53 protein-coding genes (1 of these 53 running past the window's edge) are annotated in these 57,671 nt (G+C 44.5%); 29 read left to right on the top strand and 24 right to left on the bottom strand.

Annotated features, from left to right (window positions below; genetic code table 11):
• On the top strand, positions 1-1,372 hold the 3' portion of the coding sequence (locus tag QZY95_RS04425) for a mechanosensitive ion channel domain-containing protein (RefSeq protein WP_290919770.1). The gene continues 932 nt to the left of window position 1, outside the view; only the last 1,372 of its 2,304 coding nucleotides appear in the window; its start codon lies off the left edge, out of view; the stop codon is at positions 1,370-1,372.
• A gap of 45 nt (positions 1,373-1,417) precedes the next feature.
• Here QZY95_RS04425 and QZY95_RS04420 read toward each other — a convergent pair whose 3' ends face one another.
• The gene (locus QZY95_RS04420; RefSeq protein WP_290919768.1) at positions 1,418-2,572 is read right to left on the bottom strand and encodes a Bcr/CflA family efflux MFS transporter; all 1,155 of its coding nucleotides are present in this window, start codon (positions 2,570-2,572) and stop codon (positions 1,418-1,420) included.
• 468 nt (positions 2,573-3,040) lie between these two features.
• On the opposite strand from QZY95_RS04420, the gene QZY95_RS04415 reads away from it, so the two are divergent.
• The gene (locus QZY95_RS04415; protein WP_290919766.1) at positions 3,041-3,295 is read left to right on the top strand and encodes a hypothetical protein; all 255 of its coding nucleotides are present in this window, start codon (positions 3,041-3,043) and stop codon (positions 3,293-3,295) included.
• 250 nt (positions 3,296-3,545) lie between these two features.
• Here QZY95_RS04415 and QZY95_RS04410 read toward each other — a convergent pair whose 3' ends face one another.
• Genes QZY95_RS04410 through modA form a run of 3 tightly spaced genes read right to left on the bottom strand, consistent with a single transcriptional unit; the run spans position 3,546 to position 6,503 of the window.
• Complete coding sequence (locus QZY95_RS04410; protein ID WP_290919764.1) at positions 3,546-5,108, bottom strand: ribonuclease H-like domain-containing protein; 1,563 nt, start codon at positions 5,106-5,108, stop codon at positions 3,546-3,548.
• A gap of 19 nt (positions 5,109-5,127) precedes the next feature.
• On the bottom strand, positions 5,128-5,805 hold the full coding sequence (locus QZY95_RS04405; protein ID WP_290919762.1) for an ABC transporter permease subunit: 678 nt from the start codon (positions 5,803-5,805) through the stop codon (positions 5,128-5,130).
• 5 nt (positions 5,806-5,810) lie between these two features.
• Positions 5,811-6,503: a molybdate ABC transporter substrate-binding protein gene (modA, locus tag QZY95_RS04400; RefSeq protein WP_290919760.1), complete on the bottom strand. Its 693-nt coding sequence runs from the start codon at positions 6,501-6,503 to the stop codon at positions 5,811-5,813.
• Between the two features lie 816 nt (positions 6,504-7,319).
• Between modA and QZY95_RS04395 the strand changes: the two genes are divergently transcribed.
• Positions 7,320-8,501, top strand: coding sequence for an iron-containing alcohol dehydrogenase (locus QZY95_RS04395; RefSeq protein ID WP_290919758.1), 1,182 nt, complete (start codon positions 7,320-7,322; stop codon positions 8,499-8,501).
• Between the two features lie 410 nt (positions 8,502-8,911).
• On the opposite strand, the gene QZY95_RS04390 is transcribed toward QZY95_RS04395, so the two are convergent.
• Genes QZY95_RS04390 through QZY95_RS04365 form a run of 6 tightly spaced genes read right to left on the bottom strand, consistent with a single transcriptional unit; the run spans position 8,912 to position 12,292 of the window.
• Positions 8,912-9,256, bottom strand: coding sequence for a hypothetical protein (locus QZY95_RS04390; protein WP_290919756.1), 345 nt, complete (start codon positions 9,254-9,256; stop codon positions 8,912-8,914).
• Between the two features lie 4 nt (positions 9,257-9,260).
• Positions 9,261-10,115 (bottom strand): universal stress protein, encoded by an 855-nt coding sequence (locus tag QZY95_RS04385; protein WP_290919754.1) that lies wholly within the window; start codon positions 10,113-10,115, stop codon positions 9,261-9,263.
• A 35-nt stretch (positions 10,116-10,150) separates the two neighbouring features.
• On the bottom strand, positions 10,151-11,218 hold the full coding sequence (locus QZY95_RS04380; protein WP_290919752.1) for a sulfite exporter TauE/SafE family protein: 1,068 nt from the start codon (positions 11,216-11,218) through the stop codon (positions 10,151-10,153).
• Between the two features lie 27 nt (positions 11,219-11,245).
• Entirely contained in the window at positions 11,246-11,557 is a 312-nt protein-coding gene (locus QZY95_RS04375) for a hypothetical protein (protein WP_290919750.1), read from the bottom strand.
• A 31-nt stretch (positions 11,558-11,588) separates the two neighbouring features.
• Positions 11,589-11,750 (bottom strand): hypothetical protein, encoded by a 162-nt coding sequence (locus QZY95_RS04370; RefSeq protein WP_290919748.1) that lies wholly within the window; start codon positions 11,748-11,750, stop codon positions 11,589-11,591.
• A gap of 53 nt (positions 11,751-11,803) precedes the next feature.
• Entirely contained in the window at positions 11,804-12,292 is a 489-nt protein-coding gene (locus tag QZY95_RS04365; RefSeq protein WP_290919746.1) for a hypothetical protein, read from the bottom strand.
• A gap of 283 nt (positions 12,293-12,575) precedes the next feature.
• Between QZY95_RS04365 and QZY95_RS04360 the strand changes: the two genes are divergently transcribed.
• The gene (locus QZY95_RS04360; protein ID WP_290919744.1) at positions 12,576-14,594 is read left to right on the top strand and encodes a S16 family serine protease; all 2,019 of its coding nucleotides are present in this window, start codon (positions 12,576-12,578) and stop codon (positions 14,592-14,594) included.
• Between the two features lie 100 nt (positions 14,595-14,694).
• Here QZY95_RS04360 and QZY95_RS04355 read toward each other — a convergent pair whose 3' ends face one another.
• Positions 14,695-16,062 (bottom strand): sigma-54 dependent transcriptional regulator, encoded by a 1,368-nt coding sequence (locus QZY95_RS04355; protein ID WP_290919742.1) that lies wholly within the window; start codon positions 16,060-16,062, stop codon positions 14,695-14,697.
• A 77-nt stretch (positions 16,063-16,139) separates the two neighbouring features.
• Positions 16,140-17,573, bottom strand: a complete 1,434-nt coding sequence (locus tag QZY95_RS04350; protein WP_290919740.1) for a HAMP domain-containing sensor histidine kinase — start codon at positions 17,571-17,573, stop codon at positions 16,140-16,142.
• A 461-nt stretch (positions 17,574-18,034) separates the two neighbouring features.
• On the opposite strand from QZY95_RS04350, the gene QZY95_RS04345 reads away from it, so the two are divergent.
• From QZY95_RS04345 to phnE, 7 genes are all read left to right on the top strand, one after another.
• The gene (locus QZY95_RS04345; RefSeq protein WP_290919738.1) at positions 18,035-18,442 is read left to right on the top strand and encodes a hypothetical protein; all 408 of its coding nucleotides are present in this window, start codon (positions 18,035-18,037) and stop codon (positions 18,440-18,442) included.
• 67 nt (positions 18,443-18,509) lie between these two features.
• Positions 18,510-18,944 carry a hypothetical protein gene (locus QZY95_RS04340; RefSeq protein ID WP_290919735.1) on the top strand — a complete coding sequence of 145 codons (435 nt, stop codon included), beginning with the start codon at positions 18,510-18,512 and terminating at the stop codon, positions 18,942-18,944.
• Positions 18,945-19,217: 273 nt separating this feature from the next.
• Positions 19,218-19,922 carry an NAD(P)H-binding protein gene (locus QZY95_RS04335; RefSeq protein ID WP_290919733.1) on the top strand — a complete coding sequence of 235 codons (705 nt, stop codon included), beginning with the start codon at positions 19,218-19,220 and terminating at the stop codon, positions 19,920-19,922.
• A 106-nt stretch (positions 19,923-20,028) separates the two neighbouring features.
• A complete protein-coding gene (locus QZY95_RS04330; RefSeq protein ID WP_290919731.1) occupies positions 20,029-20,628 on the top strand; it encodes a hypothetical protein in 600 nt (199 codons plus the stop codon).
• Positions 20,629-20,878: 250 nt separating this feature from the next.
• Positions 20,879-21,706 (top strand): phosphonate ABC transporter ATP-binding protein, encoded by an 828-nt coding sequence (gene phnC / locus QZY95_RS04325; RefSeq protein ID WP_290919729.1) that lies wholly within the window; start codon positions 20,879-20,881, stop codon positions 21,704-21,706.
• Positions 21,707-21,757: 51 nt separating this feature from the next.
• Positions 21,758-22,636 (top strand): phosphonate ABC transporter substrate-binding protein, encoded by an 879-nt coding sequence (phnD, locus tag QZY95_RS04320; protein WP_290919727.1) that lies wholly within the window; start codon positions 21,758-21,760, stop codon positions 22,634-22,636.
• Positions 22,637-22,870: 234 nt separating this feature from the next.
• Complete coding sequence (gene phnE / locus QZY95_RS04315; RefSeq protein WP_290919725.1) at positions 22,871-23,968, top strand: phosphonate ABC transporter, permease protein PhnE; 1,098 nt, start codon at positions 22,871-22,873, stop codon at positions 23,966-23,968.
• A gap of 6 nt (positions 23,969-23,974) precedes the next feature.
• Here phnE and phnF read toward each other — a convergent pair whose 3' ends face one another.
• A complete protein-coding gene (phnF, locus tag QZY95_RS04310) occupies positions 23,975-24,748 on the bottom strand; it encodes a phosphonate metabolism transcriptional regulator PhnF (RefSeq protein ID WP_290919723.1) in 774 nt (257 codons plus the stop codon).
• A gap of 131 nt (positions 24,749-24,879) precedes the next feature.
• Here phnF and phnG point away from each other — a divergent pair, with 131 nt between their 5' ends.
• From phnG to phnN, 9 genes are all read left to right on the top strand, one after another.
• Positions 24,880-25,329 carry a phosphonate C-P lyase system protein PhnG gene (phnG, locus tag QZY95_RS04305; RefSeq protein ID WP_290919721.1) on the top strand — a complete coding sequence of 150 codons (450 nt, stop codon included), beginning with the start codon at positions 24,880-24,882 and terminating at the stop codon, positions 25,327-25,329.
• A gap of 1 nt (position 25,330) precedes the next feature.
• Positions 25,331-25,939: a phosphonate C-P lyase system protein PhnH gene (gene phnH, locus QZY95_RS04300; protein WP_290919719.1), complete on the top strand. Its 609-nt coding sequence runs from the start codon at positions 25,331-25,333 to the stop codon at positions 25,937-25,939.
• Complete coding sequence (locus QZY95_RS04295) at positions 25,930-27,108, top strand: carbon-phosphorus lyase complex subunit PhnI (protein WP_290919717.1); 1,179 nt, start codon at positions 25,930-25,932, stop codon at positions 27,106-27,108. The genes phnH and QZY95_RS04295 overlap by 10 nt, the downstream gene beginning before the upstream one ends.
• On the top strand, positions 27,108-28,064 hold the full coding sequence (locus QZY95_RS04290) for an alpha-D-ribose 1-methylphosphonate 5-phosphate C-P-lyase PhnJ (protein WP_290919715.1): 957 nt from the start codon (positions 27,108-27,110) through the stop codon (positions 28,062-28,064). Before QZY95_RS04295 ends, QZY95_RS04290 begins: the two co-directional genes overlap by 1 nt.
• Before the next feature lie 31 nt (positions 28,065-28,095).
• Complete coding sequence (gene phnK, locus QZY95_RS04285) at positions 28,096-28,905, top strand: phosphonate C-P lyase system protein PhnK (RefSeq protein WP_290919796.1); 810 nt, start codon at positions 28,096-28,098, stop codon at positions 28,903-28,905.
• 56 nt (positions 28,906-28,961) lie between these two features.
• Positions 28,962-29,660 (top strand): phosphonate C-P lyase system protein PhnL, encoded by a 699-nt coding sequence (gene phnL / locus QZY95_RS04280; RefSeq protein WP_290919713.1) that lies wholly within the window; start codon positions 28,962-28,964, stop codon positions 29,658-29,660.
• Positions 29,657-30,823: an alpha-D-ribose 1-methylphosphonate 5-triphosphate diphosphatase gene (locus QZY95_RS04275; protein ID WP_290919711.1), complete on the top strand. Its 1,167-nt coding sequence runs from the start codon at positions 29,657-29,659 to the stop codon at positions 30,821-30,823. Before phnL ends, QZY95_RS04275 begins: the two co-directional genes overlap by 4 nt.
• A gap of 65 nt (positions 30,824-30,888) precedes the next feature.
• Entirely contained in the window at positions 30,889-31,593 is a 705-nt protein-coding gene (locus tag QZY95_RS04270; protein ID WP_290919709.1) for a DUF1045 domain-containing protein, read from the top strand.
• A 1-nt stretch (position 31,594) separates the two neighbouring features.
• Positions 31,595-32,173, top strand: coding sequence for a phosphonate metabolism protein/1,5-bisphosphokinase (PRPP-forming) PhnN (phnN, locus tag QZY95_RS04265; RefSeq protein WP_290919707.1), 579 nt, complete (start codon positions 31,595-31,597; stop codon positions 32,171-32,173).
• Positions 32,174-32,208: 35 nt separating this feature from the next.
• On the opposite strand, the gene QZY95_RS04260 is transcribed toward phnN, so the two are convergent.
• The 9 genes from QZY95_RS04260 to QZY95_RS04220 form a co-directional block, all read right to left on the bottom strand.
• Positions 32,209-34,506: an Orn/Lys/Arg decarboxylase N-terminal domain-containing protein gene (locus QZY95_RS04260; RefSeq protein ID WP_290919705.1), complete on the bottom strand. Its 2,298-nt coding sequence runs from the start codon at positions 34,504-34,506 to the stop codon at positions 32,209-32,211.
• Positions 34,507-34,547: 41 nt separating this feature from the next.
• Positions 34,548-35,843: an amino acid permease gene (locus tag QZY95_RS04255; RefSeq protein WP_290919703.1), complete on the bottom strand. Its 1,296-nt coding sequence runs from the start codon at positions 35,841-35,843 to the stop codon at positions 34,548-34,550.
• A gap of 105 nt (positions 35,844-35,948) precedes the next feature.
• Positions 35,949-36,698 (bottom strand): hypothetical protein, encoded by a 750-nt coding sequence (locus QZY95_RS04250; protein WP_290919701.1) that lies wholly within the window; start codon positions 36,696-36,698, stop codon positions 35,949-35,951.
• Between the two features lie 76 nt (positions 36,699-36,774).
• Entirely contained in the window at positions 36,775-37,716 is a 942-nt protein-coding gene (locus tag QZY95_RS04245; protein WP_290919699.1) for an alpha-L-glutamate ligase-like protein, read from the bottom strand.
• A 6-nt stretch (positions 37,717-37,722) separates the two neighbouring features.
• Positions 37,723-39,288 (bottom strand): inactive transglutaminase family protein, encoded by a 1,566-nt coding sequence (locus tag QZY95_RS04240; RefSeq protein ID WP_290919697.1) that lies wholly within the window; start codon positions 39,286-39,288, stop codon positions 37,723-37,725.
• A gap of 59 nt (positions 39,289-39,347) precedes the next feature.
• Positions 39,348-39,923, bottom strand: a complete 576-nt coding sequence (locus tag QZY95_RS04235) for a RimK/LysX family protein (protein ID WP_290919695.1) — start codon at positions 39,921-39,923, stop codon at positions 39,348-39,350.
• A 444-nt stretch (positions 39,924-40,367) separates the two neighbouring features.
• Complete coding sequence (locus tag QZY95_RS04230; RefSeq protein ID WP_290919693.1) at positions 40,368-41,717, bottom strand: sigma-54 dependent transcriptional regulator; 1,350 nt, start codon at positions 41,715-41,717, stop codon at positions 40,368-40,370.
• 2 nt (positions 41,718-41,719) lie between these two features.
• Positions 41,720-44,116, bottom strand: coding sequence for an ATP-binding protein (locus QZY95_RS04225; protein ID WP_290919691.1), 2,397 nt, complete (start codon positions 44,114-44,116; stop codon positions 41,720-41,722).
• Between the two features lie 197 nt (positions 44,117-44,313).
• Positions 44,314-45,666: an extracellular solute-binding protein gene (locus tag QZY95_RS04220; RefSeq protein ID WP_290919689.1), complete on the bottom strand. Its 1,353-nt coding sequence runs from the start codon at positions 45,664-45,666 to the stop codon at positions 44,314-44,316.
• Positions 45,667-46,224: 558 nt separating this feature from the next.
• Between QZY95_RS04220 and QZY95_RS04215 the strand changes: the two genes are divergently transcribed.
• The 4 genes from QZY95_RS04215 to cutC all read left to right on the top strand — a co-directional run bounded on the left by QZY95_RS04215 (position 46,225) and on the right by cutC (position 51,850).
• Positions 46,225-47,166: a tripartite tricarboxylate transporter substrate binding protein gene (locus tag QZY95_RS04215; RefSeq protein ID WP_290919687.1), complete on the top strand. Its 942-nt coding sequence runs from the start codon at positions 46,225-46,227 to the stop codon at positions 47,164-47,166.
• A gap of 6 nt (positions 47,167-47,172) precedes the next feature.
• On the top strand, positions 47,173-47,637 hold the full coding sequence (locus QZY95_RS04210) for a tripartite tricarboxylate transporter TctB family protein (RefSeq protein WP_290919685.1): 465 nt from the start codon (positions 47,173-47,175) through the stop codon (positions 47,635-47,637).
• An 11-nt stretch (positions 47,638-47,648) separates the two neighbouring features.
• Positions 47,649-49,127, top strand: a complete 1,479-nt coding sequence (locus QZY95_RS04205) for a tripartite tricarboxylate transporter permease (RefSeq protein WP_290919683.1) — start codon at positions 47,649-47,651, stop codon at positions 49,125-49,127.
• A 308-nt stretch (positions 49,128-49,435) separates the two neighbouring features.
• A complete protein-coding gene (gene cutC, locus QZY95_RS04200; protein WP_290919681.1) occupies positions 49,436-51,850 on the top strand; it encodes a choline trimethylamine-lyase in 2,415 nt (804 codons plus the stop codon).
• Positions 51,851-51,918: 68 nt separating this feature from the next.
• Here cutC and QZY95_RS04195 read toward each other — a convergent pair whose 3' ends face one another.
• Together QZY95_RS04195 and QZY95_RS04190 are read right to left on the bottom strand one after the other, a co-directional pair.
• Positions 51,919-52,581, bottom strand: coding sequence for an HAD family hydrolase (locus QZY95_RS04195; RefSeq protein WP_290919679.1), 663 nt, complete (start codon positions 52,579-52,581; stop codon positions 51,919-51,921).
• Between the two features lie 349 nt (positions 52,582-52,930).
• The gene (locus tag QZY95_RS04190) at positions 52,931-53,362 is read right to left on the bottom strand and encodes a hypothetical protein (RefSeq protein ID WP_290919677.1); all 432 of its coding nucleotides are present in this window, start codon (positions 53,360-53,362) and stop codon (positions 52,931-52,933) included.
• Between the two features lie 324 nt (positions 53,363-53,686).
• On the opposite strand from QZY95_RS04190, the gene QZY95_RS04185 reads away from it, so the two are divergent.
• From QZY95_RS04185 to map, 5 genes are all read left to right on the top strand, one after another.
• The gene (locus QZY95_RS04185) at positions 53,687-53,890 is read left to right on the top strand and encodes a hypothetical protein (RefSeq protein ID WP_290919675.1); all 204 of its coding nucleotides are present in this window, start codon (positions 53,687-53,689) and stop codon (positions 53,888-53,890) included.
• Positions 53,891-54,149: 259 nt separating this feature from the next.
• The gene (locus QZY95_RS04180) at positions 54,150-54,791 is read left to right on the top strand and encodes a chloramphenicol acetyltransferase (RefSeq protein WP_290919673.1); all 642 of its coding nucleotides are present in this window, start codon (positions 54,150-54,152) and stop codon (positions 54,789-54,791) included.
• Between the two features lie 100 nt (positions 54,792-54,891).
• Positions 54,892-55,263: a hypothetical protein gene (locus QZY95_RS04175; RefSeq protein ID WP_290919671.1), complete on the top strand. Its 372-nt coding sequence runs from the start codon at positions 54,892-54,894 to the stop codon at positions 55,261-55,263.
• A gap of 161 nt (positions 55,264-55,424) precedes the next feature.
• Entirely contained in the window at positions 55,425-56,033 is a 609-nt protein-coding gene (locus tag QZY95_RS04170; RefSeq protein ID WP_290919669.1) for a hypothetical protein, read from the top strand.
• Between the two features lie 229 nt (positions 56,034-56,262).
• Complete coding sequence (map, locus tag QZY95_RS04165; RefSeq protein ID WP_290919667.1) at positions 56,263-57,042, top strand: type I methionyl aminopeptidase; 780 nt, start codon at positions 56,263-56,265, stop codon at positions 57,040-57,042.
• The last annotated feature ends 629 nt before the right edge of the window (positions 57,043-57,671 follow it).

Here is a 57,671-nt window from a genome sequence, read left to right as displayed (position 1 = left end):
AGGAGTGAGTATCTATAGCTTCGGCTCCATGTGGGCGGCCTATATACTCAGGCGCACATTTTCTGACTACATTCACCCTTCACGTACTCCGCTGACGTGGCTCTTTGCAATCGGTGGATTCACACTTGTAGCCGGCATGCCGGAACAAATGATTATCCCTGTATGGCTGGTGCTTATTTTTATTATTACCGCAGTTATGAAACGAAGAATGATTCCTTTCGCCCGCAAACTTAAAAAAACTATATGGTTCTGGGCACTGCTTGCGACAGCCATAGCCGCCATTTTAGGATACGGACGTCTTGCAGTACTCGGCGGAATGATCATCTTCTCCGGCTATTATATATACACAATCGGCATGGCTGGAACCTGTCTTGCTAAATATGGAATTTCTCACCTTCCGGATACAGGAGTCTATCCATTTTTGAGAGCCTTAATGCTCGGCGTGCTCTCCCCCATTATCTGGGCAATCTCCTTTGCACTGGCGGTATGGTGGCTCTATGACTTTTTCGGAGCAGGCGTATTTAAGGCTACAGGCTCATTTACCTTCAGCTGGAAAGGATTTTCACTTCAGCTCATCAGCGTTATCACTGTGATTGCATTATTTTTCCTCACTCGCACGGGTATTGCTGTTGTAGATACCTACTTACAACGTACAGGGAAAAAATGGCCTCGCAATAAACGTGGTACTATTCATTCACTCCAAAGCATTTCATCCTACACCTTCTGGGCACTTTTTGCGCTGTTCTCTCTTGGAATTTTAGGTGTAAATTTGACAAGTATCACTGTGATAGCCGGTGGTCTTTCCGTTGGTATCGGCTTTGGGATGCAGGCGATATTCAACAACTTCATCAGCGGATTAATTCTACTTTTCGGACGTTCCATCCAACAGGATGACATTATTCAAATAGGTGAGACATGGTGTACTGTGAAAAAAATTAATATCCGCACCACGGTTGTTGAAACCTTTGAAAACGCAGCAATCATTATCCCGAACTCTGAACTTATTGCTACACAGGTCACAAACTGGACAAAAGACAGTTCTGTACTTCGAAAAAGCCTTATCATCGGCGTTGCTTACGGTTCGGACACACGCCTTGTTGAGAAAACCCTGCTGGAAATAGCCACTGCACATCCTCGTGTGCTGGCAGTGCCTGAGCCGTGGGTTGAGTTCAGTAACTTTGGAAACAGTAGTCTGGAATTTGTCATGAGAGTATGGATTGATGACATTGATTACACACTGCGCACAATGTCTGACTTGCGTTTCAGCGTTGAGACTGAATTCAAAAAGCTCAATATAGAAATTGCATTCCCGCAAATGGATCTACATATCCGCTCTGCAGAAGGACTTTCATCCGTTGAAACCCCATCATAAATAGTAAAGCGCCCCGTGCATGCACGGGGCGCTGTTAATTGTAAACTATACTTTATGATGAAGCCGTTTGCGCATGATGAACAACGCTACGATTGGAATAATCCCCGCAGCAACTCCCATTTGGGCAATGACCTCCGGCTTGCTGTTCCAGTCAAAAGAAATGAACTGCATAGCTATCGCACCTAGAATAAAGTACGTGAAGGTAAGTATGGATGCTGCGGTTCCGACATCTGAATCCACAGTTTCCAATATCATATGGTTACTTACCGGACGGCTTACACCGATGGAAAATGTCATCGCAAACATTGTCAGGGCAAATCCCACAGGGGTATCCCCGAAGAAATACAATGCTACGCTGGCAACCAGAATCCCTATCAATGAACACTGCAAAATATCACTTGAAGTCATATCGATACATAAGCGTGAACACAAAAAGGATCCAAGCATAAAGCCTAGCGCGTTAAAGCCAAAGAACATCGCGTATTGCTGCTCTGTGAGTCCGAACGAGAGAACATAGATATCAGCCGAGCCTGCAAGAAAGCCAAAAAAGCCAATTCCCATGAATGAAAAGGTAAAGCAGCAGACAGAAAACGGAACATTAGAAAGAACAGCTCCATAACGGGCAACAACTTTCCATACTGAACCTTGAACTTTCTCAAATTCCGGTTCCTTAAATGTTATTGTTCCGTACATTGCCAGTGATGCCAGCACAGCCTGACAGACAAAAATCCAATGCCATGATGCATACTCAAGGACAAAACTGCCTAAAAGAGGGGCGATCATTGGACACAACGGGATAATGACCCCGATGTAGGCTAGAACTTTTTGCCTTTCAACACCCGTGTACACATCCTTTGCTAAAGCCATAGACAGTGCAGAAGCAGAAGCTGCACCTGCGGCTTGAACAATACGTGCCGTTACCAACACCCATATGCCTTGAGATAGCGCGCAGAGCAAGCTGCCGACAATGTAGATGCAGATGCCTCCCAGCAATACGGGGCGCCTGCCTATTCTATCGGATAGCGGGCCGTAGATAAGCAGGAAAAAGCTGAAAAACACAAAAAACAAAACCAGCGACAAGTTCGCTGTTGCCAGAGGTATCCCCATCTGTTCCTGAATAATAGGCAACGCAGGAAGATACATATCCGTAGACAGCGCTGGAAATGCTGCCAAAAGCGTAATGAAAACAAAGTTAGACATATCTTTCCATGTACCCAAAGTTCAAGTTTCAGCTGAACAAAAGCCCTGCTCATCAGGACAAAAAAGATCAGCCTACAGTACCCGCTCATAAAGAGTACTGACGATTATTTCTCGTGCACAGACACCTTCTGTCAAAGAACAGCCGGCTATAAGCCGTATTTAACACAATACAGAAACACACCGACTCCAAGAGCAATACCTGTAAGTATGATTGCCCATGCAAGCCTAGTGTAAAACGAATTATTATACTTCATAGTTTTGCTCTTATTACCTAATGAAGCGCAGTTGTAATTTAAACAGACTATTTACGTAACATGTCTAGACATTTTTATTGATTCTCTCATACTTGCCACCAAACAATATGTACACTACAAAGGCTTCGTCTAAAAATATCTACGTATCACGACTGGCGTTATCCCAGTCTACGATGTTCTACGTTAAGATATGAAATTTTCTACGGGAGGGAATATGGATATTTCCACTTTTGATAAAGAGGTAAAGGCGGCGCTTGGAACTCTTCCTGAAGAGCCGATTAAATATGTTAAAGCTGTTGTGAGCACTGCTCAAAACTTCACTGAATTCTACTTCATTGATATTACATGGTATGACGGCGTAAACGAAACAACTACACAGCTTAAGCTCAACCGTGAAATCTCTTCTGAAGAAATTCAGGAAAAAATCCAAGGTGCTTTTGACTATGCAAAGCTTCAGGCACTGCTATAGCCACAAGACTTTATTGTTATTGCAACTACGATAAATTGCATTGAACATAAAAAGCCGGTTCCCGTTCTATTGGAAACCGGCTTTTTATATTTCTCTGTACTTTTCAGCAAGCAACAAAAAAGCTCCACCGAGTATCGATGGAGCCTTTCATGAGGACGACTTTCAAACTACACAAGCCGCGCCAATGCAACAGACTTGACGTTATCCTTAGCTATAACAGTCTCATAGCAAGCCGCTTCTTTGTGTAAACCTAAAAGCCGCCCTCGACGCTTGGTAAAATAAGTAGCCCTTCTTCTGTATTTCCTAACGCCTCATACTTTCCACACAGGTAAAAAAGTCCCACCAATGCAGAGGTAACAGCGTCTAATTCGTCATGAGTAATTTTTGGAAGTTGTGCAGAGTCTAATTTTTTACCGGTAGATGATACATTCTTCTTGTATCCTTCGCCGGGTTGCTGAAATTCACGATATTCAAAATCACCTGTCAAACCAAACTCTTTAAGTCCTTCGATAAGATCGCCAAGCCCCGCCTGTTTACGAGGAATAGAAAGCACATCCTGTGTTCCCCCCGGATACCCTTCAATAACCTCTACTCCGCATGCTTTAAACTTCTCAGCTAACGTGATTCCACGCTGTGTCAGCTTTTGCATACTCGGAATAAGACAGGGATAGACAGATATACCACGCTGTTTCAATAAACGCTCACATTCACGGGTAATGCCGAACTGTTCACGCATTGGGTCATCATCCCAAAACGATGTCCTGCCATGAGGGATTCCAAGAGGCGAATCGATTGAAACAAGAGTTGCTCCCGCAGAAAGCGCAGCATCGATCATTTCTTCATCTGTTTTTAATCTCTGCGTCTGCGCAACATTACCCCGAAGGACACAGTAGCCGGAACTTCGTTTTTCAGATGCCACAAGATCAATGCCGACTACGCAGGCTTCATCAAGCGCGCATTCTTTATTCAAGGTCTTAAAGGTTACAGACGGTACCGCAGCCCCTGCATATGATGATATATGAATACCTCCGGCATACTGTCTTCCCTTTTCAGCCCAACGAATCACGCTTGCCAAATTAGAAAAACGCACTGAAGAACGTACTGCCTCCGGCACAGCAAACTTCGAATACATCCTGCCCACACATGCATCCAACAACACTTTTTGCGCCTCAATATCTGCATGATTTCCCGTAATCATCCGCCGCAACGCAGCCTTATCGCCACGACGATATCTATGCCACAGTACCGCAGGAGATTCTGATGCGCGCAAACGCACAAGCCCTACCGCCTGCTCTATCGCCTGACGTCCTCCAGAAAAACCTACTCGTTTTGCGCAATACCGCAGATCAAGATGCACCGAGGGCAACAGCAAGTCCGGAAACCGTTTGTGGATAAACTTACAATCATGCAACGTGCCGTTAAAAGTAACTATGGCTTTGGCGCGAAATACCGCATCGCAAAACTCTGATGGATCTTCACCTTCAACAAAGACGTGGTACTCTGCGCCAAGAGACCATCCGATCATAGTAATTGAATCATAATAAAGACTCGAACCCGTCGTCTCTACTCGCACAAAGAGAACATCTTTTGGAAACGCCAAAGCAATCCGATAATGCTCTACCTTTGGCAACGCTTTGGCAAAAAATTCTGCATCACCGTTGGTAAATGCCGCACGAGAATCGTCCAACGCCGTATACCGAGCTAAACGCTTATCATCTGTATCCCGCGTCCAGTCAGTAACTCCCTGTGCCCAGAGAGCCTGCTCCTGACGTTTGCTGATACCTTTAATATGAAGAAAAGTATTTGTAATCATGATTACTGAACAAATAGGCTTATAATAAATTTGGTGCAGAGAGCTTTTTCAATGCAATAAAGATCATACATGAAAACACCGCCAAAATAGTTGCCAGAACAACGGCTCTGTCAAACTCACCGCTAAACACAGCATTGTAAATCTCAAGGGAAAGTGTATTTGTTTTACCAATAATATTACCGCCAAGCATCAAGGTAATACCCACTTCCCCCAATCCTCTCCCCAAAGCGAGAAACCAACCAGTGGCAATGCTTCGGCGAATATTGGGAAGTAAAACAAGCCAGAAGGTTTCCCAATCACTTTTTCCCAACACATGAGCAAGTTCAGCCAATCGACGAACATTGCCCCGCAAGGCTGTTTCAACAGATTTTACCATAAGCGGCAAGCCCGCAACAAATGAAGCTATGACGACCCCGCTGAAGCTGAAAACAATATCTACTGGAAGTGCCGTGCCGATTATTCCTGACCGCCCAAGAAGCATTAGCAGCACAAACCCTGTAGCGATGGGGGGAAACACGAGCGGCAACGTCACCATAAAATCGACAACGGAGCGCATCATACTTCGTTTACTCGTCAGATAAAATCCGAGCAGCACACCGCTGACAAGATGCAACACTCCCACAAGCGCTAACGTCTTGAACGTAAGAAACAAAGGAGCCGTTGTCTGCTGCTCGGATAAAATTGCAAAAAAATCCATGCAGATTACAGCCCGTGGTTGTGAATAATCGCCTGTGCCTGAGGCGTATTCAAAAATTTCAGAAAAGCCTGCTGTTCGCTTTTCTGGGCTGGATTATTAAGAACTCCGACCACAATGGAAATCGGCGAGTACAAAGACTCATCCAGTACAACATATCCACCCAGTTTATCTGCGACGTTAAGAGCATGGGTTAAATTTATGAACCCCATATCCACTTCATTTGTGGCAATGTATGAAAAAACTTGGGGCACTGTTGATACTTCTACAAGCTTAGGCTGAATATTCGGCAATCTTCCACTTGAGGACAAAAACTCGCGTGCTGCCTTTCCATAAATAGCTTTCTTTCCATCAGGGAGTGCTATGCGTTCTGTTTTACTGTTGTCCAAGTCGGCTACGGCTTTTGCATTAGATAATTTAGAAAAAGCTAAAACAAGCTTACCACGTCCTAGCTCCTGCATCGTAGCCATTGGCAACTGTGCCTTTTTCAAAAATCGCACATCTCCCAACACCAAACCAACTTTATCTCCCTGCTTTGCCAGCGTTGTCACCCTCGCCATATTCCCGAAGATGAGATCTACTGAAGAACCTGTCTGCTTTGTGTAAGCAGCTGACAGAGCATTCACCATTTTTTTATAACCGGCACCGGAGGCAATTACGACATTGTCAGCCCAGCCGACCGTGACTGTTGAAACAAACAAAAAACACTCATCAAAAAAATTCGGACTACATTCATACTCAACACCTTCACATAGATGGCAATAAAAAAGGATAGCACTTTGCTGATTCTCTATGAAAAGAGTCCGTAGAACACAACATAGTCACGTAAACAAAATAAACCGTGACCTGATAATAGAAATAAAGCTTTCAGTGAATCAGATGTCATTCTCTGACTAAGTATTCAATCAATAACTATTTATATTTTCAAGATATTGGAAGCATAAACAGTAAACCCAATCTAACGCCTGCCCAATATTGCAGACAGGCCGCACTTCTGAGCAATGCACACTGTTCTGGTCTATTTTAACAGCGAATCTCTGACAACTGGTTGCTGTTTTGAGTCTCTTCAAAAAATAGTCTCACTTCAAAAGCAACACATATTTTATAGCTAGCAAGCACTCACAAGAGTACTGTGCTCACGACACATCGTGTCTAAACACCGTGACAGCGACGAGGGGGTGTTGTTTCCGGCGGGCATAGAGATATTGTTCCTGTGCTAAGGGCAACCACTACTACTCTTTCCGTTACCTCATGCGGCCAATAGAAACTCATTCGTCATCTGTGCAGAAGACCTCATCAACTCTTGGGGGGGCTGCACGTGCTCCACGTAGGCTCAAAGCACACCTCTACGGACAAGATACTCCAGCTTTTTCAAGAAACGTTGCTTGAAAAAACGTCCCCGTGTTGCTCTGCTACACAGAAACAATGTCTCTACGCCCTTCGGAAACAACACCTACCAGCTGTTACCACATGCCGCTTTTTGTCAGTTCAAATTAACTTTAGTTATGGAGACTGCTATGCCTATATGTGAACAAGTGAATGGATTTTTTATCCCAAGCGTTACTCTTATGGGAATCGGTGCACACAAGGAACTGCCTGCCAAGTTAAAAACACTTGGCGGAACAAAGCCGCTCCTCGTTACCGACAAAGGAATGACCGCCATCGGTATGACACAAAAGATTGTTGATCTACTGAAGGCAGATAACATTCCGTGCATTGTTTTTGATGAAACTGTTCCGAACCCCACAGACAAAAATGTGGCAGACGGATTGGCGGTATATCAAAAAGAACAGTGCGACTGTCTCATTACGTTAGGCGGCGGCAGTGCTCATGACTGCGGCAAAGGCATCGGGCTGGTAAGCACAAACGGCGGCACGATTCACGATTATGAAGGGCTGGATAAATCTGAAAAAGGTATGCCACCTTTTATCGCCGTGAATACTACTGCAGGTACTGCATCAGAAATGACACGCTGCTGTGTTATTACCAACACATCACGTAAGGTAAAAATGGCCATCATAGACTGGCACGTAACACCCGCCGTTGCTCTTGATGACCCGTTGCTGATGCTGGGAATGCCGCCTGCACTTACTGCTGCAACAGGTATGGATGCCTTAACGCATGCAGTTGAAGCATATGTTTCCATTGCTTCAACACCGTTGACTGACGCCTGTGCTGAAAAAGCTATTAAACTTGTAGCCAAGCATTTACGTGCAGCTGTGGCAAATGGACAAGATATCCATGCCCGTGAAGGTATGTGTTATGCCCAATATCTTGCAGGCATGGCATTTAACAACGCCAGCGTAGGACATGTTCACGCCATGGCACATCAGTTGGGCGGCTACTATAATCTCCCGCATGGAGAATGCAATGCTATCCTTCTTCCATATGTTGAAGAAGAAAATATGATCGCAAAAATGGATCGTTTTGCAGAAATGGCAAGCTGGATGGGAGAAGATACAACAGAAGACAGCACCCGTGATGCAGCTAAAAAATTCATGAAGGCTGTACGCGCGCTTTCTAAAGATGTCGGAATCCCGAACGGGCTTAAAGAATTAGGCAAGCGTTACGGTAAAGACGTAAAGAATGAAGATATTCCGATCATGACAGAAAACGCACAGAAAGATGCGTGCGTGTTAACTAACCCTCGTTCTCTTTCCGATGAAGACGTCATGCGGATTTATGAAGCAGCAATGTAATGCCCTCAAACACAAAAGTATCCCCTTGGACTGCCGACAAACACTTTTCTGCTATAGTTCATGACGCTACGCAGAAGCCATACGTTGTTTATATGAAACACACAGACTGACCTGTGTACCTCCCTGACAACTCGTATGGTCCGTTTGCTCATCAGTCCGCTTAGCTTTTGTGCATCCCTCAATAGACCAGATGCCCCCTCCTCAGACTCCGAGGAGGGGGCAAAAGGCTACAGGAGGAAATACACGTAGCCATTACGGAACTGGGGTCAATATATCTAGTAACCACGTTTGTAGTTATTCAATATCCAGTTAACGATGTTTATGAAAAAGACATCACATATTCTGCAACCATCAGGTAACTTACTGTTTTTTTAAATCACTAAAAATTTGAGTAAACCTATAGTCTTTTTCTAGAAAATCTTATTTGTAATAAAATCTATTAGTAACCAGCTTAAACCTAATAGTAAAAAGAGTAAGGCAATTTTTCCGTACGCATTTTTACAGGCTACTAACTCTACACGACGTGTTCCATCATCCACTGATTTAACAGTATAGTACCGAGGTTTCTCAGCTTCTATAGCGAACACAGCAAGCCCCCCGGCAACAATTGTGGATTCTGAAAGCACCATATGGGTGAATTTTCGCTGTTCGTTTTTCTCGACATCCACAAAGGTGTATGTACGGAATCGCTCATTTTCTGCCCGCTCTACTTCGGTGTCGACTTCAAGCTCTGACAGCATTTGTACATCATTCATGTGGTTACTCCTTTACAATCAGTACTGGACAATCGCTGCTGTAAACCAATTTATGTACAACCCCGCCGACAAGAAGATGAGAAAGCTTGCTGCGAGCACCTGCACCAATCACAATCAATCCGGCTTTATTCTGCTTTGCTTCTTCTACCAGCACCTGATGGGCAGGATTGCCATATCGCACAGCCACATCAAATTCCCGCAGATCATGCGCGTCGGCGATTCCTTTTATTGCTTCGACTGTAATCTCTGTTTTTTCAACAACAGAGCGCTCCACAACCGGAGAAATGCTAAAGGCTTCCATATCCATTTCGTAGGCAATTCCGGCAGTCAGTACTGCGCCATACCGTTCTGCTAAAGCACATGCTTCCTGTGCTGCTGCATTTGCTTCCGCACTGCCGTCATACGCAACAAAAACACGTTCCAGGGAGAGTTCCTGATTCCCTGTAACGACCAGCAAGTCGCTGTCTGTCTGCCGAATCACAGCATCTGCAACAGAACCGATGACAATTGACTGAAGCAACTGTGACGCATGTGTTCCCAACGCAACCACATCTGCCTCAAGATTCTCTATGTGCTCTATCAGCACCTCGGTTGGATTCCCTATGCAAAAGTGGCCACGGACGTGAACGCCATCGGCTTCACACTCCTTCACAGCAGTGTTAAGAGCGCTACGAATGTTATCGTACATATCGTACAGAACGTTTGTATCTCCTTGAATGCGCAGATCACCCTGATATTCAGGACAAACCGTCACTATATCGACCATGGAGTTTTCAGATCGGGCAAAGCGTGCCGCCTGCCGGACTATTTCCATTGAAGTTTCTGCGCCGTCAAAAGCTACAAGCATTCTTTTATACATTCGTAACGCCCTTTATGCTTAGGTTCTCATTACTGCTATGCGTTGGAATTGGCTGCCAGTTCCATTTTCCGTTCCTGCCTGCGTCCCATAACCATTGATTTAAGGATAATGAATGCCCCGACACCAAGAGCAAAACACATAAGACCGAAGCTGGTTTTGCTCATACTGGAAATAAGGCTTGCATCCCAGTTAATGGCATCTAATTGTTTAAGATATTTTGGCATTGCAAGGCCGCGGCTGAAAGCTACGATTAGCATAATGGTCGCCATTACGTATTTGATTACATAATCTTTTACGTATGTTGTACCAATTGCGCCAAGCTGAACGCCGAAGAGTGAACCGGCAAGAATAATAAGGGTGAGGCGAATATCTACCATTCCGTAAAAAGCCCAAATAAGTGTACCGCCAAGCCCCATAACGAATGCCACAACAAGCTCAGTTGCTGAAGCCATCAGGCTGGACATACCGATAATGTAGATCATTCCCGGAACACCAGCGAAACCGCCAACAGCAATTGTAGCTGCAAGCAAACCGGCAGCAAGACCTACTGGTGCTGTAAACCAGAAAGAGATGCGAATGTTGCTGCCTTTAAAGTTAACCATAGGCCACAATTCAATGCTCTGAAGCTTTTTCGCAAGGTTGGTCACTTTCTCTTCACCACCGTTCCGTTTGGTATTGATGGCGTCTTTCATAACAAAACTGCCAACAGTAACCAGAACGAACACAAAGGCGAAGGATACGTAGAGGTTTGAACCCGCAGGTCCCCACTGCTCCAGAATCATTTTTTGTACCTGAATACCAATCTGAACACCTATTTCAGCAGAAACACCGACAATAAGCCCCATTTTGATATCTACCTGACCATACTTGTAACGCTTGAGTGCACCAACAAGAGCCTTAGGGAACTTGTGACACATGTTACTGGCAACGGCCACAGGTCCCGGAACCCCGAGGCTCATCATACCCGGAGTGAGAACAAAGGCACCGCCGGAACCGATAAATCCGCTGACCAATCCACCGACAAAGCCGACAAAAAAGAGAAAAAGAACACCCGCCAAAGACAGGTCAACAAAACGAGCACCATCTAACAATACGTCATGCATAATATATCTCCTACCTGCACTATCCTGCTACGCTTTCAGAGTAGCGCGGCTTCGGGTGTCCTTACGTTGGGTTTTCTCTGCTTTATCAGACTTACGTCCTGCGCTTGAGGAAGCTTCTATTCCCAAAGCGGTCCAGACGTTGCTGGCAAAGTTGCCATGAACATAGGAAAATAAAAATACGGTTGAAACAGGCAACAGGCAGTATGCACCACCTTTTGCGTACAGTTCCACCATAGGATCTGCGAATTTAAATACTGCCGCGTACAAGCTGATGCTTGCTGCGCCGAACAGAAGGGCGTGTAATTTTGCCTTTTTCTTTTTATCCTGAGCGGTTTTCATTTTTACTCCTTCTTCTTCCTGCTGTAGAACCTTACACTCGTAGCTGAGGTCTTTTTTGAGCTTTTTTAGAAGCCCGTTCGGTTGCCCGCTTTTCCTCCTGCCCGTTGACGATGCGACTAGCCATCTCACTATCGCCACTCTCGGCATACACGACTGCTACAAAGAGCCTTTCTAACGTCTTAAACAGATTCACAACGCCCTCCTTTTTCAAGCGCAGTTCTCTGCGTTACTCAGCATCTCCCCATGCTAAGTAGTCGTCATAAAAAAATACGGCACATCTATGTGTAATTGAGCCGGCTTGCACTCTTCACACCGGAGAAGCACAAACTCTACCTCTCGTGTTTCATTACAAATTCTTCGTACTGCCTCATTAAAGCCCTCAAACACAACAATTTGCCTAGCATTAATTGACTGCTGAACACCTGGTAGTTTTGCCACCTCCTCGCTGAAAATTTGTTTAAAAGAACGGTTTGATACCTCAAGAAATCGCTTGCCCAGCTTTTCTGAGCGTGCTCTGCCAAGCACGCAGGTAAACAGCAGTTCGCAATGCAAACGTATTGCTACGGGCAATGCAGCCCGAATAACCTGCCGTTCTGCCGGCTCGCCATCATAGGCAACAATGATCTTCTTCTGTTTCTCATGTGCCTGCATGATCTCGAGAGCTGTGTCCTGTTCCCCTGCTTCTGCAAATGCAGCCGCAGTGGCTACAGACTCCAACATTTTCATTATCTTCATGAACTATCCCACCGTGTTCTTTATGAATCTTGCCTCGTTAAAAGCACCTTTCGTGCCAAACTGTAACACGCTGCTTTTAAAGGATTTATTCATCCAGTTGCATTTATGCCACTCATTCTTCCGCTTCAATATGCAGCGGTTACAATTAGAGCGCTGCAATATGCAGCAATCCATTTGCAACATCCGATTATTTTCACAAAAAAACGCTGCATATTGCAGCAACGGAATACATAGATTTAGTCGTATCAAACTGATATATTGTAAGAAACAAAAGGCGGGAAAAATGGGACTATTTAGCAGACCTGAGAACATTGACCCGATACCGGAACAGGTAACAACAACGCAGGAAGAGCTACGAAACGCAGTTGAAAAAGCCAAACTGCCGGAAAATGTGCGCCACATTGCGTTAGAAGAAATCACCAAGCTGGATAGAACAGACCCATCAGTAGCGGAGTTCGGGCTTGGTGTAACATATGTTGAATTACTACTCTCACTCCCGTGGACAAACTCCTCACAGGATAATCTTGAACTTGAGAACGCAGTCGCCGTTCTCAATCAGGAGCATTTCGGTCTTAACACCGTCAAACAACGTATTCTGGAATACCTTGCTTCCAACATCACCTGCCACATCAAAAAAAGTACCGTCCTTGTTGTGGATGATGAAGAAATTTCCCGAGACAACATGGCGTATTCTCTAAGTAAACTGTCATGTGAAGTTCTCGTTGCGTCCAATGGACTTGAAGCAGTTTCGATCTTAGAGGAACGTAATGTAGATTGCATTGTTACCGATCTTAAAATGCAAAAGATGGATGGGCTTGAGCTACTTAATTACGTTCAAGACGAATGGCCGGATACAAAACTCATTATTGTTACGGGGTATGCTACGGTAGATAATGCCATAGGGGCATTAAAGCAGGGAGCATTGCACTACCTGCCTAAACCCATCAATCTGGAAATTCTTCGAACAACGGTTCAAGAAATTTTAGAGCGCCAGAAACAGGCATGTTCAGTTTCCGGCCCCATTCTTTGCTTTTCAGGCCCTCCGGGTACAGGGAAAACTTCCATCGGCAAATCCGTTGCCAATGCTCTTTCCAGAAAATTTGTACGTCTTTCCCTTGCCGGTATGCGTGACGAAGCAGAACTGCGTGGCCACCGCCGTACCTATGTCGGCGCTATGGCAGGCAGGATTATCAGCGAGCTTAATAAATGCGGGGTAAACAACCCTGTGTTCATGCTGGATGAAGTCGACAAAATCGGTCAAGATTTCAGAGGAGACCCTGCTTCTGTTCTACTGGAAATTCTCGACCCTGAACAAAACAGACATTTCCTTGATTACTATCTGGACACGCCGTTTGATCTTTCGCGAGTCATGTTCATTACAACAGCAAATGTAGTTGAAAATCTACCCGCTCCTTTACGGGACAGAATGGAAATCATTCCTTTCTCCTGTTACACGCTCAATGAAAAGAAACAAATTGGGCTGGATTACCTTGCGCCACGGCAACTCCGTACACTTGGTTACTCCCAGAATGAAATTTCTTTTACACCGGAAGCCATGTCCAGCTTGATATCAGGCTATACCCGAGATGCAGGTCTGCGCAGTGTGAACAGAGAAATCGGTAACGTCTGCCGCAAAATCAATTTAGAAATCTTACAGCACACAAAAAAACCGCCAATATCCATTACCAGCGAAGACATCGTTTCTCTGCTTGGCTTTGAACGATATTCATTTGAAGCTGCAACAGCGCAGCCGCTTATCGGTGTGACAACAGGATTGGTCTGGAGCGAATACGGCGGGCAGCTCATTTACATCGAAACAGCCAAAATGAAAGGAACCGGACAGTTACTCATGACCGGATCACTGGGAGATATTCTAAAAGAATCGGCCCAGACTGCTTTGAGCTTTATACGAAGCAACGCTAAAACGTTTTCCATTGATGAAAACATTTTTGAGCAAATTGACATCCACGTGCATATCCCTGCCGGAGATATTTCAAAAGATGGTGCTTCTGCAGGTGTTACGATTGCTATGGCGCTGCTATCACTGCTTACTAAACGACCGGCACGCCGAGATGTCGCAATGACAGGCGAATTCACACTCAGTGGCCGAATCCTTCCGGTTGGTGGGTTACGTGAAAAAATTCTGGCAGCTCAGCAAGCCGGTGTGCGCATGATACTGCTTCCTGAACGAAACAAATTGGAAGTACAGGTTATGAATGAGGAAGTACGCAGCGCAGCAGAATTACGCTTTATCTCATCCATCAATGAAGTTGTAGAACACGTTCTGCTTCCGGCTGAATAGACATAAAATTCCAATACAAGTAACGCGAGTAAAAAAGACGCTGTGTCATATGACACAACGTCTTTTTTTACCAACCAATTCTATAACTGAACAGATACTGCTAGCCATCAAGTCCAAGACGTTTCATCTTTCTCCACAGCGAGCCTCTGTTCAACCCGAGCAGCTCAGCTGCACGGCTTTTATTTCCATCAGTCTGCTCCAGAACCCAACGCAGATACCGCCGTTCATTGTCCTCAAGCGACACCACGTCATCAAATTCAATAGGCGGATTCGGCACTGTTGAGGAAAGGAGCGAATCACCCCACAAGTCTGGAGGAAGCTGTGCCATACGAATAACGCGACCATTGCAAAGTACAACTGCGCGTTCCATTAAGTTTTCCAACTCACGAACGTTTCCGGGAAAGGCATATTTGCTTAACGTTGCGAGCACTTCGTCATCAATGTCGGTAATTTTCTTTTTAAAAACAGATGCAAATTTGTTCACAAAGAAGCTTGCCAACAATGGTATATCATCTTTTCGCTTTCGCAACGGAGGGACATCTAACGTTATGACATTCAACCTGTAATACAAATCTCGCCGAAACGTTCCGTGCTCTACCATACTCAACAGATCCCTGTTAGTGGCAGCTATTATGCGAACATCAACAGGCACCTCGATGGTTCCACCAACCCTGAGGAGTTTTCGGGTTTCCAATACACGCAGTAAATTTGCCTGCATGCTCAGAGGCATATCCCCTACTTCATCAAGAAAAAATGTTCCGTTATCTGCTGATTCAAGCAGACCTTTTTTGGCGGAATGCGCTCCGGTAAAAGCAGATTTTTCATGGCCGAAAAGTTCATTAGCAAGCAGCTCTTCATTAAACGAAGCGCAGTTAATAGCGAAAAAAAGGTTATTCCGCCTCGGACTTCCCATATGCAGTGCTTTGGCTACCAGCTCTTTTCCTGTTCCGGTTTCACCTTGGATTAATACAGTACATCCAACTGCTGCTACCTGATCGATTTGCCGCTTGAGAATATGTATCGGAGCACTGTGACCGACTATCCTATCTGATCCGGAAGAACCCAGCTGGTCTTTGAGCATAGCGACCTCTTCTTTAAGCCGCTTCTTCTCCAACGCTTTCTGCGTGAGCAGAGAAACCTCATCCAGACGTACAGGCTTAGCAAGATACTGAAACGCTCCCTTGCCCATTGCTTGAACCGCATTATCCACAGTCGCATATCCTGTCAGCACAATAACTTCTGTGTCAGGCGTTTTAGCTTTAATAATCCGCAGTAACTCCATCCCGCTGATATCAGGCATACGCATATCAGTCAGCACCACATCGTATTCTTCTGCCTCAATTGCCTTTCGGGCTAATGCCCCGTTTTCCACAGCAGTTACCGCAGCCCTCTGCTGCATAAGCACATGTGCAAGATTCTCTCTGGCTATCAGTTCATCTTCTGCTATCAAAATCTTTGCATTATTCATAACGCCCTGCATCTACTTTTAAGCCACCCACAAGCGTGTAACGACATGCCGGCAACTGCCCTGTTTGACGTTCTGTTTCAGGCGACACTTTCGTCATGTTGAACCAACGGTAAATCAATATAAAAACGAGATCCAACACCGAGTGTACTTTCTACCCGAATCTCTCCATCAAACTCTTCAATTATACCGTATGCTACTGATAATCCAAGCCCTGTGCCCTCTCCCACTTCCTTACGTGTAAAAAAGGGATCAAAAACTTTAGGCAAATCTGCATCGCTAATCCCCTTACCGGAATCCGTAACCACAAGTGTTACAGCCTCGTCTACCTGATCTTCTAACACGGTGATGGTAATAAAACCTGTAGGCTTATTCTTCATAGCTTGAATTGCATTAATAATAAGGTTGATTAAGACCTCGCCCATACGCTGAGGATCAAGCCGAACAAAAATCTCCTCCGGCACATCCACATCCAACGTCACACCGGAAGGAATCTGTGATGAAACAAGCCGTACTGCGTTTTCAACCACTCCTTTTAACGACACAGTTCGAATAGCCAAATCTGTACATCGTGCAAACTCCAACAACCCTCGCACGATATCCCGTGCCCGTGCTGTTTCGGTTTCAATATTATGCAGCAACTTTTTCGCAAATGGGTCAAACGAGTCTCCAAGCTCTCCCTGAAGAATCTGTGCTGAAGTGGATATGTTATTAAGCGGGTTGTTTACCTGATGTGCAATTCCGGCACTTAACGTACCTATTGATGACATTTTTTGCGCTTGAACAAGCTGTGCCTGTCTGTGCTCCAGTTCTGAAACCATACGATTAAAGGCAACTTGTACCTGCGCAATCTCATCCTCAATATTTCCCACATCGACCGGAGCAAAATTGCCTTGTGCAATCTGTGTTGTTGTTTCTTCTATCACCTTTAGAGGACTTACAATCCGCTTTGTTATGAAATAGAGCGTGCAAAGAAACAGAAACGACACAGTTAAAATTGAAAAAAGCAACTGCTTACGCAATTGCCTGTTAATCTGTAATATATTCTCCCGTTCTAATGTAGCGATACTTTGCGCTTTTGCTACCAGTTCCTGTCCAATTTCACGCAGCTTGATCACTTCTGTCTCAAGATTATGTCCCTGCTTCATAGAAACAGTATACATTGAGACAATTCGATCTCTGTATTCGCTGATTGTTTTTTTCAGCGTAATAATATTTTCAGTCATTGTTGCGTCAAAATTCATATCAGAATGACGATTAAGCAGCATAAGGGTATTTTCTATCTCAAGTAGCGCAAGTTCATAACTGCTCTGCTCACCATACAAAAGATAGTTTTTTTCCTGCCTGCGGAAGTTCAAAATAGAACTTTCAACGTCATCAATAAATTCAACAGAATAGGTTTTATCTTCAACAAGAAGCAACTGTTTGTATGAAAAAAGCGTCTGCCCTCCAAGGCAAATAGAAAGGATGAGAAACCCTGCAATAATCCGCTGTCGCACATTAAGTCTCAGCATACATCCTCCTACTCAAAGCAACACAACACATTGAATTTATTATATCAGACTCACCAATCTTATTGTGATTTTTAGCACAAAGTCAAGTTGCAAAGAAAAAAATCAACATTTTCAGTTAGTTTGAAAGGCCAACTTTCATACTCAAGCTATTACCGAACGATGTGTAGACTCTACCACCCTAGTCTACAATTGCCCTTTTCTACAAAAATTACCCTTTTCATAACCTGCAATTCTGTAGTTTTTCTTGTTGACCAAAAAACACATTGCGTCTTCGCAAATAGAATAGAGCAATTAGTACAACGACAATACATATAAGTGAGTACGTATCTGTATTGTTACGTGCACAAATCTGTTGAAAAATAGACTAAAAAAAACAAACAGATACAACTTACTATAAAAAAAAAGAAAATACGTTGCTCACATTACATAAAATAATTAAAAGAGCCTCTTAAGGAGTACTTATGAAAAGATTAGTCACACTCTGCCTTATTGCTATGTTAACCGCCTTTACTGCTGGTTGTGGTGCTCAACACCACCAGAAAGGCGTAGGCATTGAAGATGGTAAAAAACTTACCCCTGGTGTTGTACAGGCAAAAATTCGTAAAGGAATGAGCCAAGCAGACGTGATTCAAGCGTTAGGATCACCGAATATTGTTACACGCGACTCTTCAGGAAAAGAAACCTACATCTGGGATAAAGTAAGCTCTGCAAAAAGCTACTCAAACAGCCAAAACAGTTACTTTTTGATTATTGTTGGCGGCTCCGGTGGTGCAGGTGCAGTTACATCTTCTCAGAACACACTTACAGTAATCATCAAATTCGTTGAAGGATTCGCAGATGAAATCTCGTTCCATTCCAGCAAGTTCTAAGCTATTTTTCATAGCTCTTCTTTGCTTGACTCTCAGTGGTTGTATGGGGTCAGGGGGACCTCCTCCAATGCCTGACATGACACAGTTGCAGGTTCGCCAAATGCAAACACGCGAATACTCTGATGTCAGCAAAATGGAAGTGATTAAAGCTGTCCTTTCTGCTCTCATGGACGAAGGATATGCCATCCGAAGCACCGATAAAGACCTTGGTGTTGTTACTGCTGCAAAAGAAGTTTACGACCTCGACAGCAGTACTAAATTTGCTGCTGAGTTTAATCAGGGTGCAGGCTCCGGAACGTACCAGACTACAATGCGTTCTGAAGCTTCAACCATGATTAGAGAACGTGGAAAAAATATTCAGGTTCGAATCAGTATCGTTCAAAAAAGCGTAAGTAACACTGGTGGTAATATCTGGTCTCAACCAGTTTACGACTCTAAAATTTACCAAACCATTTTCTCTAAAGTCGGCAAAGCTGTCTTTCTTGAAAAAGAAAAAATTTAAGCATACTGCTTACCTTGTTTTATTAAAAAAGCCCCTTTCGCTGTAAGGGGCTTTTTTAATAGCATCTATTTCTTCTCACAGGTATGTCTGCGCAATCTTCCACGTACCTTCCGGTTACTGCTGCTCCACCTGCATACAAGTGCTCTTTTTTCTACTTTTTCTCGTTTTCCTGATATTCAATTATCATTTATAAACAGCACGGAGAACGTATTATAAGTGAAGTTTTCAATACCCGCCACGTAACCAACTCTATGAACAACATAAGGTGATACCGTGACTGAACTTCACTCTAAAAAAAGTGCTCTTCTTGCTGGTGCAACTGGTGCTGTCGGCTCCAAACTCCTTCATGAACTCTTACGTTCAAATAAATACTCTCGAATCATTATCCTCTCGCGCCGTGAACTTGATATCACTCTTCCACTCATTGAAGTTCAGTTGGTAAACTTTGACAACTTAGCCGACTCAAAAATAAACGGCCCGGTAGACGATGTCTTCTGCTGCCTTGGCACAACTAGAAAAAAAGCAGGATCATTAGAAGCATTTAAGCAGGTTGATCTCACCTATGTGGTTTCATTAGCAAGATTTTCCACCCGTCTAAACGCAGAAACGTTTTCAGTTATCAGCTCTCTGGGAGCAGATGCACAAAGCTCCAATGCCTACTTGAAAACTAAAGGAGAAATGGAACAATTTCTCACCACGCTTCAACTCCCAGCCCTCTATATATACCGGCCGTCGTTATTACATGGCGAACGCTCTGAGTTCAGACTACTTGAAAATATAGGGTACTGGACACTTACTCTTTTTTCACCACTATTTTTCGGAAAAATGGCTAAATACCGCCCTGTTGAAACAGAGCAGCTAGCACAAATGATGGTTGAAACCGCCCTACATTATTCTGATAAAAAGGCAGCACCTAACGTTACAATCTTTGAAAGTGACGAAATTCTCGCTCACGCAAACAATAAAAGTCATCTTTGAAAACAGGAGAACGTATGAACACAACCATACTTGTTTTTCTAACACTTTATATTGTGGCATTTCTTCTCATTCATCACGCTGTCACTACCGGAGAAGATTCATGATAATGGGGCACTACGTAACGGCTCTTATTCCGTATGCTTATGACAGCAACAGAAAAATTGCTCCGTTCTGGCTCTTTTTACTACTCCCTCAACTTGCTGACTTTCTTATGCTTGCCTTTGTGTTTATGGGATACGAATCCATCAGCCCCGAAAACTTCTTCAAGGTTTCATTTATGAACATGCAGGCAGAGATGCATTTCTCACACGACATACTTCCGCTAGCTCTTACGGCTGTTATTGTCAGTGCAATCGTCGGCCTCTTATTCAAAAGCAAACGTCTCTTTTTCATTGCACTGGGCTTAATGCTTCTCCACGAAGTATTGGATATGCTTGTCGGCTTTAAACACTTTCTGTCCCCAAATCATACTCAAGCCTTTGGGCTTGGCCTCTATAATACCATGCCGATTTTAGGGATAGCCTTTGAAACAATCTTTTGTATTCTCATCTTATCCTGGTACTTACGTAAGCGCGAGCGTCTTGGATACCCACTTAAAACCAGTGCTAAAATCATCCTATGGGGAACACTTGTTGGAACAACAATTGCCATGACATTGATTGCAAAAGTTCCACTGGCCAGCTTAATCAGTTTACAACTTGGTTAACCCATTCACCCAAAGACTATCATTATAAGGCATAGCTCACAGCTGTGCCTTCTCCTTAGACATTAGTGCCACCCTCTTCCCTATTCCCGCCTTTACGTCTCGAAAACTAGACCAATACAAAAGTTGTATAGATTATAACTCACAGACAACACACTGCAATATCAGTGTAACAAAGCTACCACATTCCCCCCGTAGAACCTTTTCAACAAAGACAATAACTCTTTTTGATAAGTTCATGAGGGAATGCAGTATGCAAAACGTTACACAAGTACAAATCAAAAAACAGATACCGGCCATTTCTACGGAAGGGCTGACCAAAGTGTATCCGAACGGCACACGTGCTGTGTCTAATGTGTCACTCACCGTGGCCTCCAATGAATTCATTTCCATCATCGGCTCTTCAGGTGCGGGCAAATCATCTCTTTTGCGATGCATGAACCGCCTTATACGTCCCACATCCGGAACTCTTGAACTCTTCGGAGAAGACATCACTGCTGTATCCGGAAAAAACATCAGAAAAGTACGTAGAAAAGTAGGCATGATCTTCCAGCAATTCCATCTGGTACGACGCCTTACAGTTCTCGAGAATGTACTGGTAGGACGCCTCCGTTTTAACAGCTCCTTGTTCAGCCAATGCTGTTCACTAGCCAGACATTTTAGCAACGATGAAAAAGAAACAGCATTTGAATGCCTGAAACAAGTGGGCATTGCCCACCTTGCTTTTCAACGTGCAGATACCCTTTCCGGTGGACAACAACAGCGTGTAGCCATTGCCCGTGCTCTTGCTCAGGAACCGGAAGTCTTTCTTGCTGATGAACCTATCGCCAGCCTTGATCCGCACAGCGCAGAAGTTGTGATGGATATTCTGCGTGAAATCCATGAGATCCGTAACATTCCAGTGCTTGTTAACTTACACCACATCGACTTTGCCACCAGATACGGCAAACGCATTGTAGGTATGCGCCACGGTGAAGTTATCCACGATGTTCTCCCACAGAACCTTGATGATGACATGATCACCGAAATTTACGGCGCACGAATCAACGAGGCTAAAGGCGAGCTTGCTGCTTGCGCTTAGCTTAAACCAAATAAGACGTCTTGTTTTTACACTAAAAAAATGGAGAACAGTATGTTTCGTCGTTTAGTTATGAGTCTTGTTACTTTGTGTATGCTTGTTTCAATTGCTTTGCCCGCCTTTGCAGCTCCATCGGAAGTATGGCCGACAAAAATACGTGTAGGCTTCATTCCTACAGAAGGTAATGCGGATATTAAAAAACGTTTTGCCCCGTTGACCGAACATCTTCACGAAGTACTCGGTATTGAAGTTGAAGCGTTCAGTGCATCAGACTACGCAGGCATCATTACTGCCATGACTCACAAACATATCGACTTTGCTTACTTCGGCCCTAAAAGTTACACAGAAGCTACTGAAAAAGCAGGTGCTCAGGCACTGGTCATGGAACTCAACAAGCAGGGACAGCCAGGCTACACAGGCATCATTATCGTCCGTAAAGATTCCGATATGAAAAAACTTTCCGACATTCAGGGAAAAGTTTTTGCTTTCACAGATCCTAACTCCACCTCCGGCTACCTTGTACCAAACGTTCTCTTTGCCCGTGACTTAAACGTTAAGCCTGAAGACTACTTCAAACAGGTTAAATTCTCCGGTTCTCACGGCGCATCCATCCTTGCTGTAAAAAACAAAGGTGTTGAAGTAGCCGCTACAAACAACATCGACCTCGACCGTATGATTGAAAAAGGTCAGGTTTCCATGAACGACTTCCGAATCCTCTGGCGTTCCGAGCTTATTCCAGGAGCTCCAATGGCTGCACGCCGCGATCTTCCAGAAAGCCTTAAAGCAGCATTTGCCGGAGCAATGCTCATGTTCAACGCAAACAAAGCCGGTATCAATAAGCTGCAAAACGGTGGCTACCAGTTCACCACTGACACTACTTACGACATTATCCGCTACCTTAAGCGTCTTAAAAAAGAACTCGCTGCAAAATAAGTAATACAAATTAGGGTGAACCTGCAGACTGCTCTCCTTCGGTTCAGCAATTCTGGCTGAAGGAGTCGTAGATGCAAGACTCCAAAAGATACTCATAGATAGTACATAGGAAAAGTTGAGCCACAAGAGCACTGCCAACAATACTGAGCAGTTACTGGCAACCACTCGTACGTACATGAACTCAGTTATGCAGGTTTACCCTTATCTCAGATTTTTACGTAATAGAGGAAATTCATGACAGATTTAACGCTTGCCCAACTCACACCACGAAAAACACCCAGCCAAAAGGCGGTTGTTACCATCGTGAGTGCGCTCATTATCGCTGTTCTCGCCATTACCTACGTATGGTGCGGCATTGATCCTATAAAATTGTACGAAAAACGTCAGAATGCCGCCGAATATCTTTTCGGACATGATGTTACTCAAAGCGATAAAGAAGCTGCCATGGAACAGGCAACCCGTCTGCCTGCAATCATAATTCGTCAAGAAGCTATGACAGAAGTACGCAACAGTATGAAGGCAGCAGGAAGCACAGATTTTACAGAGATGACTCGCAGAGGGAATGAGCTGGCTGAACAGCGTCTTGCATCAATTGATCAGCTTGAGCATCAGGCAATTGTTGAAGAAGAATATGCCCGCTTACTGGATGAAAAGCGCGGTGGCTTCTTTCCGCCGGAAATGAGAACTGGCCCTTTGCTTGAATACACAAAGGCTCTGGTTGAAACACTTGCTATCGCCATCTGGGGAACACTTTTCGCGTTCGTCGCTTCTATTCCGGCATCTATGTTTGCAGCACGCAACACACTTAAAATAATGATCCCGGGCAGCTCTCCAGTTCGAAAAAAGCTCCGCCACACAATTCAATTCTCTATGCGACGTCTCTTAGACTTCTGCCGAGGATTCAATGAATTTGTAATGGCTCTCATCTTTGTAGCGGTTATCGGCCTTGGACCATACGCAGGCGTGCTCGCCCTCGCCATTCACTCGTTCGGCATTCTCGGAAAAGTCTTCAGTGAAGGCATTGAAGCTATTGAACCGGGGCAGGTTGAAGCGGTTGAGGCTAGCGGATCAAGCTCTATTCAAACAATCGCGTTCTCAGTTCTGCCACAAATTATGCCGCTTGTAGCCAGCTACAGCCTGCTTCGCTTTGAAACAAATGTACGCAGCGCAACCATCCTTGGATTTGTCGGTGCAGGCGGTCTCGGCTTCCTGATATTCGATAAACTGAATGGATACCTTTATCGTGAAGTATGCACGATGATGATCATGGTCATTCTTATGGTTACCGTCATCGACTACCTCTGTGGCAAAATCCGCAGGCAGTTTGTGTAAAGCAAATTAGATGGATGCATCATGCGAATCAGCGTCAACCACAAACTGAATACGGTCTGCTGCCCACACACAGACTCCGTACTCGACCGGAGTACCGTCATGATCAACGTTAACGGACTCAACAACCATAACTGGAGCATGGCGCCTGAGCTTAAGAAGACGCACTTCTTCTGCTTCAGCACCTCTAGCCATAATTCGGGTAGATTTTCGAGTATAGTCGGCAATTCCGAATGCTTGAAAGGTAGCTGTAACGGAATGATTCTCTGCATAAACCTCAGCAAAATCCGGAAAACGTTCCTTCGGGAAATATTGCGTCGTATAGCACAGCGGATGTTTGTCCGCGCTGCCGACAGAACGCATTCGCACAAGCAGTGTGGTTGGGCGCAGACAAAGTGCCTTAGCTGCAACAAGGTCTGCCGGAACAGTATCATGTGTAAGCAGTTCCTCTGCGGGGCTCTTCTGCTGGCGAAGCAAATTCTCACGAAACCGAACCCTGCGGGCAAGGAAATAATCAAGTTTATCTCTACGGGCAAAGGCACCACGTCCTTGCTCAACTACAATAAGTTCTTTCCGAACAAGTTCAGCTATTGCCTGACGAACTGTATGACGATTTACGAAAAAACGCTCTGCAAGCTGCTTTTCAGTCGGGAGTTTCTCTCCGGCAGAATACACCCCGTCATACAACTCTTTTTCCAATACAGATTGAATTTGATGCCAAAGTGTAACGCCTTGAGCACGTACAAGCTTTTGCCGCTTATTACTGCTTTTCGCTTCTTTCACTACATCCACTCCTTTATGCGTAACGTTTCCATAAAACTGAACGGTACATGCAACACAAGGAGTTCACATGGCATTTTTGTTACAACAACTTGTAGAGTTATCTAGACAAGTTCAACTCAGTTGAGACGACAATGAACCAAACACATGTACAAGACAGACAACATTGGATGAGCGTGCTTGCACGCACATCATTTGCCAATATTCAAAAGGCATGGCGTGCGATGCCGGAGCAGCCCGAATACTCCCTTTTGCGTCAGCCGGAAACAGGACTGGTAATGATTCAGGCTCGTACAAACGGTAACGGTGCTCCTTTTAACATGGGAGAGATGACACTGACACGTTGCTCTGTAAGCATTCATAACGCCATCGGACACGCGTATATTGCAGGGCGTAACCCTGAACACGCAGAACTTGCGGCAATTTTTGACGGGCTGCTTCAACTTCCTGAGCACAATGCCCGACTTATGGAAACTGTTATCAACCCGATGGAAAAAAACATTGCTGAGCAGATAAAAACAAAAGCTAAGCAGGTTGCTTCCACCCGTGTTGACTTCTTCACAATGGTTCGCGGGGAGGACTAGTATGACACAGCAAATTCTTTCCGGCTTCAATTCGCCTGTTCATGATAGCCAACAATGGTACCGCATCGTTTTAGATGCCATGTCCAGACCGGGTAATGTATGTTTTCCAATTTCAACCGAGGCGTTTTCTCAAGCGCCAAGCCCTTGTAGCAAAACTGCTGCCTCCATCGCACTCACACTTTTTGATAACGACACGTCAATCTGGCTTCAAACATCAGACGAAAAACTTACCCATTGGCTTCAATTTCACTGCGGGTGCCCAATAACAACAGACAAAAACGCAGCAACGTTTGCTCTGATAACAGACGGTAACAGCCTGCCTGACCTGACGCAGTTCTCCATTGGCAGTTCAGAATTTCCTGACAGATCCACCACACTCGTCATTCAAGTTGAGTCTGTAACACATGGTGAGCCGGTAGAGTTCTCCGGCTCCGGCATTGCTACAACGAACAAGCTCAACATTTCAGGTCTTGATTCCAGCTTCTGGGAAACACAAAAAAACAACCGCAGCCTCTTTCCCCAAGGTTTTGATACCATTCTGGCAGCGCCTGACGGTGTTGTCTGCATTCCGCGCACCACAACTATTCGGAGACAGACACCATGTATGTAGCGGTTAAAGGTGGCGAAAAAGCCATTGCCAATGCGCACCAATATCTTGCCGCAGAACGACGCGGAGATACGGCACTCCCTGAACTCACAGTGTCGCAAATTAAGGAACAGATGCGCCTTGCAGTAGATCGAGTTATGACTGAAGGCTCCCTTTATGATCCAGAGCTTGCTGCGCTTGCGCTCAAACAGGCAAGAGGCGACAGCATTGAGGCTATTTTTCTGCTGCGTGCCTACCGAACAACGCTACCGCGTTTTTACACATCTGCCCCTATCAACACTTCAGTAATGCAGATAACCAGACGTATTTCTGCCGCGTTTAAAGATATGCCGGGTGGACAAATGCTGGGACCAACCTTCGATTACACTCATCGCCTTCTGGATTTCAGTCTTGCGGATGAAAATACAAAAAATAACGTAACACCACCAACCTGTAATGAAGATGTCCCTGCAACTTGCGATGAGACTCCACGAATTCTTGATTTTCTCCAAAACGATGAACTTGTTGAAGGGGTTGGAAGCGCTGAAAGTCATCAAGTTGGTGACATCACCCGTGAACCGCTTGAACTGCCAGCAGGCAGAGATATTCGCTTACAAAAACTGACTCGAGCAGACGAAGGATTTGTCCTTGCTATGGGCTATTCCACACAGCGCGGTTTCAAAAACTCAGGCGGCCACCCGTTTGCCGGAGAGATTCGCACTGGGGATGTCTCCATAGAAGTGACTCCGGAGGAGCTTGGGTTCCCAGTAACTATCGGCTCTATCACCGTTACAGAAAGTGAAATCGTCTCCATCTATGACGGCTCAGAAGAAACACCACCACAATTTTCTCGCGGATACGGCATCACCTTTGGAAGTGGAGAACGCAAAGCCATTTCAATGGCTCTTGTAGATCGCGCACTTCGATGCCGTGAACTGCAGGAAGACATTATTGCACCTGCACAGGATGAAGAATTTGTTCTTATGCACAGCGACAATATCGAAGCAACTGGCTTTGTAGAACACTTAAAGCTTCCTCACCATGTTGATTTCCAGAGTGAACTGGACATCTTACGTCGTTTACGAAGCAATTGGGCGAAATGCAAAGCCAAACGTGAAGAAATCGAACGCAACACCCAAAAAGAACAAAAAATTCGACAATCTGGAACCCCTGAAATCAAAGGGGCAGCATAATGAATCATACAATCAACACAACACAGAAAACAGCCAACGCCACCCCTCTTGAGACTGGCTACAATTTTGCGTTTTTAGATGAGCAAACCAAACGCATGGTACGCCGTGCAACATTAAAAGCAGTAGCTATTCCCGGCTATCAGGTACCTTTTGCCAGTCGGGAAATGCCGATGCCGTATGGCTGGGGTACTGGCGGTATTCAACTTACCGCCTCTATTATCGGACAACAGGACACACTCAAGGTTACAGATCAAGGAGCAGACGATACCACCAACGCTGTTTCTATTCGAAGTTTTTTCCAGCGCACCACCGGTGTAGCAACAACAGAAGAAACAAATAAAGCAACGCTAATCCAAACCAGACACCGTATCCCTGAACAGCCCCTCACAGAAGACCATATTCTTGTCTATCAGGTTCCTATTCCAGAACCATTGCGATGGATGGAGCCACGCGAAACCGAAACCCGTAAAATGCACGCACATGAAGAGTACGGAGTAATGCATGTCAAACTTTATGAAGATATTGCCCATCATGGCCATATTGCCACCAGTTTTGACTACCCAGTGCAGATTGCCGGCCGCTATATTATGAGTCCATCCCCGATTCCCAAATTCGACAACCCCAAAATGGACAACTGCCCTGCTCTACAGATTTTCGGTGCAGGACGTGAACAACGGATTTATGCCATTCCGCCATACACGAACGTTCATAGTCTTGACTTTGAAGATCATCCATTCTCTGTGCAAACATGGGATGAGGTCTGCGGACTCTGCGGAGCTGAAGACAGTTACCTTGATGAAATCATTCTCGATAACGAAGGGAACCGCATGTTCGTCTGCTCTGACAGCAACTACTGCCAGCAGCGTCTGAAAGCAGGCCATGCAGGTGCCATGACAGCGCCGCAAGGACAGCCCGCCGCAACACGTACCGAAAGCAACGAGGAAAACAATGCATAATCTTTGTTCTGCAACGCAAAATGTGGCTGCAATGCCTAAAAAGCTTTGGCAGCCTAAAGTTGAAACAGAAGAGCATCCACTTCTCACTGTTAATGGAGTCAGCAAATATTATGGTGACAGAGCAGGCTGTTTACATGTTTCGTTTGACCTGTACCCGGGAGAAATTGTCGGAATTGTCGGTGAATCCGGATCAGGGAAATCCACCTTGCTCAATTGCATATCCGGCCGATTAAGCCCTACTTACGGCTCAGTGAACTACCAGCAAGAAAATGGAGATCTGTGCAATGTTCATGAGGCACCAGAGCACTTGCGCCGCATGCTCATGCGAACTGAGTGGGGATATGTTCACCAGCATCCCCGTGACGGCTTACGCAACAACGTCAGCGCCGGTGCAAACATCGGTGAACGCCTCATGGGAGTTGGAATGCGACATTACGGAAACATTCGCTCCAAAGCTACCGACTGGCTTGAACGTGTAGAAATATCTAAAAATAGAATGGACGACCTTCCCCGTACATTCTCAGGCGGCATGCAGCAACGTCTGCAAATTGCTCGAAACCTTGTTTCCAACCCTCGTTTGATCTTCATGGATGAACCAACAGGCGGACTGGATGTTTCTGTTCAAGCACGTCTGCTTGATCTGCTTCGCGAGTTGGTTGCTGAAATGGGACTAGCGGTTGTCATTGTCACACACGATCTCGCAGTAGCTCGTATTCTGGCTCACAGACTTATGGTTATGCGCGGAGGACACGTTGTGGAATCCGGTCTTACAGACCAAGTTCTCGACGACCCTCACCACGAGTACACACAGTTACTCGTCTCCTCTATCCTGCAGGTTTAATGTCGCCCCACAAATTCAGTTAACCTTTTTGCCATAAAAATACAGGAAAATGACGTATGACTGTCATGATCGATGTACAAAACGTTTGTAAAAACTTTGTATTACATAATCAAAACGGAACCACCATATCTGTTTTTGAAAATATGTCGCTGCAAGTACACGCTGGAGAATGTGTCGCCCTCTACGGACAATCGGGTGCGGGTAAATCAACAATGCTTCGCTCACTTTATGCAAACTACAAACCCACTTCCGGAGCGATTAACATCCGGCACGGCGAACAACACATTGATATTGTCAGTGCGCCTCCGCGTAAAATCTTGGAAATGCGAAAATATACAATCGGATATGTAAGCCAGTTTCTCAGGGTTATCCCAAGAGTTTCTGCACTGAACATTGTTGCAGAAGCACGCAAAGACCTTACCGGAAATAGTGATGAGGCGTTAAAAAAAGCAGCGGTATTACTCGAACGTTTGAACATTCCTGAACGACTATGGAACGTTGCTCCGGCAACATTTTCAGGTGGAGAACAGCAGCGAGTGAATATTGCACGCGGCTTTGCGGTTGAATACCCGATACTGCTGCTGGATGAACCGACAGCATCACTGGATGCGGCAAACAGACAAATTGTAGTGGAATTAATTGAAGAAGCCAAAGCAAATGGTACAGCTGTTGTGGGCATCTTCCACGACGATGAAGTACGTAATGCTGTGGCAGACCGCGTGATTGATATGCAATCCATGGAGCACGCTGCATGACACAAGAAGTAATTTTTACAAATGCAAATGTCATCACCCCCCAAGGCACAATCCACGGAACGGTGGTGGTGAATGACGACGTAATTACACACATAGACGAAGGCAGATCAAACGTAGGAGCAACCTGTGAATGCACAGGGAGTCTGGTACGGGATGCTCAGGGAGATTATCTGATTCCCGGATTGATTGAGATGCACACCGACCACCTTGAAACCCAGTTCCAACCTCGTCCTGGGGTTCTCTGGCCATCATCTCTTGCAGCACTTGTTGCGCATGACACACAGGTTGTGGGAGGCGGAATTACTACCGTACTGGACTCCATCTGCTGTGGGCAGTTAAACGAAGGGAAAATGCGACATACGCTTCTCGATATGTCCATTTCTGCTATTCGAGACGCCAGACAAAAGAATGTATTACGTGCAGATCACCAGCTGCACCTGCGCTGTGAAATATGCGATCCACACGTTATGGAGATGTTTGAACCATACGTAGATGAAGAAAACTTGCGCCTTGTTTCCCTGATGGATCATACTCCGGGACAACGCCAATTCTGCGATTACAATAAATACCGTGAATACTACAAGTGTCTGGACTGGAGCGATGAACAATTTCAACGTCTTGTAAGTCAGTTAAAAGACGAACAGGAAACCAACGCAGCAAAAAATCGCTCTATCCTCCTCGCAATGTGCCATCGACGTAATATTCCAATAGCTAGCCATGATGACACTACGATAGAACATGTAGAGGAGGCTGTACGCGAAGGGCTGACTATATCTGAATTCCCGACAACACTTGAAGCTGCACGTAAAGCAAGAGAAGAAGGGTTAGGTATTGTTATGGGAGCACCGAACGTGGTTCGCGGTGGCTCACATTCCGGCAACGTGTCCGCTCGCGACCTTGCAGCAGAGGGATTGCTCGATATTCTGTCTTCAGACTATGTTCCTGCCAGCCTTCTGCACGGAGCATTTATGTTGCACGACACCTTGGACATCCCTCTTCACGAAGCACTTGCAACTGTAACAAGTAACCCTGCCCGATTATTAAAACTGGAAGACAGAGGCGAACTGGTCGTTGGCAAACGTGCTGACATAGCCCGTGTTAAAACTGTCGATTCAGTACCGGTGGTCCGCTCCGTTTGGCGCGGTGGAAAACGCCTGTTATAAACAACATCCCTGCTATTCACCTTTTATACACAGCAAAAAGGTGAATAGCATACAAGGACTTTTCGATGACTGCCCGTTACGCAATCTACTATACTCCTCCGCGTAATTCGCTGTTAGAATCCGCGGGAATACATTGGCTGGGACGAACACCGCTCCGTTATGGACAAATTCCTAAAGACATTCCTGAAGGCTTTTTTAAACAGGAATACTATCAAATCATCGAAGCACCACGTTGGTACGGCTTCCATGGAACCATTCGCGCTCCGTTTGAACTGGCAAAAAACGTTACCCCAGAGGCGTTCATAAAAGAGATTTCTCAGATATGTAGAAACCATGCCCCGTTCAGCTTTGCAGGGCTCTCAATTAATTGCTTTGGCGGTTTCCTAGCGCTCACCCCGACAGCAGCTTCTCCTGATCTTCTTAAACTACACTCTGACCTTACCCGCAGACTTGACCACCTTCGCCCGCAACTCTCCCGTTTCGATCTCAAACGTCATCTCGACAAAAAACTCTCTGAACGACAAGAGCGCTTGTTGCGTCGTTTTGGATACCCATTTGTTCTCGAAGAATTCAAATTTCACATGACATTAACCGGAACAATTGAAGACAGGCTCCGCCGCAGCTATAAAGAAAAACTGGAATCTATACTCAATCCCTATCTGACAGAATCCATTCCAGTAAACGAAGTTACAGTGTTCATGCAGCCGGACAGAAAAACTCCTTTTGTAGAATACACACGCATTCCTCTAACCGGAAAATACAAGGCATAGTATGGCTGGCACTCTTTTTTATCTTATGGGCCCTTCAGGAGCAGGCAAGGACACGCTGTTACACACACTTCGCAACCGGCTGGAAAAACAGTCCGTAATAGTGGCACATCGATATATTACACGCCCCCCTTCTGCTACAGGAGAGAATCATGTTGCCCTTTCACATAAGGAATTTCATACTTTTCTGCTTTCAAACAGCTTTGCACTCCACTGGCACAGCCACAATACAAACTATGGAATCGGCATTGAAATCAACAACTGGCTCACGCAAAATATCTCTGTTGTAATCAATGGCTCTCGAGCCTATCTGCCTCAAGCACGCGAGCTCTATCCAGACTTACAGCCTGTCCTTATCACAGCTCCAGAAGACGTTATTGAAGAGCGTCTGCACAAACGTAAACGCGAATCAAAAGCAGAAATAGTTGACCGCCTGCGACAAAACACACTCTTAAATTCAACCTGCACACACTATTCTCAGGGAAAAAAGACAGCTGTAGTCATTAATGACACAACAGTTGAGGCAGCAGTTGATGAGCTTGAAGCCATTATATGCAAAGAAGAACTCCCCCGAACTGCATAATTCGGGGGAGTTTTTTACTCATCAACAAGTTGCTATCAAGCTTTGACACAAAGCGTTTTGAAATATTTCTTTCCGCCTTTTTCGAAACGCTCTACTCCATGAATATCACTCTCATATCCGGGAAAACGATTCTCGAAGGATTCACGTGCTGTCAAATAGTCAAGAATCGGCTGGGCAGCACTGTCCATAACTTCACCACCCATTAAAATTGGAATTCCCGGAGGATATGGTACCAGCATTACAGCCGCAACACGGTTATGCAACTCTTTAAGCGTTACATACTCTACATTTCTCTTCACCACTTCCTGATACGCATCCGAAGGTTTCATTACTTGATTGGGTATTATCTCAAAAGCATCGTGCATCTTTTTAAGCAGATGAGCATCTTTGTAGTAACCATGAATAGCATCACAATGCTCTCGCAAGCCAATTTCCCCATACACATTCGGATACTGCTTCACCAAATCAGGGAACACCTCTGCCATTGGTGTATTCGCATCATAACATTCTTTAAACTTCATCAACGCCGTCAACAAGGTGCCTTGCTTTGCCTTCGTTGTTCCTATGGAATTAAGCAGAAGGAAGGAGTAGTAATCTGTTTTTTCACATACAATACCGTGACGAATCAGATAGTCCGTTACAATCATCGCGGGTATTCCAGTCTGCTGGTACGAGCCGTCGATATTCAAACCGGGTGTTGTGATCGTCAGCTTAATAGGATCCAGCATGACAAAATTATCTTCAATATCATCAAAGCCATGCCAGTTATTTTCTGCACTCAGTACCCATGCTTCCTGCCTTGAACTCAAATACTGTGTAGGCACTTGAGTAAACGGAACAAAAGTATGCTCAAACTCTACTTGTTCCGGTTGCCACATAGAAAAGAACCAATCACCTTTCTCTTCCATTTCTTTCGCCATACGAGCAATTTTCTGCCTTAAGACCACAGCATCATGAATACAATCTGCAAGCAGTACTTCACCGCTATCCTGCATAATCTTTGTTGCAACATCGAGAGATGCAATCATGCTGTACTGCGGTGAAGTTGAACCGTGCATCATATATGATTCGTTCATTTCCATCTTATCAATCGTTTCTGCACTGCCATGTTTTACGTGCAGCATTGAAGATTGAGAAAATGCTGTAAGCAGCTTGTGAGTTGACTGGGAACAGAAAATAGGCGGGTGATGCTCATGAGACGTTTCAGCCATGCCGAAGTGGTCTTTGTAGATAGGATGAAACTTAGCATAGGCATACCATGCTTCATCAAAATGCATGTTCTTAACATTCTTTTCCAGCTGCTCTTTAATAGTTGCCACGTTGTAACACAATCCGTCATATGTTGAGTTGGTTAACGCAGACATAACCGGCACAGCCGTTTTCTTTTTCTCAGGAATTATTGAACTGTTTTTAATATTTTTACGGATGGTATCTCTACTGAACTCAGTTAACCGGCACGGCCCGATAATGCCCAGATGGTTTCTTCGAGGCTGCATATACACAGGATAAATATCGGTAATTACCATCGAGTAGTTCAACGACTTATGGCAGTTACGATCCACTACGGCAATATCATCACGCACGGCTTGAGAACGCCAGATAATCTGGTTTGCATTAGATGTTCCGTTGAGCACATAAAACGTAATGTCAGCACCGAATGCCTTTGCCGAATTATCCTCCGCATCCCCCACCACGCCGCTATGATCTAATAATGAACCAAGCTCAGGAACAGAGATAGACAAGTCGGCACGGAAGACGTTTTCACCAAAAAACTTATACATACCGATACCGGCAGGGCTTTTTAAAAAGCCTTCTCCCCCCATATGCCCCGGGGTATGCCATGCGTACTTATATGCTTCTGCATACAAAACGAGTTGTGAGAAAAAGGACGGATTAATACGGGTGATATACTCAAGAAGCAGCGTTTCAATTCTTCCTGATAAAAAATCTACCGTGTCAGCGTGCTTCCAAAGCAATTCATCCAACATGCCAAGCAAATCTGTTGAAACGCTATCCTGCGTCACACGGTCTGTAAGCAAGCATACGGGAATTATCTTGTTTCTTTTGCGTATCTCCTTCAACAACTCTTCAGGCGACCCACACGGTTGATTTTGCTCGGCGCTGATATCCCAATCTATAACAACAACACCAAGATCAGCTCGGCTATGAACGATATTCGCCGCATCCTCATAACAATACGCACGGATAACGCTGCAATTCTGCTCTGATACGAGTGCCTCTTCAAGCTCACGCATTCTGCTACCGCCGTCATTGTTTGTATCAAACAGGCTCGAAACAATAAGTATCGGCCAATCTACTTTGGTCAACTTCATTCAATACTCCTGTTATTCTCACTGCGGCATAGTGCCACTTGTTATTTAGACTGCTTTGCAAACACCAATGCATACGCTGCCATGGCAACCATAACGCAGACAATAACCAGCCATAATTCTGCAAAATTCGCTGATTCAAAGGCAGACACAATAAAGACTGACGAGAGCGTCACAATAGTGATGTCAAAATACGAATGCTTACCGGTTTCAAACCCTTTTTTAATTAAAGCAATGCCTGACCAGAAATACGGAAATAAAATCAGCAGGACAGAAATGGTCACAGTCAGGTTAAATGCCACAGCAATATTGCTGCCCAAAAACATCAAAGCCAGCTCAACAACCGTCATCAACACGGCGTTTAGAATAAGTCCCCGACTCCCGACATTGTATTTATTAGTATATGAGTAAACTTTAGGCAGAAAACCGTTATCAGCACTTGTTTTCGCTGCGCTGACAACAGAAATATTCCACACAAGAAAACTGGAAAGACAGGCAATAGCCATGACGACGGAAGAAATTTGCCCAAGCAGTTTTGAACCGAAAATATGAGCAATGGAGAGTGAAAACGAAGCAGGCTGAGTCTGAATTACTGTCGCGGTAAACATACCCTCGATAACCGTTGTTGAAACTATGTACAGAATGGCAACAATAATGAACCCTACAATAGTGGCAATGGGGACATTACGCTTAGGGTTGTTGACCAGCTCATAGTTATTGGCAACGGCCTCTACCCCTACGTAAGAAAACAAAAGGACTGCAAAACCAGATAAAACAGCTTTTCCCGGAGGAACACCAGTGACGTTCCAGTTTTGTTCGAACAAGTGTACATCGAATGACAACCACCCGAACAATGCCGTCAGCAATACAGAAAGCAGCAAGAGCGTTACCGAACAGGACACGACCATTGTTACAAACTGTGCTCCGCGCAATGCAAGTAAGGTAAACACCCAGATAAGCGTAATGACGGCAATCCCAAGAACAACCGGATGGTTCAATGCAGGGACAAAATAGGTAACATATCCAAGCCCTGCTATCAGGATGGATACATTCGAAATAAGATTGGAATAGACGTAGAAAAGCCCGCTTTTAGCCCCTAGAACAGGGTTAACATAGGCTGAAAGACCAGTCGGGCTGGGGTCATCAAACAATGCCCCAGCCCGTACGTAAACTAATGTAAGACAGAGTGCCCCTGCTGTTACAAGCAGAAACGAAAGCAGTGTAATAGAGCCTATCGCGGCAAGTTGCTGTGGCAGTGCAATAACACCGCTACCAGCCAGACTGGCAACAATAAAAAATGTTGCCCCGATAAGACCGAGTTTATGTTTTGATGTTTCCATGGCTAGCCTTTGGTAGAAGTAAAAAAGCTACGAATAGCTTCTTATTCTACGGCACCATGGACTTTACATCTGTTATTTCTCCAAGCGGAGAATACAGCTACACTGCTAGCTTAAGCGCTCTATATCAATAAAATCCGGTGTGATGGTATGTACTTTAAACTTATGCCCTTTGATCGTGATAATCGGGGTACCAAGAGGAACAGACACAGGCTGTCTGCTTTCTACCCTCGGCCTACTTCCGCCCCGAAGTGTACGCACTTCAAATAACACGGACATACCATCTTTTTTTACAAACCTGATCACATAGTGTGTTTCAGAAGAAGGAATAACTTTATTACGAGTTATTTTTTTGAACTTTACGGTTGAAGGCTTAACTTCAGCGCTCAACCTTTTAAAAATTCCCGCTTTCCCAGTGGGCATAAAAACATCTTTTCCAAGACGTCCGTCTGCACCGGGAACAGCAAAAACTTTTCCTAATAAAAGCACCTCTCCGACACTGGGAGAAGAAAACACTTCATAGGTCACATTTGAGTACCCTAAAAGTGTTTCTGGGTCCTGTGCTGTTGTTATCACCGAGTTTGTCAAAGCAACGGTAAAATCACTTGAAGCACTCATTTTAGGAAGAACTACAACTTCTTCATTGTACTTAAGGACACGTAAAATATCGCCTCCAGAGGCAACAGTCTTACGCTCCCCGACCTTCATGCTTTGTGTACTGGTCTTTTGGATACTGGTTTGATCCGGCATTTGCGCCAAATCAATCCGCATCTCAACTTCATCAGCGGCCAAAGCCGGAGTCAGCTCTTTTTGTTCTGCAGGCTTAGGAGGCTCAGTGTTCTCTCCAGATGAAGCCATTTGAAAATTAGCGCATCCTGCAACTAAAAAAGCACATATCAAAAACAGACAAGTTCGTACTGCCTGTTCTCTCAAGTTATACGCCGAAATGTTCCATTGCATACTGTACCCGTTGGTTTTCGGACTGCAAGAGATGATGAACCGCCTCAACTTTATCCAATCGAGTTTGCAGACCTGATTTGTTTGCGACTTGAATTGCCAGCCCCGGGCGGGCGTTAAGCTCCAGAATCAACGGTCCCAGATCTTTATCAAGCACAATATCTACACCAAGATACCCAAGTCCTGTCACTGAATATCCAAGAGATGCCTGACGAAGCAATTCTTCCCATCCCGGAATCTGAACTCCACCGACCGGAAGTAAGGTATCGGGGTGGGTTTCATGGTTATCATTTTTCCAAACTGCATGGGTTGTTTTACCGGTACGGATATCAATTCCGCACCCCATTGCCCCCTGATGCAAGTTAGCTTTGCCGTCAGACTCTCGAGTAGGTAATCGTAACATCGCCATGACCGGTACTCCTTTATATACGATGATACGTATATCAGGAACACCTTGATACGCGATGCCATGAAAGACCGGATCAAACTTTACACAATACTCTACAAGAGCCTTATCAGGCATACCGCCCAGACTATACATTCCACTCAATATGTTTGAAATATGGAAATGGATTTCATCTGTGGAAACAAAGGAATCGTCGGGTTTTAAAAAATGAGAACCCAATTTTCCTGTAATAACTAAAATGCCGTTACCTCCGGCACCTCGTGCCGGCTTCACAACAAAAGAATCATGCTTTTTGAGAAGCTCAGGGAGCTTTTTCAATTCATGCTGAGCACGGAATACGCCATACAGCTCCGGCACATGTAATCCTGCATCCAGAGTGAGACGTTTTGTTGTTTCCTTGTCATCCACCAAAGGATACAGCCGCCGAGGATTGTGCGGCAGCACATAAGCAGCGTTGCGGGCATTCATGCCCACAACACCACTTTCTTTTAATTTTTTAAACCATTGAAACATGGCCTGTTACCCCCGAATAAAGGTGCGGAATCGGATCAAATCTAACAGACGATAGCCAGTGTATCGACCCATCAGAACCGTCAATCCCAGCAGCACAAGGAAAAGTTCCGGGAAAACAAAGAATAAATGTTCAATGTAACTGTTTGTCATAACAAGGTAGGCAAGAACTGCAACAGCCATAGAACCTACAGCCTGTTGTATAGCCTTACCTGCTCCAAGCTCATCCCACATCACAGAAATGCGCTCAATGGTCATACTCAAAATAACCATAGGGAAAAGACTTACAGAAACACCGCGCGGAATGCCCAGTTTGAAACAAACAATACTGATACCTGCCATTAACAGCACAACAGAAATCAGCACACAGGCCAGTCGCGGTACAAGGAGCAACTTCAAGTGTTCCAGATACAGACGGACACCGAGCCCTAAAATAATAACTATTGAGAACAAGCTCAGTCCCCACAGAAGCTGTGTTTCCCTGAACGACAGTGCGATAAGAACCGGCATAAACGTACCGAACGTGCTAAAGCCGATAACGTTACGCAGGAACACAAGCAAAATAGCGCCAATAGGAATGAGAAGAATGACACGGTAAGTCGCCTGTGCCTGCACAGGAAGACTGAACAAAGAATAATCGAAGAAAGTAGGATGCGTTGCGGAAATTCTATCCACAACGTTTTTCATAGCATCAATGGCATCCGGCACTACAGAAAGTGAAACCTGAAGGTTTGAACCACCTGTAAGCTGAGCCAACGGCGCATCACCTCGCCACCAAGGCACAAAGTTAACAGGAGTACTGAAAACGCCTTTGGCAACATCAAACATATGCCAGGAATCATCCTGATACAGTTCCAACCAATGACTGATTCTGGCATCGCTGGAAGTACCAAGAGTAATACCGTGCACAGATTGAGCTGCAATACCGGAAAGGTGAAGCAGACGCACTGCCACGTTCACAACGCCACGGCTGCCCGTTGCGTCACGTAACAAGTACGCTGCATTGGAGTCCGACTCTGGATGCTTAAGAGTCTGCATCAGCAATGGAACAAATGACTCCATATCAGCAGATTCTTTACCTATTTTTGACAAAAGTGCATCTGCCGCGACAGTCTCAGCATCTGTAAACTGTGGATCTCGCAGCTCAGGAATCTGTTGTGGAGGACTCCATTTAGGAAGTTTGTCACCAGATTCAGGACGGAGCACAGCAGAATAAATTAAATCCTGTTTTCCGTCGGCATTACGTTTCGACCAAATCACAACAGAGTTTTGATCGTACGCATCGTTTGTTAATTTTTTATCGGTAACTCGCTGACTTACTCTTTGGCGACCGTACCCTGCTCCAATAAAGAATTCATCGGTAACAGCAAAGCCGGAAACGCGGTTTAACGTTTGTAAGACAACTTTCACCGGACTGTTTTCACCGTCAAAAGCAACATGTGCTTCAACATTCCATGCAGATGTTTTTTCTGAAGGAACTAACGGAAAACCTAACACAAACACTTTGTAACAAAACACGCTAAGCCCAATTGTCAGCAAAATGCCGACAAGCAGCTTTAATTGAATTTTATTCATTGAAATAAATCCGAAGAAAAAAGAATAGTTAGCATGCAGGTTCTGCAAGTAGTAAAATGCTAATGAGAAACCGGCTTACCAAGCCTGAACTTTTGTGAGGAATCAATTAGCAGACCTTTTCGTAAATCTTTACGGCCAACAAGAAGTTTGTAGGAAAAATGACTCCTGTCTGTCAGGTTAATTTCTGCATCAATAACTTTAGATGCTATGCGGATCTGTGCCGCAATGACAGGACGTTCTTCCCGCCCGGTAGGACGTTTTTTTATTCGCACAGTGCGAAGGTATGGACAGGTTATGCGTTGTGTATCCCCAGTACCATCTACAACCGTAAATGTGACTGTCTTTTTTTTCTTATGAATAACAATGTCAGTGGCATGAAACGAGGTGCTGTCTGCACCGGTATCCAGCTTGGCATCAACCTCTATCGGATGGCTTTTTCCACAAATGATTATTGAAGCTTTTTCCAGATACCCTGCGATTAGCATATCGCTGTCTGATGTTACGTCTGCAGCCGAAGCTACAATCTGGAAATTTGTCTGATGAGATTTCGGGGTAGATGCGGAAGGTGGTGTCTGCGCAAAGGTAGCCGTTGTGTTGAGCGCAAACAAAATAGCTAAGCACCATGTGTAATACATAATTGTGTCCTGTATAAAAGTACTGTTCTACGGTAAACGGTGTACAGCAACAGTAAGGTTTCTTGTTTTTTCCATGATGGTTGGAAAAAGTACAACAAGCAATTCGAGATGCGCATGGGTCGGTAAATACTCGTTGCTACACCTTTCGTCAAATACGCCCTCTGCCATAAATATCTTGAAATCCCGTACAACAATTATTCTAAACCAAATACAGTAGTTAGCCCCTTGTTCTACATGCAGTAAACGTTTCCGCCTTAATATGTTGTACTAATCGCAAGCCCTTCTTTTTATGCTAACATGGTGACAGATATAATTTTTTACTCCTAAACGGTAAAGAAACGGCAGGCAAGTCAAAAACAGCTATCCTGCCAATACCATTGGGTTATTCTACGCTATTGCGCAAATAAAAAAACCTTCATTATTCTAATGAAGGCTTTTCTTCCGCTATTCTTTTCTCAAACCATACTTTCGCATTCGTAAATATAAACGTTTTCTAGGAATACCAAGATCAGACGCGGTCTTTTCAATACGTCCACCATTCCGGTTCAGCGCATCAACAATCAACTGCCGCTCGTAGTCCTCCACAAGCTCATCAAGCACCGTCCCTTCCGAGGCTGCGTGCTCAGTAACATTGCTTACCCTTTCACCTGACAAATCCAGCGGAAGACCAAGAACTAACTGCTGCGCTACATTACGCAATTCGCGAACATTTCCTGGCCACGAATACTGCTGAAGGCGTTTGCTTACGTCTGCTTCAAGCTCTGGAATAGGCCTGCTGAACCGCTCTGCCATTACAGCCATAAAATAATGTAACAACTGAATGACGTCCCCTGCCCTATCGCGCAGAGGGGGCACGCTGATACGCGCAACATTCAGACGGAAAAATAAGTCTTCACGGAATGTTCCGTTACTTACAGCCTCACGAAGATCAACCTTTGAAGCTGCGACAACCCTAAAATCAACAGGAATAAGCTGATTGCTGCCCACTCGTTCAATAACACGCTCCTGCAATGCACGCAGAAGCTTAACTTGAATATCGAGCGGCATAGATTCTACTTCATCAAGGAAAAGAGTTCCGCCCTGTGCCAATTCAATCTTACCGATACGTCGACTTGAGGCGTTGGTAAATGCACCGCGCTCATGTCCGAACAATTCACTTTCGACGAGACTTTCTGGTATAGCGCAACAGTTGAGGGGAACAAACTTCCCACCTTTCCTGTTACCGCAGTCATGCAAAGAACGCGCTGTAAGTTCTTTCCCGACGCCCGTTTCACCAAGAATAAGAACATCTACATCAATTGATGCCAACGCACTCACAGTCTGCCGTAGCTGAAGAATTTCTGGAGATTCACCAAGGATTCGTGACTCCAAATCAACATCAACAGCAAGACGTTCTTTTAAATTACGGTTCTCAAGGCAAAGGCGCCGAGCCTCTAACGCTCTTTTTGCTACTTCAATAAGATATTCAGGGGGAGCAGGCTTTTCTAAAAAATCATACGCGCCAGAACGAATAGCTTCCAACGCCATCGGCACATCCCCATGACCGGTAAGCATAACAACCGGCAGCTCAGGTGCTAATTCCATAAGGCGGCTCAACAATGTTAAGCCATCCATACCGGGCATTTTTACGTCACTAATCACTACCCCCAGCCAATCAGGAGTAATGTGCTGCAACACCTCTTCTGCTGAACTAAAGGTCGTAATGGCGTACCCTTCAAGTTCAAAGGTTTGCTGGCAAGCTTGTCGAATCTCAGCTTCGTCATCGACTAAATATATTTCACCAATCGGAGTCATAATTATCCAACAGATTTTTGGAATGACAGAGTAAATTGAGTCCCGCCAAGCTCAGTGTTAGCGGCACTAATTTCTCCTCTCATATCCTTCACAATATTATATGAAATGGAAAGACCAAGACCAAGCCCTTTCCCGACTTCCTTGGTCGTGTAGAACGGATCAAATATCGATTCTTTTACTTCCGGCGGGATGCCTGTTCCAGTATCAACAATCTCGATGGTCACGGTTTCGGCTTCATCAAATACATCAACGGAAATCAAACGGTCATCCCCACCCTGCATACCGATAGCATCAATAGCATTGCCAATGATGTTGACCAGCACCTGCTCAAGGCGAATATCTTCTGCATCGATGACATACTGTTTGCCTTCATACAACCGCTTGACCTCAATATTGTCCTCGGTAATACGTGATTTAAGCAAGGCAAGGGACTGATCAATGACCGGCACCACCTCAACAGGATGCAATTTATTGGAAGGAAGACGAGCAAATTTTTTCAAATGGTTAATCATCCCCGCCATTCGTTCACTCAGCTCATCTATTTTATCAATATTTTGCTGATGCATATCAAGTTTTCCCCGTTCCAATAATAAACGGGCATTATGCAGATAATATCTGATTGCAGACAGCGGCTGATTAAGCTCATGCGCAATTCCGGCAGATAATTGTCCCAAAGCGGCAAGTTTTCCAGCTTGTACAAGCTCGTCCTGTACTCTGCGCCGTTCGCGAACTTCCTGACGAAGCTTTACGTTAATTTTGCTTAAATGATCTGTCTTCTGACGTACTCTTTTCTGAAGAAGCTCCTGCGATTTTTCACGCTCAGTAACGTCATGCAATGTAACCATCAGGCGTCGCTGCATTCGCTGTTCAACCGGGCGAATCACCACTTCTACTGGAAACTCTTTTTCACCTTGGCGCACGCCTTGATACATGGCAACAACCTGTTCGTCATCCTCGTTTAAAAAGGCGAGACGGCATGAATCGCTAAATGCCTGCTTATCGGCTGTTGAAACAAATGTAGATAACGACTGCCCGACCATGGATTGAAGCTCAGACGTGAAAAGGTTAGCCGCCATGGAGTTCGCGAAACGGATGACACCATCACGTTCGGCAATGACCAATCCAACAGCTGCGTTGTCGATAATTGCCTGTGCGTTTGCTTCTTCAACCTCTTGAGCAGTGTCGCGAAAGACGCGCAATGCCCCTGCCATCTTACCAATCTCATCGCCACCGGCTTCCGGAATTGAATAATGAAGATCGCCGCCGGCAATTGCCTGCATGCTGTTTGCCAAGGCGTTTAATCGTGCAACAATGCTGCCCCGCACATAAAACCACAATACGCATGAAGCAATAATTAAACTGAAAAGCACTAATCCCAACTGTGCCCAGCGGGCACGTTCAAGCTTCACAGTTGTCATTGCTGCAGCTCTAAGCGCATCATCCTGCGTACGTGTTACAATCTTTCTTATTGCAGAACGCAGTTGCCCAACAATGCGAGTGTTCTCTGCAAGAATATCCTGACCTTTTATCGTATTGGAAAGGATACGTTTTTTCAAAGCAAAGACGCCGTCTGTCCCCTCAGCACGCGACAACACTTCGGAAAAAACCTGCCGCAACGTTAACGCACTCGCTTCATCTGAAAAGTGCTCCAAATTAAGTCGTAAAGAAGCGATCGTATCGCTGGCAAGCGCCGCCAAGTTATCTACATGAGCTTCAGTCTGCGCTGAAGAGGCTTGTAACAAAAGACTTACAAGTAAATCACCGCCATTACCTATCCGGTCTACAACTCTTTTGAACATCCGGTTTGATCGAACTCTTGCAGCGGAAACGTTTTTTTCCCCCTGCCCGACTGCCCCGCGGATACGATCAATCTCAGCATCTAAGTTGTAATTGAGATCCTGACTCAAGGGCTCAATCTCTTCCAGCATGTCAGAATAAAGCCACCGTAGTCGTTCAATATGCCGTTGAAGACGCCGTTCTTCATCCAAGCGATCTGCAACCACTATCTGTAAAGAGAACAAGTTGTCGTTTAGCCGAATCAGAAGATCATCAATCTCCCTTCTAACATCCGGATTTGTTGATTCCAAAAGATTCACTTCATCACGGAATTTCAGCAGCAATGCATCAAGATCTGCCCGAATTTTTCTCTGCGTCTCTTCATCCGGTGCAGAAGCAAGGTTTGGAGCAATAGCAATTATCTGCCCGCTAGTTTCGGCTACATCGGCAACCTGAGCTAATTCCGGCAAATTTTTTTCAGTAATTGTTGCAAAAATATTGCTGGAGATCTCCAAAAGAAACAATGCAGTCACCACAGCCAAAACAGTAATCGCCGCAATAGCACCAAAGGCTAGCAGCAAACGCTCCCAAATGCCTATCTTTGTAAAAAACTTCTGTATCATGAGGTTTACTGTAACGTCCTGTTCTTCCCGATTACGGCATCATGGTGCAACAGTGAGGACACAGTAAAAGAAGACCGTTTTAACTGTAATACCGAGCAGAAGGTGTAATTTATAACTATCACAGCCCGCGAGAGACACATCTCTGCATCATGCGGATTGCACTCATACGTTGACGAAACGAATTCAATCATACTACCCTACTTCCTTTTTACAGCATCGAGCAGGGCATTGGCTTTTGCAAATCTATCATCAATAAATTGCTGCCATTTCAAAATCATTTTCTGGCGTTCTGCACTCTTTGGTGTACCGGTGTACGAATTATGAAACATGGTATTAAAAGATGCATCCCTACTCTGTAGGTCAGTAACTGGTACCTCACTAAGTAACCTGCAAAATTCCTTTTTCGTCACCAGTAAAGACAGATCGTCCGAATCATATTCACGTTCCAAAAGAAGCATGCGCTTCCACAGCTGACGCCGCTCTAACAATCGATATGTAATAAACTCTTCAAAAATATTGTTTACCAGATTGTATCGGCGCTGAGATAACGATGCGTCATATGGTCTAGACTTACCTGCTTTAATCAACCTGTAGAGAGGCGAGGCTGCCAGCTTACCGTCGTCATACATACTTTGAGCGACCGGCAGACGATAAATTTGCGGCTTAAGTAAAATAGTCTGCCCTTCCGGAGACAGCATGAAGTTGATAAACATCTCAGCTTCAGCGGTATTTGCGCTATTTTTTAACATTCCTATTCCGGCAGGTGTTAAAAGAGCAGGCTCTCCGTATTGAAAATGGACACTTTCTGCATCCGGTGCGCGGCCAAGAATATCTATCACCAAGCCGACCCCATACAATCCACCTCTAACCCCTTCTGTCACACTGAAACTGCGAGCAGAAAGCGTTACAAGATTTCCTGACATTCGTAACAGGTACGCCCAGCCTTTTTCCCACCCCATCTTTTGCAAGATACTTTCAACAATAAGATGTGTCGTACCGGAACGTGATGGACTGGTCATAACAACATGACTGTAATATTTAGAATCCGCGATATCTTCCCACCGTTTTGGTGGTTCTACCCCTTCTCTTTCGAGGTACGACTGGTTCCACATCCATCCCACAGCTGATAACGCGAATCCGTAATAAAACCCGTCAGGATCATCCACAGAAAAACCATCCACAGCGACAGTCTTGTACTGTCGGCCATGCACTGTTCGTTTTAACAACTTACCCTGCTTCAAAATCTCAAAGGCATCCGGAGAAGAAGACCAGAACACATCAAAATTGCGACGATTTCCGCGCAGTAATTCTGCCACGGCGGAAGTCGTTTTTTTGTTCATAATAGAAACAGCAATTTCAGGGTGCAGCACTTCAAACCGCTTCACAAACGGTTCATAAAAGGAAGGGGGAAACGATGTAAAAATTTGCAGGCGGGATTGTTCCACAGCATTTGCTTTACCAGCAAACGTTCCGCACAAAAAAAGAGTTACAACAGTGCACAACGCGCACCAGTAAAAATAGCGAACTCCCCTTTGACAGCCAGTGTACATTGTGTACCTCCAGATAATACTGCAAACCAGAAGAAACAGTGTACAAGCATCAGGGCACAAAACTCATAACCCACTAAAAATTAATGCAAAAACACTATAAAAAGGTTAGCTGAGTGGGTTATAAAAACATTTGCAAGGTGGGTCAAGAATGCCGCCTTCTTTTCTTTCACTATACTGCCTAAAAACACATCTGTTTTATCTATGCTCCCACCTTCTTTCATGCTCACGACAAGTCTGTGATACTCAACCTAAAACTGAAAATAACGAATGAGTCGTTATGGTTCACAATGTGTCAAAAACGACCCAGCCGGAAGCGTTTACAAAACACACGTCCTAAAAACTTACCTCTTTATATCAGCAAGTTATAATCGAAATAAAAAATGGCACACAAATTGTTAATAGGCCGATGTACCGTGATAATTTTTGTCACGGTAGGAGAGGAGGAGCAGTAAGAAACGCTCTTTTTTTTTGTACAATTACGATTCTGCCGACTGATGGATTTCCGGCTGTAGTCGTTAACCTGCGGTACAATGCCGCACCCAACGTACGGAGTATGTGATGAAAAAACTTTTAGCATTACTCATGGCACTCGTTTTTGCCTTCCCTATGTATGCTATGGCTGAATACCCAAGCAAACCAATCACTATTGTTGTTCCATCCAAAGCTGGCGGCTCTACTGATACTACTGCACGTATCTTTATCAACGCTGCTAAAAAATACTGGAACGGCGCAAACTTTGTTGTTCAGAACATCCCTGGCTCCGGTGGCCAGAAAGGCTTTGAAGCAATCGCCCGTGCGAAAAACGACGGTCACACCATCGGTTTGATCTTCACCACACAGATTGTATCTCACGTTGTTTCAAAACGTGCTCGTTACACTCTCGACAGCTTCCACGTAATGGGTAACTGCGTTGACGATCCATTACTCATCGCTGTTCCTAAAGAAAGCCCTATCACCGACCTTGCAGGCTTTATCAAAGCAGCAAAAGAAAACCCGCTTACAGTTGCTGTTAACGGCATCGGTTCTGACGACTTCATCGCTGCAAAGAAATTTGAAAAGAAAGCAGGCGTTGAATTCAACCTGCTTCCAACCAAAGGTTCTACAGAGCAGAAAGCACTCATCCTTGGTAACCATGCAGACGCAAGCATCATGAACCTTTCTCAGATGCAGGCTCAGCACAAAGCTGGCACCGCTCGCGTTATCGCTCTTCTTAACAAAGAACGCTCCCAGGTTCTTCCTGACGTAAAAACTGCTGCTGAGCAGGGTTACGACGTTAACATGACTGCAACTCGCGGTTTTGTTGCTCCAGCCGGCATTGATAAAGACATTCTTGCTAAACTCGACGACCTGCTCGTAAAAGTTAACAACGACCCTGACTTTATCGCAGACTGCAAAAAGAACGTGTACAGCCGCCTTCCTATGTCCGGTGCTGATTACCGTACATACCTCGAAGGTCTTCAGGTAGAAACTCAGTCCTTCTACGATAAGAACCCTTGGTAATAGAATATGACAAAAAGATTTGCTGAGTTACTGCTTCTCGGCGGATTTTTGGTACTTGCGGTGCTGCTTTACAACAGCACCGCAGCGTACCCGAAATTCGTTCAGGGTTCGACAGCCGCATATGTTCGTTTTCTTGCAATCTGTCTTGGTGTTTTGTGCCTTGCAGAATTGTTTATTACTTCTAAAAACAAGAAAAAAGAACAAGACAGCCAAACTGCCGCACTTAACATGGCGGAAGCACCTCGACGATTCTGGGGACTGTGCATCCTGTTATTCATCTACGCTGCCTCTTTTGAATTCTTAGGGTTCTATCTGGCTTCTGCAATATTTCTTCCGACTGCTATGCTTCTGCTTGGAGCACGAAAACCGCTTCATTTCGGTGTCACAACTATTGGCATCCTGCTTTTCGTTTACCTCGTTTTCGAGAAATTGCTTGGGGTTTTTCTCCCGACAAGTAGTCTGTTCGGATAAGGATACATCCTATGATCTTAGAATCTCTTTCTTCTTTAATGGCACCAATGCCATTACTTGCTGTACTTCTTGGAACAGTGTCCGGCGTTGTTATCGGCGGTATGCCGGGGCTTACTGCAACCATGGCAGTTGCTCTGCTTATTCCTGTTACATTCACCCTTGATCCCCTCATCGGTCTCGTACTTATGGGCGGTGTTTACTGTGGCGCAATGTACGGCGGTTCCATTCCGGCTATTCTGCTGCGCACACCGGGTACTCCGGCAGCAGTTGCCACCGCGCTGGAAGGCTACCCTATGACACAGCAAGGGCGCGCAGGTCTGGCACTTAAAGTGTCTGTTATTGCCAGTTGCGTCGGGGGTGTTTTCTCAACAATCATTTTGTTAATTCTGGCACCAATTCTCGCCCAGTTCGCACTTACTTTCGGTCCGCCAGAATATTTCCTGCTTGCCATCCTCGGCCTTGCAGGTCTTGTCTCTATGACAGATGAAAAAACCGGTCTGATAAAGTCACTCATCTCCGGTATCATCGGTCTTATTATTGCTGTTGTAGGCACAGATCCTATCTCCGGTATGCTCCGCTACACCGCAGGACTCACAGACCTGTATGACGGTGTTGCATTCATGCCGGTTCTTATCGGTATGTTCTCCATCTCTCAGATGCTGACCCTTACCGGTAAAAAAAGCGTTGTAGACAATGCTGAACTTGTTACAGAAATCAAACGTGAACCTCTTCCGAAAGGGATTTTCAAATTTATCAGCATGGGTTCCTTTACCGGTACTCTTGTAGGTATCCTTCCGGGTGAAGGCGCAACTATCGCAGCGTTCCTTTCCTACAACATTGCACGACGCCGTTCCAAGAAACCGGAACTGTTCGGCAATGGCAACCCTGAAGGCATTGCTGCTGCTGAAGCCGGTAACAACGGCTGCGTGGGCGGCTCCCTTGTTCCTACACTGACTCTCGGTATTCCCGGAAACAGCGTAGCGGCAGCCCTGCTTGGCGGATTGCTTGTTCATGGTCTTATTCCGGGGCCTGAGCTGTTCACAACATATGGTCCAATGACCTATGCATTCATCTTCTCACTTTTCATTGCAAACATCATTTTCCTGATACTGGGACTGTACATGGCACCGTACTTTGCCCGAATCTCTCTCACTCCGACTGAGCTGCTGATTCCGGTTGTATGCCTGTTCTCCGTTCTGGGGTCATACTCCATGAACAACAGTGTACTTGATGTTTTCCTTTGTCTGCTTTTCGGAGTTGGAGCCGTTCTTCTGCACAAAACCGGCTTCTCCCTCGGGGCACTTATTCTCGGACTCATTCTTGGTCCGATTGCAGAAACAGGTTTTGCTCAGGCACTCATTATGAGCAGAGGCAGCGCGGCTATCTTCTTTGAAAGCCCGCAGGCTCTTGCCCTGTGGCTCATTACCTTCCTGCTGCTTGTGCCGCCACTCCTTAATATCATTAAAAAGCACCGCATGAAGTCAGCGTAACACGCCACACTGCTAGTTCTTCACATGAAGAAATCTGCCGCCTCCCTACACCGGCAGAAAATATATATCGACTAGAGTGAACGCTTTGACTTGTCCCCCTGTATCTTTTGGATACAGGGGGTTTCTTTTTTACATGCTTCTTTTTTTAAGAGTCCCCCTACGGCAGGGGCTTCACAAAAATATCTCCGTCGCTATAGTGGCCCATAAACTGTAGCCCCCAACTCTATGGTTCCCATTTTTTGAATTTCTTCACGAGGATCGCCGCATCCCGAATACGGTTCAACCTCGCAGCACAAAGGATTCATTGTATGACAAACGTACCAGCCCCCACCTCGACTGATTCCACAGGTAGTTACACTCTTTCTGATAGAATTATTTCGCGTAAAGAAGCATACCTCGCTGTAAAACCAAGCATCACTATAGGTCGTGCATTGGCATATACAGAAATCGAAAAAGAATTTTCCCATCTTCCAGCCAGCCTTCGCAGAGCTAAAGGATTCCGCAGAGCTTGCGAAACAGCACCCATGACCATCCAAGATGATGAACTTATTGTCGGACATCCTTGTGGCAAAGCGCGCGCAGGCGCATTTTCTCCAGATACAGCGTGGAAATGGCTCCATGATGAACTGGACACCATAGGCACACGCCCTCAAGATCCTTATGAAATTTCAGAAGCAGATAAAACGGTCATGCGCGAAGAGCTGTTCCCATTTTGGGAGGGCAAATCAATTGATGAAGCATGTGAAAAAGAATTTAAGAAACACGGACTATGGGAGTTCTCGGCAGAAGCCTTTGTAAGTGATCTGAGCTATCATCACACCAGTGGTGGCGGTGACACCAGCCCGGGATATGACATCATCCTGTTTACAAAAGGTATCAACGGGGTGAAGGCTGAGGCAGAAGAGAAATTATCAACATTAGCCGATAGCGCTGATGCCTCTCTTGAACAAAGGCACTACTACGAAGCTGCAATTGAAACCTGTGAAGGCATCTTACTCTATGCTAAGCGCATTTCAAAATATGCTTTTGAGTTAGCAGAAAAAGAAACAAATCCTGTTCGTAAGGCAGAACTGGAATGCATTGCAGAAGTAAACGCTGCTGTTCCTGCAAATCCTCCAAAAAATTTCCATGAAGCGCTTCAAGCTATCTGGACAATTCAGTCTTTGTTTTTACTTGAAGAAAACCAGTGCAGCACTTCTTTAGGCCGCCTAGATCAGTATCTTTTCCCATGCTTCATTGCTGATATGAAATCCGGTCGCCTGACAGAGCAGGAAGCATTTGACCTGCTCTGCTGTTTCATCCTCAAATGTTCTGAAATGATCTGGTACACACCAAGTGCTACCGCAAAGTATTTTGCCGGATACATGCCGTTTATTAACGTTTGTGTCGGTGGAATAAAACGTAACGGCGGTGACGGAACAAACGCATTAACCTACCTGGTCATGGATGCCGTAAGTAAGGTTGGAGTATACCAGCCATCTCTTGCCTGCCGTATTCACAACCAATCCCCTAAAAAGTATCTGCAAAAAATTGTTGATGTCATTAAAGCCGGTGGAGGCATGCCTGCTTGTCACTTCGATGATGCTCATATCAAAATGATGCTACGGAAAGGTTTTGATTTTGAAGATGCCCATGACTACTGCCTTATGGGATGTGTCGAACCACAGAAATCTGGTCGAATTCACCAATGGACAGCAGGTGGTTTTACACAATGGCCGATTGCCATTGAATTCGTTTTCAACAATGGCGTGCTACAATCTTATGGCGGCAAAGCCGGTTTAGAAACAGGCGACCTTTCTCAGTTCACCTCATACGAAGAATTTGATGCAGCGGTAAAACAACAGATTGCTCACATCCTGAAGCTCACAGCAAAAGGAACGATCATTAACCAAAAACTAGTGCGCGATCGCATGCCTACCCCATATATGTCTCTCTTTGTTGACGGCTGTATGCAGAGCGGGAAAGACGTTACTGCCGGTGGTGCTGTTCTTTACGGTGGCCCGGGAACAATCTTCGCAGGATTAGGCACATATGTTGACAGTATGGCAGCGATTAAAAAACTGGTCTTTGATGATAAGAAATACACACTTGCTGAAATTAAACAGGCGATGGATGCAAACTGGAAAGGCTTTGAAGAGTTACAGAGCGAATGTCTTAATGCTCCTAAATACGGTAACGACAACGATTACGCTGATCATATTGCAGCTGATATTGTGGACTTTACTGAAAAAACAAGCAACCAGCATAAAACACTCTATGCTCACTTAATTCACGGAACGCTTTCCCAATCCTTCAACACTCCACTTGGGGAAATGATTGCAGCAACTCCGAACGGACGTCAGGCGTATGCTCCGTTATCAGATGGCATGAGCCCGTCACAGGGAGCGGACACACAAGGCCCTACAGCTATTGTAAACTCAGTAGGCAAAATCAATATTGAGTCCATGAGTCTTGGTATGGCTCACAACTTTAAACTGCTCAAAGGGTCTTTAGACACTTCCCAAGGACGAGAGGGTCTTATAGCGCTGCTACAAACGGCTTCCATTCTTGGTAATGCCCAAATGCAGTTCAACTACCTTGATAATGAATCACTCATCAAAGCACAGAAGAATCCTGAAGAATATCGTGGACTCATGGTTCGCGTTGCAGGGTACAGTGCATTTTTCGTTGAACTGTGCAAAGAAGTACAGGATGAAATTATCAGCCGCACCATGCTGGATTAATACTCGTTAAACAAAAAAGAGGAAGAAGCACTGCTCCTTCCTCTTTTCTTATATATATCTTCTCAGAACTAAAGCAGGCTCTTTAACTCTGACGGCTCACTCAGCACAACAGCTGCACCTGCTGCTGCCAGTTCATCTGCTCCGCGAAAGCCCCATCCTGCGCCAACAGGAATCATTCCGGCATTACGGGCTGTATTCATATCTACATCTGAGTCACCGACAAAAATAATCTGCTCAGGAGCCAGCTCCATTGTAGCTGCTACATTTAAAGCACTATCCGGTGCAGGTTTAAGCGGCACGTCTGCACGTCCACCCTGCACTGCGACAAATTCAATTTCCGGCAAAAACTCTTTCACCACCAGCTTAGTCAACTCATCAGGCTTATTAGACAGGACTGCAAGTTTCTTTCCGGCAGCAGAAAAAGCGTGCAGCATATCAACAACACCATCATATGGGCGGGCAATTGTATTCAGCAACCGCTCAAATTCTTCGATGACAAACGGATACAACGCCTCAAATTCTTCTTCATTTTGTTTATCTTCTGGAAGCGCACGCCATGCAAGTTTTTTTGCACCGGAGCCTACAAAATGACGGTACGCACTTACAGGATGTTCAGGGTATCCTCTTCGAACTAAAGCAGCATTTGTTGCTGCGGCAATTTCTTCCAAAGTGTACAGAAGTGTGCCGTCCAAATCAAAAATGGCAGCAGAAAACTCAAAAGAACTGTTCATTATCCATACCTTTATTCAACCATAGGCAGCCTATGGGTTCATTTAACGATACAACTCTATTCAACCATATTCAGACTATGCATAACTCGCGGCTGCAAGGTAAAATACTTGCTCTCTCAGCCTCAAGAAATACTCCAGCACTCTGTACCAAGTACGTGTGATAACGTAAATCTGTACGTACACGAACAGTTGAGCAAACCGTATCACTGTAAACGCTTTCTACTGATTTTTATACAATATGAAGCAATACTGGATAGTAACCTAGCTGGTATTAAGCGCTTTGTCCCCACCAACACCATATTCAAAAAAATCTTGCCCTTATAACCAGTTGATACATTTTTACATAGCATCAGTTAGGACAAAAAGACTTATCAAGAGCATATGGATACACTCCTCGCATATAATACTGTGGACAGCGAATATAATTACTCTCTTCCAGTTTTGCTGTTGCATACATATGAAAAGGAAACGCTAACAAAATCCAACTTAAAAAAGTTACTGTGAATATATCTTTAAGAATTTTCTCTAAAGAACTTGGAACTTCTCTTTGCTTTGTCACATACCAACCGCTTGTAATGAAGACCGGAAACAACGCGATAATTGTTGTTGCTGCCGTCATCGAAAATGAACAGTAATATACAACGTCCGGTTGTCCGACCCCAAACAGGAATTTCACTTTTTCCCATCCATAAAACGAAACAAAAATAGCCAACGGCAGCCCAAAAAAAACATTTAATCTCGCGTTACGGATTCGTTTCATAAGCTCTTTATTATCAGACACAGCCCCCCCTTTTTTTACGGCATAACAATGCCCAACGTATTAAAGTCCACCAAATAACTCGTGCAGCAGCTATGCAGCTAACTGCGCACACTCTATTGCTTCGGAAGTAAAATACATCCATCAAACACGCACACCGTACTCAAAAGCACTACTAAATAAAACAACTAAACCACTGTAATTCATAATTTAGTTATTAAGCCACATAGCAAATAACTACCTAACGATGGATGTCTGCAAACACTAACCATCTGGTTATTAAAAAAAACATATGCTATTAGTAAGTTATAGACTTATCTGCACCTATAACGTGTAAGGGGAACTTCTATGAAAAAATATGTTCAAGTTTCTGCGGACATGTGCGCTGAAAAAGATGGTGAAGCATATCCTTCAAAAATAATCTGTGAAGCCTGCTTCAACATAATCATGAGCAACCCAGAACAAAATCTTATTACTGCTGATGCGACGGGTACCCCGCCCATTGAAGCTGAGTGTGAATTCAAAGTTGCACATGACTGTGAATCACTCTAGCAACCAATCCTATCTAAAAGAAAAAGCAACGGAACAAATTCCGTTGCTTTTTCTTTTGTCTTTGCACTTCCCCCAGCTATCCACAGTAATAGCGCATAATCAATGTATTAAAAGTCAATACAGCCGTGCATGGCAGAAATACAACCGCACTTGTCATCAAATCGAGATAACAATGTAAAATTAACATGCTACGAGTATCTACTGCAATAACGGCAATGCACAGAAGCATTCTTTATTACCCACCGCAAGAGGAGATACTATGGAATCAATGCAATCTTTTTCAACTTCACAAGTGCACCCAACAGCTAAAATTATAAACAGTAAACTTGGAGAATGGACAGAGATCGCAGCACGCGCCCAATTGGTTGAATGCTGCCTGGATGATTACAGCTATGTCATGAACGACTCAGATCTTATGTATACACAGCTTGGTAAATTTTGCTCTGTTGCGTCCCATGTGCGCATTAATCCAAGCAATCACCCCATGTGGCGAGCTTCACAGCATCATTTCACATATCGTTGTTCAACATACGGAATGGGAAATGATGATACCGCTTTTTTTGATTGGCGACGTAAAGATAACATCACAATAGGTCATGATGTGTGGATCGGACATGGTGCAGTTATTCTTCCAGGACGAAAAATAGGAACAGGCGCCGTTATTGGTGCAGGAACCGTTGTAACTAAAGATGTTGAACCATATTCAATCGTTGTAGGAACACCAGCACGGCACCTTCGTTACAGGTTCACAAAAGAAATCCGTAACGCGTTACTTCAACTGGCATGGTGGGATTGGGATCATGCAAAAATCAAGAAAACTCTTCCAGACTTTCAACATCTTTCTATTGAAGAATTTATTGTAAAACATCAGTACATCACACCGAATTACAACAACAAATAAATATAGATTTTCTTTCAAAACAAGCCGCACTTTAAAATTTTCGCAAAGTTAGGTATAGCAACCAAGCTGCTTACAACACTCAAGGCTTAGGACTCAAAAAATGAAAGAAAAGGTCTCGCTATCCCTGATCTTCCTGCTTGTACTTACTCCCTTAGTAACAATTGCTATTTTGCCTATCAACTTATGGGTACTATTCAACATAGTGCTCTTCACCATTGTTGTCGCAATAAGCTACAATATGGAAAACAAAGAATACGCACCAAGTCCTCTTGCTCAAAGCGGTATTATTGCCGCCATTCTTTGTTTTGAGACTCTTCTTTGGGGTTGTGGTAACTTTATATTATCCACACCTGCCCTTTCAGATATTACGCTCTGGCAAACGTTTGGTGTCCTTGCAGCTTGTAGTATTGCAGCAATAGCTTCTTTCACTCTTCTAGGTAAGAGACTTGAAAATATTCAAAAAGAAAATTGAATAGATATATTGAAAGAAAGTCAGACATAAAATTAGAAGCAATCTGTCATGACAGCCTTTATCTAGCCATCTAATACAGCAAAAGTAATTCCTTTTTTATTTCAGAAACTAACTATTCATGTAGATTTCATTCAATCTGTAGTACCAGTAGGAATTAGGTCGTGATGAAAAATCACATACTATTGTCCTTTATTCTAGCAGGCGTAATCTTGGGTTTCACAGCCACAGCGCATGGCTATACAAAACCTAATATGAGCAAGGCAGTTCCCTATACTGTTGAAGAGCTTAACCACGGCATCTTTTTTGATCGAGGGACTGTATATATGGAAATTTTTGTTCCAAATCATCTCCAAAGTACTCCAGAACAATATGCACATACCGTTATCAAAGCTGCATGGGAAACACTTAATAAACTGAGTGAACAATACCCTGAAGAAGATCTACAGGTCATTACCGTTATAGCCTTTGCCTCTCCTCATGGAGTATTAGCAGATGCAGTCTTTGCAAAAGATAAGATGGGGTCTCACGGAAATAAATTTGAGTGGCTAGTTAATACAATAGCAGGAAAAATGCCACCAGCTGAATATTACCGAGTTGATAACTTATGGTGGGAGCTTGAAGAAGACTACATGATTCCTGACCCTGAATACAAAGATTGTTATATCGTAGATACTGACACGCTGGTGCCAATTATCGCAAAGAAATTAAACATCCCACTGAAAATGGTCCATTTTCCGTATGCAAAATTTCGTGAATACTATAAAAAATAAAAAAATCGATTAACTAACCGCCTGTTACTATTCAACACCTTTTCCACTCGCAATCATATAACGCACTTGCTAAACACATCCCTGATCATAACAGTGCAATATGTCAACAACATAGGCTAAACCCACTATAGCAACTTTCTCGCCTTTCTCTTTTCTACTTAATTTTATTGACTTAAATAGAAGTAAGCGTAGCCTGACTGCTTTATGATATCCTTTCGGAGCTACTTAAATGATTTTAAAACATAAAAAAGAAATTGAGCTTATGCGTAAGTCAGGATTACTGCTTCATAAAGCTCATATGATTGCCAAAGAGATGGCAGAACCAGGTATTACAACCGCAGAAATTAATACAGAGGTAGAAAATTTTATTACCTCAAACAATGCTATTCCCCTCTTCAAGGGAGTTCCCGGAAAAACGCCTTTTCCTGCTGGATGCTGCATGTCTGTTAATGAGGAAGTCGTTCACGGCATCCCATCTAGCCGCAAGCTTATTGATGGTGATATTTTGAGCATTGACATTGGAGTACGTCTAAATGGTTGGTGCTCAGACTGCGCATGCACCCACGCTATTGGCAAAGTTGACGCTGAAAAAAGCAACTTAATGATGGTCACAGAACAATGCCTGAACATTGCGATCAAAGAAATTAAGCCCGGCATAAAGTGGAGTGTTGTTGCTAAAAAAATGGCAAAGCATGCTCGAAATGCGGGATTTTCTGTTGTCGAAAATTTTGTTGGACATGGCATTGGTGAAGGTCTTTGGGAGGCGCCGCAGGTTCCAAACTACTACACTAAGCATCTCAGTGACTTCAAACTGAGGCAAGGACTTGTTATTGCAGTGGAACCAATGGTCAACGCAGGCGTTAAGACAACTGAAACTCTTAAAGACCATTGGACTGTTGTTACTACAGACCGTAAGCCATCCGCGCACTTTGAACACTGCATTGCAGTTACAGCTTCTGGGGCTGAAGTACTCACATGTGGCGCCAACGGCGAAGGTTGGGCAATGTAGCAGGCATTACTTTCAATATTCTAAAAGACAATTTTGATTACACGACAACAGCTCCATTAAGTTTACTTTATGGAGCTGTTATTTTCTTATAGCATACTTGCACGTATCTATCTCTTCAAATTTGATGGCTTCCCTTTACACACACCAGCTGCCCGCAAAATCTCAACACCGTCTTTACCCATCACTCTACAAATATAAAAAAATTCCACAATATCAAGACGACGCTCTCTGTTTTCAGTCTTTGAACAAAAGACTGGAGTCTTCAACTGCTTGCCAACTGAACTTGAGTCATTCCAACTCGCTTACGTTCTGCAATCAAGCCTTCGGTAACATATTTATATTATTAAGAGTAAGCTGACTTCACTACAACGCCCTTCAATACGTGAGGGGATGTTGTGTTTATACATATCCCCAAAAGAGATATTTAGACTCGACATAACGGCCCAGCTAAAACATATGCCCTTCTTTTGTAATAAAAAAACTTAGTAACGCATTAACTACTCCTTAAGCTTATTAAAAAACTTTAGGGCTGATCCTGCTACAAACTTGTGGACACATAGTTAAGCCATTATCCTGAATGAAAGAGGAGATGAAAGTGAGTGTCCGAAAACGTAGATCATATGATGCTG

Source organism: Halodesulfovibrio sp., from assembly GCF_015482765.1.
GTDB lineage: Bacteria > Desulfobacterota > Desulfovibrionia > Desulfovibrionales > Desulfovibrionaceae > Halodesulfovibrio.
Note: the sequence above shows the minus strand (reverse complement) of the source record. Positions and strands in the feature narration are given on the sequence as shown.

Excerpts from the sequence above, each read along its gene's own strand:
- phnL (WP_290919713.1), top strand. The coding sequence starts at position 28,962 with ATGACTGTCATGATCGATGTACAAAACGTTTGTAAAAACTTTGTATTA.
- QZY95_RS04245 (WP_290919699.1), bottom strand. The coding sequence starts at position 37,716 with ATGTTTCAATGGTTTAAAAAATTAAAAGAAAGTGGTGTTGTGGGCATG.
- QZY95_RS04420 (WP_290919768.1), bottom strand. The coding sequence starts at position 2,572 with ATGTCTAACTTTGTTTTCATTACGCTTTTGGCAGCATTTCCAGCGCTG.
- phnG (WP_290919721.1), top strand. The coding sequence starts at position 24,880 with ATGAACCAAACACATGTACAAGACAGACAACATTGGATGAGCGTGCTT.
- QZY95_RS04295 (WP_290919717.1), top strand. The coding sequence starts at position 25,930 with ATGTATGTAGCGGTTAAAGGTGGCGAAAAAGCCATTGCCAATGCGCAC.
- QZY95_RS04205 (WP_290919683.1), top strand. The coding sequence starts at position 47,649 with ATGATCTTAGAATCTCTTTCTTCTTTAATGGCACCAATGCCATTACTT.
- QZY95_RS04210 (WP_290919685.1), top strand. The coding sequence starts at position 47,173 with ATGACAAAAAGATTTGCTGAGTTACTGCTTCTCGGCGGATTTTTGGTA.
- QZY95_RS04235 (WP_290919695.1), bottom strand. The coding sequence starts at position 39,923 with ATGTATTACACATGGTGCTTAGCTATTTTGTTTGCGCTCAACACAACG.
- cutC (WP_290919681.1), top strand. The coding sequence starts at position 49,436 with ATGACAAACGTACCAGCCCCCACCTCGACTGATTCCACAGGTAGTTAC.
- QZY95_RS04415 (WP_290919766.1), top strand. The coding sequence starts at position 3,041 with ATGGATATTTCCACTTTTGATAAAGAGGTAAAGGCGGCGCTTGGAACT.
- QZY95_RS04195 (WP_290919679.1), bottom strand. The coding sequence starts at position 52,581 with ATGAACAGTTCTTTTGAGTTTTCTGCTGCCATTTTTGATTTGGACGGC.
- QZY95_RS04355 (WP_290919742.1), bottom strand. The coding sequence starts at position 16,062 with ATGAATAATGCAAAGATTTTGATAGCAGAAGATGAACTGATAGCCAGA.
- phnE (WP_290919725.1), top strand. The coding sequence starts at position 22,871 with ATGACAGATTTAACGCTTGCCCAACTCACACCACGAAAAACACCCAGC.
- QZY95_RS04385 (WP_290919754.1), bottom strand. The coding sequence starts at position 10,115 with ATGTATAAAAGAATGCTTGTAGCTTTTGACGGCGCAGAAACTTCAATG.
- QZY95_RS04225 (WP_290919691.1), bottom strand. The coding sequence starts at position 44,116 with ATGATACAGAAGTTTTTTACAAAGATAGGCATTTGGGAGCGTTTGCTG.
- QZY95_RS04290 (WP_290919715.1), top strand. The coding sequence starts at position 27,108 with ATGAATCATACAATCAACACAACACAGAAAACAGCCAACGCCACCCCT.
- QZY95_RS04260 (WP_290919705.1), bottom strand. The coding sequence starts at position 34,506 with ATGAAGTTGACCAAAGTAGATTGGCCGATACTTATTGTTTCGAGCCTG.
- QZY95_RS04255 (WP_290919703.1), bottom strand. The coding sequence starts at position 35,843 with ATGGAAACATCAAAACATAAACTCGGTCTTATCGGGGCAACATTTTTT.
- QZY95_RS04365 (WP_290919746.1), bottom strand. The coding sequence starts at position 12,292 with ATGAAGATAATGAAAATGTTGGAGTCTGTAGCCACTGCGGCTGCATTT.
- QZY95_RS04270 (WP_290919709.1), top strand. The coding sequence starts at position 30,889 with ATGACTGCCCGTTACGCAATCTACTATACTCCTCCGCGTAATTCGCTG.
- phnH (WP_290919719.1), top strand. The coding sequence starts at position 25,331 with ATGACACAGCAAATTCTTTCCGGCTTCAATTCGCCTGTTCATGATAGC.
- QZY95_RS04405 (WP_290919762.1), bottom strand. The coding sequence starts at position 5,805 with ATGGATTTTTTTGCAATTTTATCCGAGCAGCAGACAACGGCTCCTTTG.
- QZY95_RS04250 (WP_290919701.1), bottom strand. The coding sequence starts at position 36,698 with ATGGCTTCATCTGGAGAGAACACTGAGCCTCCTAAGCCTGCAGAACAA.
- QZY95_RS04390 (WP_290919756.1), bottom strand. The coding sequence starts at position 9,256 with ATGAATGATGTACAAATGCTGTCAGAGCTTGAAGTCGACACCGAAGTA.
- QZY95_RS04380 (WP_290919752.1), bottom strand. The coding sequence starts at position 11,218 with ATGCATGACGTATTGTTAGATGGTGCTCGTTTTGTTGACCTGTCTTTG.
- QZY95_RS04220 (WP_290919689.1), bottom strand. The coding sequence starts at position 45,666 with ATGTACACTGGCTGTCAAAGGGGAGTTCGCTATTTTTACTGGTGCGCG.
- QZY95_RS04215 (WP_290919687.1), top strand. The coding sequence starts at position 46,225 with ATGAAAAAACTTTTAGCATTACTCATGGCACTCGTTTTTGCCTTCCCT.
- QZY95_RS04410 (WP_290919764.1), bottom strand. The coding sequence starts at position 5,108 with ATGATTACAAATACTTTTCTTCATATTAAAGGTATCAGCAAACGTCAG.
- QZY95_RS04375 (WP_290919750.1), bottom strand. The coding sequence starts at position 11,557 with ATGAAAACCGCTCAGGATAAAAAGAAAAAGGCAAAATTACACGCCCTT.
- QZY95_RS04330 (WP_290919731.1), top strand. The coding sequence starts at position 20,029 with ATGGGGCACTACGTAACGGCTCTTATTCCGTATGCTTATGACAGCAAC.
- QZY95_RS04275 (WP_290919711.1), top strand. The coding sequence starts at position 29,657 with ATGACACAAGAAGTAATTTTTACAAATGCAAATGTCATCACCCCCCAA.
- QZY95_RS04345 (WP_290919738.1), top strand. The coding sequence starts at position 18,035 with ATGAAAAGATTAGTCACACTCTGCCTTATTGCTATGTTAACCGCCTTT.
- QZY95_RS04175 (WP_290919671.1), top strand. The coding sequence starts at position 54,892 with ATGAAAGAAAAGGTCTCGCTATCCCTGATCTTCCTGCTTGTACTTACT.
- QZY95_RS04340 (WP_290919735.1), top strand. The coding sequence starts at position 18,510 with ATGCCTGACATGACACAGTTGCAGGTTCGCCAAATGCAAACACGCGAA.
- map (WP_290919667.1), top strand. The coding sequence starts at position 56,263 with ATGATTTTAAAACATAAAAAAGAAATTGAGCTTATGCGTAAGTCAGGA.
- phnD (WP_290919727.1), top strand. The coding sequence starts at position 21,758 with ATGTTTCGTCGTTTAGTTATGAGTCTTGTTACTTTGTGTATGCTTGTT.
- QZY95_RS04180 (WP_290919673.1), top strand. The coding sequence starts at position 54,150 with ATGGAATCAATGCAATCTTTTTCAACTTCACAAGTGCACCCAACAGCT.
- QZY95_RS04395 (WP_290919758.1), top strand. The coding sequence starts at position 7,320 with ATGCCTATATGTGAACAAGTGAATGGATTTTTTATCCCAAGCGTTACT.
- phnK (WP_290919796.1), top strand. The coding sequence starts at position 28,096 with ATGCCTAAAAAGCTTTGGCAGCCTAAAGTTGAAACAGAAGAGCATCCA.
- QZY95_RS04350 (WP_290919740.1), bottom strand. The coding sequence starts at position 17,573 with ATGCTGAGACTTAATGTGCGACAGCGGATTATTGCAGGGTTTCTCATC.
- QZY95_RS04185 (WP_290919675.1), top strand. The coding sequence starts at position 53,687 with ATGAAAAAATATGTTCAAGTTTCTGCGGACATGTGCGCTGAAAAAGAT.
- QZY95_RS04240 (WP_290919697.1), bottom strand. The coding sequence starts at position 39,288 with ATGAATAAAATTCAATTAAAGCTGCTTGTCGGCATTTTGCTGACAATT.
- QZY95_RS04230 (WP_290919693.1), bottom strand. The coding sequence starts at position 41,717 with ATGACTCCGATTGGTGAAATATATTTAGTCGATGACGAAGCTGAGATT.
- QZY95_RS04360 (WP_290919744.1), top strand. The coding sequence starts at position 12,576 with ATGGGACTATTTAGCAGACCTGAGAACATTGACCCGATACCGGAACAG.
- phnN (WP_290919707.1), top strand. The coding sequence starts at position 31,595 with ATGGCTGGCACTCTTTTTTATCTTATGGGCCCTTCAGGAGCAGGCAAG.
- phnC (WP_290919729.1), top strand. The coding sequence starts at position 20,879 with ATGCAAAACGTTACACAAGTACAAATCAAAAAACAGATACCGGCCATT.